Below are 52,424 nucleotides of genomic sequence, written 5' to 3'. Positions count from 1 at the left end.
TGGCTTCGCTCTCAGGCACTTATTCAATATAACGAACCTCCTTTATATTGTCAACTATTTTTTCCAAAAATCTTTTGGACTGTTTTTCAGTCACCTGAAACTGCCCACAGTGCCGGGTTGTAGGCAACAATGGTTTATGCACTGTGCTGAGTAAGGAAGGGTGAAGCGTGAATTTTCAGTCGATAATAGGTTTATTGCATGAGTTTTGGGGCGATCGCGGTTGCTTGATTGCCCAGCCCTACGATATTGAGAAGGGGGCTGGTACTAAGAATCCCCAGACATTTTTAAGAGCATTGGGACCGGAACCGTGGGCTGTTGCCTACGTTGAACCGTGTCGTCGCCCGACGGATGGACGCTACGGCGAAAACCCCAACCGCTTCCAACACTATTATCAGTATCAAGTCCTGATTAAACCGTCGCCAGATAATATCCAGGAGATTTATCTTGATTCGTTAAGGGCTTTAGGTATTCGTCCTGAAGACCACGATATTCGGTTTGTAGAGGATAACTGGGAAGATGCGACGGTGGGAGCTTGGGGGACTGGGTGGGAAGTCTGGTTAGATGGGATGGAAATTACTCAATTTACCTACTTCCAACAGTGTGGAGGAATTGATTGCCGTCCGGTGTCGATTGAGATTACATACGGGTTAGAGCGGCTGACAATGTATCTCCAGGAAGTGGAAGCAATTACTAAGATTCATTGGACGGACAACATTACTTATGGTGATGTTTACCTCCAAGGAGAGATTGAGCAGTGTACTTACAATTTTGAAGCATCAAATCCTGAGTTGCTACTGACACTATTTAATTTGTATGAGCAGGAAGCTACCCAATTAACGGAGCGAGGATTGGTTTTGCCTAGCTTAGATTATGTAATGAAGTGTTCGCACACGTTCAATCTGCTGGATGCGAGAGGTGTGATTTCGGTGACGGAGAGAACTCGCTATATTGCCAGGATTCGGCATTTGGCTAGGAAGGTAGCTCATTTATATGTTGAGCAAAGGGAGAAGTTAGGTTTTCCGTTGCTCAAAGATTTAAAACCAGTTATACAGCCACCTGTTTTACAGTCAGTCGTGCAGCAACTTGTTTCACAGCCAGTCTTACCACAACCTGTTTCAGAATCTAGAGTTAAATCTCGTTACCAATATATTATTGATTGGCTATTTTTGATTCCAATTTCCTCTTATGTTCTTTGGGTAATACTTTCATTGTTTTGATAGAAGAGTTTATGTGTCAAAGGATGCAGAGCATCCAGACACTCGTTACCTGGCTCGGTAAGAGGATGTTTGTAAAGTTGAATTTATTACTCGCCTGGGCAACTAGAAGTCGCGGCTACACGAGACTTTACCTGCATCCGCAGGTTAGCAAATTCTTAATTTTGCATTCTTTAAGCTAGGTATATCTTTATGATGTGGCTATTGCTAAAGGTCAGAAATACCGTTCAATCTTAAGTCTAGAACATTAAAGCTACAAGGATAAGACCCGCCTATGCGGGCTTTTTTTGTATAAACTTGATGGAGCATACTTCACCACAAGCATAAAAATTTTTTGGCGTTGCTGATTAATAGAGATGAAAAGCTCATGCAGAGGCGCTCCCGGCGCAGATAATAAGAGTTTGGAATATTTGATTTTTGAATTTCATAGCCAAATTCAGCAACGCCCAGCAACGCCTTTAATTCGGTTATGCAAATTAAATGTTTTTTAGCTTACCATCTCAATTAACCTAACAAGGGGCAAAATCCTCTTGTTAAAGGTAGGCAAACTTCCACCACAGTATACTAGTTATTTTTAAGTCAGCTGCAAATTCGGATTGTCAGGTGCTTTTACAAAAAATCTTATGGTTCAAACCAGTGGTGTAATTATTTGTCTTGGCTACATTTTTGGGTTGTTATTTACAGCAGTTCCTTGGGGTGGTGTCTGGATTTTCGTTCTGGGGATAGTGGGAGCAATTATTTTTAGAAGACGCACCACTTCACGGCAACTTGCTCAAAAACCAGAAAATACTGGAAGCAAAAACAAGGCAGTACCTAATACTTGGCAAACTACTACCCATCCTCGAATATGGCTAGCTGCTGGCTTAGTGGGATTATTGGCAACTCTATATCTTCAATGGCGAGTGCCGCAACCAGGTGCAAAAGATATTAGTCAGTTCGTTCCGCCTGGAAATAGCAGTAATCAAGAACAACTTGTGATTGTTCGCGGGGAAGTGGCGAGTAATCCTCGCTTAACTCGCAGTCAGAGGGGACAATTTTGGCTGGAAGCGACTCAGCTAGATGAGGTTAAGAATGAAAAAGGTTCAGCAGGTGTCCCGAAAGGGGTTACAGGTAAATTGTATGTGACAGTGCCTATACTTCAAGCTACTGGGTTATACCCTAGTCAACAAATTGCTGTGACTGGGATTTTGTACAAACCAAAGGCGGCTTCCAATCCTGGTGGTTTTGACTTTCAGAAGTTTCTCAAGCAAGAAGGGACGTTTGCCGGTCTAGTTGGGCGACAAATAAATGTTTTGGATCAGGAACGTAAATGGGGATGGTGGCAAATTCGGGAGCGAATTGTGCGATCGCAAGTTCGTTGGTTAGGTGTTCCTGAAGGGCCTCTTGTCAGTGCAATGGTTTTAGGCAGCAAAGCTGTTGATTTACCCTACGATATCCGCGACTTATTTGTACAAGCCGGATTAGCTCATGCTTTAGCAGCTTCCGGGTTCCAAACTTCTTTGATTTTGAGTGTGATATTACAATTAACGAGGCGGGCAAAAAAAGGAACGCAATTTACCCTTGGATTTTTGGCTTTAATCATTTTCCTGAGTTTAACAGGTTTTCAACCTGCGGTTCTCAGAGCCGTAATTATGGGTTTTGCGGCATTAGTTGGTTTGCTATTAAAAAGGAAGGTAAAACAGTTCGGATCATTACTATTAGCAGCAACTCTGTTATTAGTGTTTAATCCTCTATGGATTTGGGATTTAGGCTTTCAATTGAGTTTTTTAGCAACACTGGGATTAGTTGTAACAGTATCCCCATTAGTCAACCGCCTAGCATGGCTACCACCTGCGATCGCTGCTTTGATTGCCGTTCCCCTAGCTGCCACTATTTGGACTTTACCTGTGCAACTTTTTGTCTTTGGGGTTGTACCATCTTATAGTTTGTTGCTGAATGTGGCTAGTACTCCATTAATTTCGATCATTAGTATCGGTGGAATCATCAGTGCGATCGCAGCATTAATTTGGACTCAAGCAGGAAGCTTCCTCGCTGAGGTGTTGCATTACCCTACTGATTGGCTAATTAAACTAGTGGAATTTTTTAGCAAGTTGCCAGGAAATTCTGTTGCTGTAGGCAGCATATCCAGTTGGCAGCTTCTGGTGATTTATCTACTGATTATACTGGTTTGGCTAGTCCCTTGGTGGCAACGGCGGTGGTGGTTTGCTAATGTAATTGCGATTGCTTTAGTATTCATCCCCCTTTGGCATTCTACAAATACATTGTTTAAGATAACGGTATTAGAATCTGGTACTAAACCAATTGTAATTGTTCAAGATAGAGGTACAGTAACTGTAATCAATAGTGGCGATGAAGGTACAGGACGTTTCACAATCCTACCGTTTTTGCAACAGCAGGGAATAAATCAAATTAATTGGGCGATCGCAACTGATTTCCAAGGCAATGAAAGTAATGCTTGGTTGGAATTAATGCAACGTTTACCAATCAAAAACTTTTATGAATATTCCCCCAAGTCTGAAGATTCAATTGCAAGCCAAGCAATTCAACAAGAATTACAACAGCATCAAGGGATCTACCAAGGTTTGGTAGTTGGCCAAGCTGTGAAGACTGGTTCAGTTATGGCGCAATTAATCAATGACCAATTACCCATTTTACAATTGCAAATTCTAGATCAGAATTGGTTATTAGTAGGTAATGTCAAGTCTAAAGAAGTCCAGCAACTAGTTAAAAAAGGGAGTTTGCCTCGTCCACAAGTGCTGTGGTGTCCGCCTGAGTCATTAAAAGATTTAGTTATTGCTCTGCAACCACAAGTGGCGATCGCTTCTTCTGCTAACTTTGATCTAAAAGCTTTCTCTGAACTGAATAAAAGCCAAACTAAGCTATTTTTTACAGGCCGAGATGGAGCTATTCAATGGACACCAAATGGTCAGTTTGAGGCTTTTATTGAAGCAGCAGAAAACAAATCATCTGTTTTATAAAAAATAATCACAAATTAAGTACATTCAAAGCGGTTATATTCACCTCGTCTACACCAGAGGATAGTGGAGTCTGGCTCCTGACTTACTTAGTCTCCTAGAGTGCAAGGCGTAGCAGCAAAGATGATTCCACATCCAGCTTCAGGGCTGTGATATTATGGGAGACTGCTACATACATTTAGAAAAACTAGAAATTGAATCGATCATGGCCCTCACGCAACTGCGGAAACAAGAAATAATTTCCAATTACCAAGTTCACGAAACCGACACTGGTTCGTCCGATGTCCAAGTTGCCATGCTAACTGAGCGCATTAACCGCCTCAGCGAACATCTCCAGGCAAATAAAAAAGACCATTCTTCCCGGCGGGGACTGTTGAAGCTAATTGGTCAGCGCAAGCGTCTTCTAGCCTACATATCACAGGAAAGCCGGGAAAAGTATCAAGCTTTGATTGCTCGCCTCGGTATTCGTGGATAGGGACTACCGCTTATGTCTGCTGAAGAATCTGAACGCAGTCGCTTGCCCTTTGAACCAAACAAAAAGCGCCAAAAACCCGCAAAAACTCAAAGTAAACCAGCAGCACAGCCACAAGAATCTGGCAAACAGGCTGATAGAAAAACACCTTACACCAAAGAAGAAATGACTATTCCCCAAGTAGTCAGCCAGAGGATGATCCGACGGGTAGCTGGGTTCTGTGGTGTACCAACAGCTTTGGGCATTAGCACCCTGGTTGTCAGCTATCTGCTTGCTATCTACTCTGACATCCAACTACCTCCCATCGCCGTGTTATTGGTGAACATGGGATTATTTGGTTTGGGGGTCTTAGGGATAACTTATGGCGTTCTCTCTGCCTCTTGGGATGAAGAAAAAGTCGGAAGTTTGCTGGGTTTGCGTGAGTTCAACACCAATTGGGGACGAATGGTGGCAGTTTGGCGCGAAACTCGGCAAAAAAACTCATAATGAACGGCGCTCAGGTATTACGTAACTGCGGTATTGGGTAAATCAAGAAGTGAATGTTGAAGTTGAAATTTTATAACTTTAACATTGATAATTAAAATTATATAATTCTTTTTATACCCCGTATTCAGTTATTTAGTAGTAAAACTACTGACTGAGCGCTATGTTTTATAAATAAATTAAATAAATTTTGTTTTTAACTATTCGTAATTAGTCCAATAGGCAACAATAAAGTTACCCCATTTAGAGAAAAATTTACTCAATTAATCAGGAACTTTCAGATGATTATAGTAATGAAAAGTGGTTCCCCAGAAGCGGAAATAAACCGCATTGATAAGGAACTAATTAGCTGGGGGCTAACTCCAGAAAAAATTGTTGGTCAACACAAAGTAGTCATTGGTGTAGTAGGTGAAACCGCCAGCTTAGATCCACTACAAATTCAGGAACTTAGCCCCTGGATTGAGCAGGTATTGCGGGTAGAGCAGCCTTACAAACGAGCCAGCCGCCAGTACCGCCACGGCGAAGCTTCGGAGGTGGTCGTTAATACTCCCAATGGAGCGGTGGTATTTGGTGAACACCACCCCTTAGTAGTCGTTGCCGGTCCCTGTTCCGTAGAAAATGAAGAAATGATTGTGGAGACGGCGCGGCGCGTCAAGACGGCTGGAGCGACATTTTTGCGCGGAGGGGCATACAAACCCCGGACTTCACCTTACGCCTTCCAAGGACACGGCGAGAGTGCTTTGGATTTGTTGGCAAGGGCGCGGGAAGTTAGCGGACTAGGTATTATTACAGAAGTGATGGATGCCGCTGACCTGGATAAAATTGTCGAAATTGCTGACGTGATCCAGGTGGGGGCAAGGAATATGCAGAATTTCTCCTTGCTCAAAAAAGTGGGAGCGCAGCCGAAACCTGTTCTCTTGAAGCGGGGAATGGCAGCTACCATTGAAGATTGGTTGATGGCAGCCGAGTATATTTTGGCAGCTGGCAATCCCAATGTGATCTTGTGTGAACGAGGCATACGCACTTTTGACCGCCAGTATACTCGGAATACGTTAGATATATCAGTAGTGCCAGTGTTGCGAAAGCTGACTCACCTGCCAATTATGATTGACCCCAGCCACGGTACAGGTTGGTCTGAGTTTGTACCTTCAATGGCAATGGCTGCGATCGCAGCTGGCACAGATTCCTTGATGATAGAGGTTCACCCCAACCCTGCCAAAGCTTTATCTGATGGGCCGCAATCTCTGACACCAGACCGTTTCGATAACTTGATGCAAGAATTAGCAGTAATTGGTAAAGCGGTGGGACGCTGGCAGCAACCAGCAGTAGCTCTAGCTTAAAATTGAGTTACCACTTCTTGCTAGATATAAATTAATTAAAATTTGTAGTAAAGACTTTAGTGCTGATAAATCTGAAGAAGCGATAAATCGCTCAGTACAAAATAAGATTTTCTCACGGGCGATCGCTTAGATTCATCAAACACCCCGATCACGTTTTATGTCGCCAACAACTTTTTCCAAAATCCAGTTCTCTAATTTATCTGGATTTAATTGTTGCTGACGTGTAATCAACCGATTAGCAATTTCTTCATTGCCACTAATTAAATTAAGAAGTTCTTTGTACAAAGGATTATTCTTGGACACTCCTTTTGGTTTACTAGGTTGCCTCTTCATTTTTTTGAGGTCTGGTAATGGCGTATCTGAGGGTGGAGACAGAAAAACTTCTGTTTGTATTTGTGGTGTTTTTGAATGTAGTTGTTCCTGTGTTTTTTTGAGCTTCAAGTCAGTAATAACTTGTTTCAAAACCCAGTTTTCAGATTTACCTGGGTACAATTGGCGCTGTTTTACCAGTAATTGATTAGTTGTGTTTACGTTGTTGGTTAGAGCAATTAATTCACTGTGCAGATACTTGTTATTAATGTCTATTTCCTCCTGAGTTACTTTGAATTGGAAAGGTGGTGGAGATATTGATTGGTGGGGAGGGGGAGCTTTAGCTTTGAGTTTTGATGTATCTATTCCATGTTCCTTAAGTAGGAATTCGTATTCATCTATAGCTTGTCTGAAAAGCTCTACAGATTCTTGGTATTGGTCTATAGACTGCTTAAATAGTTCTGTGGATTTTTGGTACTGGTACAAAGCTTTCCTCTGAAGCAAAAGTTTGATGATGCATATAAGCAGCAAGAGGAATGCAAGAAATAAAGCAATCTCTAGCTGAAGGATGAGCGTAAGCTGCATAATGAATTTTGAGTTGGTGGTACAACTCTACAAATACGGGGAATATCTAGGTGAAGACATCAGCAAAATTCCCGTATTTGTTTCACGCTCATTGATGATGCACGTAGATACCGCGATCGCCCGTGCTAAATGTATACCAATAAATAAAGCCCTCCTGTCATTAGTAGGACGGCTTTATTTGTTTTCTTGAATTTGGTCAGAAACTCCAAATTTTTAAGACTACTCATTTGCTACTCAAAAATCGCTCAAAACGGCTGACCACAGCGATTACTGTACTTGTGTGGGGAAAGCACCAGGTTGCACAGCTATGTTAAGATTCTGCCCATTGCGACGTAATTCCATACGTAAGTCGCCCCCGACTTGGCTATTTTCTACTACCTTTTGGACACTGCTGGCATCTGTGACTGCTTGACCGCCAAGCTTTTCGATCACATCACCAGCACGTATCCCTGCTTTAGCAGCTGGTGAATTTGGCACAACTTTCACAACTAATACACCTTTATCTTCATTCACACTCAAACCGCTATTGGGATCTGAGTTGATATTTTGTTTTAGCTGAGGTGTTAACCCCACCATCTGAATTCCCAGATAAGGATGTTCTACTTTGCCCGTAGCTATTAGTTGACTGGAAATGCGTTGTGCTGTGTTGATGGGAATAGCAAAACCTAATCCTTGTGCCCCTTGAATAATGGCTGTATTCATGGCAATTACTTCGCCACGGTAATTTAGCAAGGGACCGCCGGAGTTACCGGGATTAATTGCTGCGTCGGTTTGAATATACTCTACTCGCTTATCGGGAGCACCGATTTGATTGCTACTGCGTCCAGTAGCACTGATGATTCCGGTAGTTACTGTATTATCTAGTCCAAGGGGGTTGCCGATCGCGATCGCCCATTCTCCCGGTTGCAGTTTATCTGAGTTACCCAAGGTTACTAACGGTAGATTGTCTGCCTGAATCTTGACAACAGCAACATCGGTCAAATCATCTTTTCCTAACACCTTACCTTTAAAGCTACGCCCATCCTTGAGTGTTACTGTTACCGTATCAGCACCATCGACTACGTGAGCATTGGTGAGAATACGACCATCAGCACTAATAATAAAACCTGAACCAGTACCTCGTTCTACCCGATTCTGTTGTTGTGGTATTTGAGAGCCAAAGAAGCGTTGGAAAAATGGATCGTTAAATTCATCTGGTATCTGAGTTTTTACAGTTCGGGAAGAGTCAATCCGCACCACGGCTGGCCCAACCTTTTGCACCACCTGGATAACAAAGTTAGGATCTGTACCGGCTGCTAATGGAGGAGCGGCATTTACTCGACTTACTGCCAAATTAGATGCATTTTCAGACACCTGCTGAGAATGTCCAGCCATATAGCCGCCTGCCAATGTCATACCCGATCCCAGCAGCACCAGCGATAGAGAGGCAGCAGCCTTTTTCCAGGGTGCTCGATTATGGTATTTGGCATCAGCAGTGTTGGATAAAATGCTATTTGATGGGTGTTCTCCATCGCGAGATTGGTTTTGCATTGCTCTCTGGAAGGATATTTAGATGTATTACTAATGTAGATATAATTTATGACAGTTTTGTTGCAGAGGTATTGCGTTACTGTGAAATGTTTGCTTTATTACACAAGTTATTATCGCATAGCCTGGATAAATTCCTGAACAGCGTGGTACTGGTCAGCGACAAGAAATTAAAACTGTTAAAATATTTCACCATGCCTGAAGGAATAAAAATGGCACAGGGGAAAATCCTACTTAAGCCTGGTACTTTATGGACAAGTGTCAAAGAGCAGACGGAATATGCTTTGCAATGCGGGGCGTTGCTGTCAATACCAACGGAATTTGAATTTGTCCAACAGGATAACGTGCGCTTTTTAGTGCGGATTTTGTCTAACCTGAATCGCAAAAAAGCCGCCAAGGAGAAGCAGGAAAAACAATCTGCTATATCTAGTCAAGAATTTAATCCTTTCTTACCCTACGAAGAGGATTTATTTGTGGCGGATATCTCTGATACCCATGTATGTATTTTGAATAAATTCAATGTTGTTGATTATCATCTGCTAATTATCACCCGTGGCTTCGAGGAACAGGAAAGCTTACTCACCCTCGAAGATTTTACGGCTATGTGGGCATGTCTAGCTGATTTCGATGGTTTAGCATTTTACAACAGTGGCAAAACCGCAGGTGCCAGTCAGCGACACAAGCACTTGCAATTAGTGCCATTACCACTTGCACCTTCAGGGCCGCAGATACCTATTGAACCTCTGCTAACATCAGCACAATTTCAGGACTTAATACCTTCTGGTACGTCGGCTACGCAAACGGTGGGCAAAGCCCACGCAACTTTAGCAAAACTTCCTTTTATACACGCTTTCGCACCACTAAATTCCAATTGGATGCAGTCGCCATTCGCAGCAGCCCAAGCAACACTAGAAGCTTATCGCACCTTGCGACATGCTGTGGGTTTAGATGCAAGGCAATCTGGTGCTTACAATCTGTTAGCGACACGAGAATGGATGTTGATTATACCGCGATCGCAGGAGCATTTCCAGTCTATCTCTGTGAATTCATTAGGATTCGCTGGTGCTTTGCTAGTGCGGAATGCAGCAGAAATGGAGATTCTCAAAGCCCAAGGGCCGATGACCATTCTCAAGAATGTTGCTATATCCTAATTACAGCAGAATTCAAGTATTTGAACCAAATCTGTAGTAAGGGCACAGCAATGCTGTGCCCTTACTACTCTTCCCCATCTGTGATAATTTACAGTATAGGTAAAATTATTGATTCTGCATTCTTGTTTAATCGGTTCAATTGCGGGTGCTTGATTTATCGCGATCGCTATGTATAAATCACTGCTAGCAAAACTTAAACCGCAATCTTAATCCCTTACTATTTGTCTAAATACATAACTACTTGATGGGATATATGTAAATTCTATCTATCTCATCTTCTGACTTGAATTCATAGTTTTTATCCCCCAACTTCCAGTAATTTATGTTATCTATATCTATTGATATGGGATATTTTAGTGAATATTATATCAATCAATCCGGATTTCATTTACTTCTCTGGAAATCTCTGTAAGTCAATGCAATACTATCATCACAACACTACATGAAACTACGCTGGTTATTACTTAGTCTCACAAGTATTATTCTACTCTCGTCGCCAGTAAAGGCGAATTCCAACACGAATCAAGTTGACAGCGCAGATGGCGGGAGTGGAAATCAATCAGAGTTACAACTACCAGAACTAAAATTCATTCCCCCAACTCCCTCAAGCGATTTTCTTAACCCAATAGGTATTCCTAAATACACTGGTATAGTTACTTTAGGACGAGAAATATCGGAACTAAAAACTCCAATTAAAGCATTAATTGCTCGCTACAGATTCCTCACTCCCGGAATCTTTTTTATGGACTTAGAAACAGGGGATTATTTAAATATCAATGGCGGTCAAGCTTTCTCCGCAGCTAGCACAATTAAGTATCCTATTTTAATTGCTTTGTTTCAAGGAATAGATACAAAGAGAATCAAACTAACTGAGACATTGGTGATGCAACGTAAACACGTTACTGGTGGTTCTGGAGATATGCAGTATCGGCGGGTGGGAACTAAGATTAGTCTTTTAGAAACTATAACTAAAATGATGACTATTAGCGATAATACCGCTACAAATATGATTATCGACCGTTTAGGTGGTAAGGCAAATTTAAATCAGAGGTTTCGCACTTGGGGATTGCAAAGTACTGTGATTCACAATATGTTAGGAGACTTTAAAGGGACTAATAAAACTAGTGCAAAAGACTTAGTGCGATTGTCAGCTTTGATTACAAATAATCAGTTAATTTCTAATACAAGTCGCTCTCAAGTTTTAGGTATCATGATTCGTTGCCATAATACAAGCTTACTCCCGTCTGGTTTGGGTTATGGGGCGAGTATTGCTCACAAAACAGGCACTCTACGGTTTGTACTTGGAGATGCGGGTATCATTGAAACACCATCAGGAAAGCGTTATTTAGCAGGAATTTTCGTGCGAAGACCGAATAATGACGAGAGAGCAACAGCTTTTATTCGTCAAGTTTCTCAGATGGTGTATGCCTACTTTGAGCAATCAAAAGTTAGCCATCTACCTTAATTATTGACGTTTTTTACCGGGATACAAACATAAGTCTCAGTAGAAGTTATATCAAACTCCGCAGAAGTTTTATGGCGAATCACAAACAACAAAACTGTATACACTGATTAAGTTTTTGGATTGTTTATAAAAGCATTATATCCTGATTTATTGACATTGTCTAACTGTCTAATCATGAAAAATTACGAAATAGTTCTAATATCCGTTTTCCGACTCGTTCTATAACTACTCCTGACTCAGCAGATAGCCCATCAAATAATATCTCATATATCAATGGTACGCCCAACTCTAACTCTTCTAAAAGAGTACGCTGGCTAAATACATCTTGTGGTTTGCCTTCTAGCATCAGTTACCCTTTATCCATGACAAAAACCCAGTCAGCCCAACGATAACCGAGATCCAAATCGTGGGTTGCCATTACTAAAGTAGTTCCATCTTGATGAATTTTTTTCAGGGTTGCTATTAAGTTACGAGTATGTTTTATATCTAAATATGCAGTTGGCTCATCCAAAACCAGCAGTTCTGGTCGCAACACCATCACATCAGCTATAGAAACTCGCTTTTTTTGTCCTAAACTCAGATGATGCACTGGTCTTTCTGCTAAAGTAGTCAATTCAAATTCAACTAATGCTTGCTCTACTCGGTCTTTAATTTCTGGTTCCGGTAAACCCAAATTACATAACCCGTAAGATATATCTTCTTCAACAGTAGAAGCTACTAATTGTTGTTCTGGATCTTGAAATACTAGTCCAACCTTCTACCGTAAATTACCAAGATAATTTCGGTTATAAATTAACTGACATGAAGTACATCATAGCCCCCTCCTTGCTTGCGGGGAAGGGGTTGGGGGTAGGGTTCTTGTACCTTAATCAAGTGAGAACCACTATATGTAAACGAATTGATTCTAACCGGCGGGCATCCTGACTCACCCAATTTTGGTTTACAGTTGCGGGACAGCGCCGGATTTTCACCGGACTTTCCCCCTTGCATCCGATGGCTGCTCCCCATCAGAACCGATTGCAGTGACTATATAACCATTACTAATTTTGAGCCGCGATTTTTTACCGAAACAGTTCCCAGAGATGACAATTGTGCCTGCCTATTTCAATTTATAGGTACACTCCACCAAGCTAAACTATAAGGCTGAGTCGCTTCATTGAGCTTTTGACGAAACTGGACGCGGATTTTGTAATTCCCAGTAGCAACAACGGGGCAGAAAATATGTTCTACACTATCGATGTTGCTGATTGAGGAACAAACAGCAACAGCATTTGAATTTTGAGCATCAGCTTTTACTAAGTATAGGTCGAGATTATTCAAACCGCGATCGCGAAAATTTTCGCCCACGTCATATTGCTGGTTTTTATTTTTATCATTGAGTTCCACTAATCGATCCCAACTCAGGGTGACAGCAACAAAACTTCCCTGCTTTAACGGTTTTGCTAATATATAGTCAACAGATGTTCCAACATTGACTGTACGATAATCCCAACCAATAGCTGGCACCGCAGCTGATGGCGGCCATTCACCACCACTAAATTGCTGATAAGCGCGAAATGCATTCAAATGACCCGCTCCCATTTGGGCATCTAAGGGAATCTTTGGATCTTTATAAGCATCAGAATCTAGCCAGTTTTGATTTTGCTTATCAATTAGCGTTCGGCTCATTCCCAACCGCAAGCCATCACCGCTATCTTGGATTTTGTCTGCTGAATTCAGCAATACAGCTTTCATCACTTGATGATGCCGAGAATCGATGCTCCAGTGGGGTTGTTTTGCCCGCATTTGTCTGTCACCAAATTCCTGCAACAGAGCAACAGTAGCCGTAACTTGAGGCGCTGCAAAACTGGTACCTGTAACCTTGTTCAATTTGCCATCTGGATTGAGCAAAGGAATGTTATTCCCAGGAGCAACTAAACTGATAGCGCGACGGACACCAAGATTAAATTCCCTTCCAGCAAGCCTTCCACTCACTCCTTGGTTAGCACTGGCCAGATTAGCCACGTCTACTTTGTTAAAAACTCCCCCTCTGCGGGATGAAAAAGCCACGTTCAATCCGTTAAAATTATCTGTAGGAATGGGAATACCGCCCTTACCTTGATTGCCTGCGATCGCATACAAAACATCATGAACCCGACTAGACCAGTCAACACATAAAGTTAGCAAAGCATTGCCATCTAATGTAGCATCCGGTCGAGGATCGCGGCTCAGAGGTTCACCAAAGCTAAAGTTAATCGCACGGACATCGCCACCATTTTGTAATGCTATGTACTGGGCTGATAAGCACTCTTCCGCCTGACCCATGTTTTTAGTAGAACCCACCGCAGACGAATACAACTGCGCTCCCGGAGCAACTCCCGGCAAGGCTTTGTCTTTACTCACCATTACACCAGCAACATTGTAGGCGTGGGAGTCAACACCGCTATTTGATTTAGCTGGCCCATTGCGTAAGAATACTGCTGCTAAAGATATGGCACGATTTTTAGATACCGCCTTATCCCACCCAAACATTCCCGGTCGGCCAATTTCCACTTGACCAATAGCAATCTTACGACCGATTAAATTATAAGGAGGTTGGTGTAGCTTCAGAGCATCAATACCATTAGTTCCTAGTGCAGATTCTAAAGCTGAAGCAATTACCGGCGCACTCAGACAAGAAGCACTTAATCCCCAAATTATCCAGGTTAGTTTTTTAGTCATTTGTAATTTGTCATTGGTCATTCAATTTTAGATTTTGAATTTTCGATTTGGGATTGAAGGAAAAAGCGTTCGACTGACTTGTACTGAGCTATGCGTTACCCTAACCCTGCCGAAGAGTCAGGAGTTATTATTTTCCAGCACTCCCCATTCCCCAAAAAAGCCCGGATCAAAATTATGAGTCTTGCTCAATGTTTTGTTACAATGCGTACAGACGAGGACGCTTAAAAACCCACTAGCCATGACTCAAAACCTATCTCAAAAGCCCATTGTAATATCTCCATCTATCCTATCAGCCGATTTTAGTCGTCTGGGTGACGAAATTCGCTCCATAGACGCTGCTGGAGCGGATTGGATTCATGTTGATGTCATGGACGGTCGTTTTGTACCTAATATTACGATAGGCCCTCTGATTGTGGAGGCGATTCGTCCGGTTACGACCAAGCCACTAGATGTCCACTTGATGATTGTGGAGCCAGAAAAGTATGTTGAGGGATTTGCTAAGGCGGGTGCCGATATTATCTCCGTACACTGCGAGCATAATGCTTCCCCCCACCTGCACCGCACCTTGGGGCAAATTAAAGAGCTTGGTAAGAAAGCTGGAGTTGTACTTAATCCTGGTAGCCCTCTAGAGTTAATTGAATACGTTCTAGATTTGTGCGATTTAGTACTGATTATGAGCGTCAACCCTGGTTTTGGTGGTCAAAGTTTTATCCCTGGTGTGTTACCCAAAATCCGCAAGCTGCGTCAAATGTGTGATGAACGTGGTCTTGACCCTTGGATTGAAGTTGATGGAGGATTGAAGGCAAATAATACCTGGCAAGTTTTAGAAGCGGGAGCCAATGCAATTGTCGCCGGTTCAGCTGTATTTAACGCCAAGGATTATGCTGAGGCGATTACAGCAATTCGCAATAGCAAGCGTCCTACCCCAGAATTAGCCAAGGTTTAATTCATTTTTTGATTAACTGTACTCCACAAAAATCAGGTGAGCAAATTGCCCACCTGATTTTTATTTAGACATAAAAATACTGGAAGCTATTCAAGTTTTGAACTTCCAGTAGTTGCTATATAAATTGAAAGTTTAGAAACCACAGATAATCCAGGTTGGGAGGACTAGGATTACAATAGTCGAAAGAGAAGCGTATGAGATACTAGTTCTACCAGCCAAGACAACGATTTCACCGAAACTTTTCTATTTCCGATCCTGGTATTGGTGTTAAGCGTTTGCTTTATTAACTAAAGCAACACCAACAACAGTATAGAAAGTTTTATAAGCATTATTCGCACCGTCTGCAGTCGGTGAAAGCTGTGTGAAGTTTGGATTGGGAGAAGCTACCGCTCCAAATTCTCTTTGCTCAGACTTCCTCGAAAATAGAACCACCAATAGCAACGGTTGCATCATCGGTCTTGGTATAGGAGTTATTTACTCCAGGCAATGCTGACTACTCTTGTAATCATTTTGATTTATTTCATAGTCAGAACTAATCATTGATTTTATTTTTTAAAATTAACTTGTTTGCCAATCACCTCTTTTTTGGTTTAAGTTGTAGTTTTTACTAGTTTACCAATTTCATCAGTATATATTTGCCATATTGGCAGATTTTTTAAAAAAATATCATAATTAATCACTGTTATAGAAAACCTGCCATGCTATAAATTTTAAATTAGCGTAGCAGGCTCTCAGACACTTAATCAAGTTTAGGACAGAATCTATTGATTCCAAATAGTTGTTAATTAAATCCACAGCGTTTCAAGGAAATATCTTGAGCGCTTTCTGGATTTAATTGCGATTTAATTGATTGATGATCATTAATTTGGTGTGTCAATCTCTGATCTAAACTACCACCACGAATTTCTGTTTTTTGCTTTCCAACTACTTCCAAATAAGCTCGGTCTTTGATTTTACTAAGCAGCTTGATGATCCATTACTATCAGATATTGAATCATTAGCCTGTTTCAGCATTTTTAGGTTTTCACTTTGCTGTTGATTTGTTCTACTGGCTTTAGAGTTGTCTTTTAGCAATCGATTGTAGGTGCGATATGGAATGTAATGGAGAGGATTATAGCCAGCAAATCGCAGCATTAAAACACATGCCCAGGAATATTTTCCAGCAAGAATTGCTTCAACTACTTTGTCGAATTGTTGAGCCTTTACTGTCTTATCTAAGTTACTACTAATGCCAGCAATGTCTTGATTCATCATAGGTTTTAGTTTTCTGGGATGAAGTAAACTAGTTCAGTTTCTACGATTGTTGGTGTTTTAATTGAGATTTACAAACTGCACTAGCCTTTTTGCAGCTGTTTAATCGCTTCTGGGAAAATATCGTCAATGAGAGTGAAAGGTAAAAAGTTACCTTTGTCTTTTCATATAACTGGTAGAACAAAAATTTCACGTGGCTCTTGATAGATACAATTTTGTCCTCTTAAAGTTTTTCAACTCCTAATTCAATAAAATTTTATCTGTTCACCTGCTTGTATTTCTTACTACTGCTGAATTAAGCATTTTCCGGGAATTTTGCATATTTTTTTCGGCTAGTAGAGAAAATTTATTGATCTTTGAGCGTTAATAAGGCTATTCGTATTTATACTATTTTTTGTAGCTAATGTCATCTACTAAACTAGCAGATTTATAAGCTAAATTTACTGGATGTATTTCGATACATACTTCTATATTGTGCAACTTTTAATTTTGTCCTCCTTTACTAATTTATGAGGGGTAAGACCCCTCATCCGATATCAATTTAAACCCTTTATTATTATCGAGTCGCTAGAAAATATTACCATTAACCATAAGCTAAAGCAACTTGTAAAAAGAGTAATGTATAGAGAATTTAAAACCCGTGAGTAGCCATAGGTCTTGAAAATCTTTTTAAATATTTTCAATTAAATAATGTTATTGATTAACCTGGGAACTATTGATATACAAAGGCTACAGCTTTAGCTTATCTAAATAAAATGACTGTAAACTGATCATGATCATCTACCAGGAATCACAGATAGCCTAGTTTAAAAAAAGAATTAGTGGTTAGTAGTAATATATATAGTTTTAATTATTATCAACTTAGTTAAGCAAAAGACCTGTGACGGGATGCTTTCAAAGCTAGTAATATTTGCATTTTTTGAAAGGGTAGTCTTGAATTCTCAATCCTTCAACTCTTACCATTACTGAAATTTTCTTTCGCTTCCGGAAACACTCAGAAAATAAAATCAGAAATCTAGACTCTGCTTTCATTTGACAATGCACATACTATAGCAATCCTAAATAATTCGTGAACAACGAGATCCCGGCTTCTTAGAGAAGTCGAGGATCTTAGTCTTGTGATTTGAACGAAATCAAATAGGATTGCTATATACCAATACGCTTGGGTTAGCGCCAAAAACCTTAAACTGTGTAGGTTGGGGAGCCACTGCGCCCTTGCGGTTTCCCGACTTGTCTCTTGCGTGTCTCCTTTGGGAGAAGCAAGTGGCGTTTGAGGAACGAAACCCAACATTTGTCGTGCTTTGTTGGGTTTCACGATCTTCAACCCAACCTACAATTATCCTTAACCCAAGCGTATTGTGCTATGTACGTGGAATACGACCGTTCGTAGGTTAGCACATCTGTGCTAACCTACGTGTGTTGCATCAAAATGAGAACCACTTTGATAGCCAATCAATTAATAACTAAGTAAATTCCCCAAATCGCCATTGCCCGTAAGTAAGTGCTAGCACGGAAAGTACCAGATGCGGTGATAGCTTCAGGTGTGCGAAATTGCAGACCATTGTCGTAAATTTGCTCCACCACAGCTTGCGTCAACCTCAAGGCTTCATCCTTCATTCCCATCTGCACAAGAAAAGCCGCCAGCCCAAAGTTTATCCCCGTCCAGACTTCTAGGGGATGAGTAGCTTTAGGATTTTCCGGTGAACCGTCAGGACGAACACCATTAGCAGCACCAAACTCACCCTTGCAGAATTTCAAAAAACACGCATCATAAACAGTTTTCAGAGCAGAGAAGGCCCGATCTCTCGGTACAATATCAGGTAAGTCCAGCAGACGAGCATAAAACTGTCCGCACAGTTGATCTGCCATTACCACATCGGAACCACTCTCACTATCAAGTTTGTAATATTGCCCATTCCAAAGTTTTTGGTCATAGATGGGGCGAGATTGTTCCAACCAAGCTTCATAGATGGATTTTTGTAACGCCAACTCTTCTGCGTTACCTCGGCGGTGCGTTAATAGAACTTCGCTGATTGCGATCGCAGCCTCTAGCGCCGCTAACCACAAGCCACCACAATAGGCACTCACACCCTGTAACCGCCAATCATCAAAGGTTTGGTCAGGCGCACCAGAATTTTCCGGAATCCCATCGCCATCAAGGTCAAAGGTTTTTAGGTAGTCGAGGGTTTGAACGATCGCATTCCAACAGTCTGCCAGGAATTCTACATCGTCAGCACCCGTGAGCAAAAAATCGCGGTATACTTGCAAGACGAAATCACTACCCAAATCCTTCCACAAATTGCAATCTTGATAGCTCGTGTAGTTGGTTTTCTCCCAGACGTGTTCATTCGGTGCGCCTAAATCGTGGGGTGTTGCACCTGCGACTTTGCGAACTGCAATCGGGCTTTCTGCCTTAATTGTCATATAATAGCCAATGATTCGGGGAGTATGATCACCTTGAGGAATTGCCCGTGCAAATGCCCGCATCACCGACTTTTCCAGTTCTGGAAACAGCATCAGCAGCGCAAAAGAGCCATATAACCGCACATCTAGACTTTCATACCAACGATAATCTAAGCACTCCAGCACTGCAAACTGACCGATGGGGTCAAGTTCCGATGCAGCACTCCAGAGAGTACCGCCGCTAGTGAGGTCGTAAAGCTCATTAAATAGAGCCATTTTAAACCAGTCGGGTAAATCTTCCCGGCCGAGAATGGGTTGTTGCCAAGTTTGAATCTGCGATCGCCAGGTTTGGTATTCTTGTAGGGCAGTGGATGCGATCGCCCAAGCATTATTACCACTTTTACTAAAAAAGTCTGTATATCTGCGGTAATAGTTAACTCCAGCTGCAAATTCTGTGATCGGCAAATCCCAAGCGACGACAAAGGGGATTTCGAGAGTTTCGCCTGGTTGGAGAGTGAAACGGATTGCGATCGCAGCCCCTAATTGTGTATTCTCTGTTGCTGGAGTCGGATCTAGATAATTAGGCAAAGAACCATCTTTAGCAAAGCTTTGCCATATTTCCTCACCCGTTCCTTCAGGATTCCATCGGCTGTGGTGAAATATTTCCACTTGGGGATGCTTCACCGTGGCAATACACCAAGTTCCGTCACCTTCTTGTAAAAGTTCATTACTGCCAACCCGATCTAAAACACAGCCAAACTGTTGTGTATTTTCAACAATTTGGTTATAGTTTCCTTGACTTTCGCCCCAGCGTGGTTGATATTCGTAAACCGGACTACCATCATCGCGCACCTGCACTTGGGGAGATTTGAGGGCGTTTGTAAACCAGCCCACCATATTTTGCCAAGTTAGGATAATGCTGAGAGTAATAGGTGCATCTGTGGAGTTATGAGCATTCCAGAGGAATATCGCCACAGGGTAGCTAGTTTCTTGGTAATTACCTGCCCAGATTGGTGAAAACTGCTCACAAGTCAACTGTGCTTGAAAGACATTTTCATATACAAACCAGCTACGCGGATATAGCGCGTGATAATTGCCCGTCCCCTCTGTGCCGGGGAATGTCGGATACCATTGCCAAGCCTTGAGAGTGCGATCGTCGGGCGCTTGCGTAGATAAAGCGTAGGCTTGGGAAGATGTACCATTGGATTCAAACACACTGAATTGACAAGCGGGGACATTTTTGAAGGTATGCTCACCGCCGTCGATGTGCCACAGGTTAAAATCTCCCCGTGAAGAACGACCGATGCAACCTGCACCAAAGCCGCCTAAAGGCATACCATGCCAAGGACCATCATCGATATTACTTGCATAGCGGACGGTATAAGGTTTGTCCCAGCCTAAGCCGATGGGACGGCTCCAAGTGCAAAAGGGAATTTCTGGAGAGAGTTGATTTGTCATCGCCTAATGTTACAGCGTGCAGTTACGTCAATGAAGACTAGCGCGACGTGTGATTTTTCTCAAGTCATTTGGGTGCGGCTCTTGTGATAATACTGAAATAGCAGATTCAGTTTTGAGAATTTTGGAGTTTTACCCCGATTTATTGAGCCGTTACTGAATAAGTCTTTAAGCTAAGTAACTGGTTAGAAGCACTCTTAGTTAGTAGTTAGTGTCTATTTTACGCACTAGTGACTACTTTTGAGTTATCGCTGAAGACCTCAATAATTATATTGATTTATACCCAGTTACTTATCTTGATTTTTTATACATATCTCAAAGATTATGCGAATCATACATATTTTGAATCACGTTCAAGAAATAGGTAACGGTATTGTGAATGTGGCTGTGGACTTGGCTTGTTTACAGGCAAAATCTGGTCATGAAGTAGCAGTTATTTCTGCTGGTGGTGAATATGAGAAATTACTAAATAATTGTGGCGTCAAACACTACCAACTAGACCAAACGAGGAAACCGATAAGTATGATCAAAGCGGCTATGGGTTATCGAGCGATCGCAGCTGAATTTCAGCCTAATATTGTTCATGCTCACATGATGACCGGAGTCATACTAGCACGTATTTTTAAAGGACATAAGTATGCTTTAGTTTCCACAGTCCATAACGAATTTCAGCGTTCCAGTCTGCTGATGGGTTTAGCTGACAGGGTAATTGCCGTCAGTAAGGCTGTGCGAAATTCTATGGCAAAGCGCGGTATCCCAGAAAACAAGTTGCGGGTGGTATGCAATGGAACTTTGGGCAGTCCCCGCACGCGACAAATACAGGATTATCAACCTTTACCATTACACCGTCCAGCGATCGCCACTGTAGCCGGGATGTATCAACGTAAGGGAATTACTGAATTAATCGCTGCCTTTGAAAAAATTGCCTCAGATTTTCCCCAAGCGCACCTTTATTTGGTAGGAAATGGCCCTGATAAACAGCTATTTGAGGCACAAGCACAAGCAACTTCTGTAAAAGAACGCATTCATTTTGAAGGCTTCCAGCCGGAACCTCAACGCTATCTGATATCTTGTGACATATTTGTGTTGGCTTCCCATCGTGACCCTTGCCCTCTGGTACTTTCGGAAGCTAGGGAAGCTGGAACTGCGATCGTTGGAACTCAAGTAGATGGGATTCCTGAAGCTTTGGACAATGGGCAAGCAGGTCTTTTAGTGCCAGTAAAAGATAGTAATGCTTTGGCTGGGGTTTTAGTGCAATTACTGAGTAGTGGCGAGATGCTGCACGAGTGGAAACAACGGGCAAATCAAAACCTAGAGTGGCTGAGTGTTGCCCGCGTTCATCAGGAAACACTGGTAGTGTATCGTGAATTAATTACAGATTGACGCACTCCCCCGCATGAATGACGAGGGCGCGTTTTTAAGTCAAAGACCAAGCTATTTATATCGTACCCGGTGGCATTGAGAAAGTTATTAGCTACATCTGGAACATTAACAAGAAAAGTCAGGTATGAGAGAGGGTTTTTGATTTGAAAGTGTTTGCATCCAAAGCAACAGTACAGGGGTGAATGTGTCCTATTTTCCCTGTAGTGGGTTACTGTGGAGGATTTATACGTTGCCCCGTGAAAGTGAACGTCAACTCTAGTGGGACATTATCTTTGAGCGGATTTGCGTTTAGTGAGAACAACCTCAGTGTTACTGTTCCTTGCACTATCCCAGCTTTCGGATCAAATGTCGCACGATAATCGGTTCTGGTAATTTTGCCGGGTAATGTCGCTGTTGGGTAATTAAAGTCAAGTCCCGTGGCAGTAATCTCTCTGTCGGAGGTACACTTCCAACTGCCCTGTATATTACCAAAAGGTTGAAAAGGGGGAACATTACTTTGGACTGAGGCACTAGAAACAAAGTTGCCATCTTGACTGAACGTTGTAATCCCACGAAACGAACCGAAGTTACCAGAATTTGTCGTGAGATACGTGCCTGTCACCAATTTGCGACAATCCGTTATCGATTCAGCTTCGGCTTTGTGCAGATTCACAAAGTCCGGAATAGTGAGTGCCGACAATACACAAATCGTTAACGTGGCAGCATTAAAAGGGCTGCGGATAAATGACCCTAGCATAATAAATTTCTCCAGATAGCCTAGTAATTTCAGTAGTCGATGATGTTAACTAGAAATAATCGTCAGCTTTGGGTGGTTATGGGCTACTGCGGTAGTATCCACTCCCGACAATTCTATGTATGAGCAAATAAACTTATTCAACTTCAGGAAAAGTTTATAGCTGGATACTTTTCGATAACAACTACCGACAGCTACTTGACAAGCGTTAAATATGGTGTACTAGGCTGCTTCTTCTAACCAGCCCTTTGCGAGTCCTGCCCTAACGAAGGGTAATGCCTTGAAATCCTGTGGATAAACATCATGTGCAAAAGGGTAGGGCAGGTTGGGTTATGGGCAATGGAGGAGTTGGGGAGAAACAAACTTGATAAGGAAGGTTGAGTATTAGGGGAGGGGGTAGTTTTATATTAATCCCTCTCAGTAACTCAAATAAATTTTTTCGTAAATCTACGTAACTTTATAAACACTGGTTTTGCCCAATTTCCACCTAGCAAATCGTGCAGCAGAATATAAAAACAGAGGATGATAAATAGTGTCAGCATTGTTGCGTAGGCGTAGCCCGTCGTAGACATCGCCATCCCAAAGAAAACTACAATTCCTAAAGGCTGCAAAAACTCAGAACCTTCACCAATGCCCAATGCCAAGGGAAACAGTCCCAAAATGGTAGTAACTGTGGTCATGATAATTGGGCGCAAGCGTTGAGGAGCAGCTTTGATGATCGCAATTTGGCGAGTGCAACCTTCTTCTTCCCGAATTTGGTTCGCCAGTTCCACCATGAGAATTTCCGCGTTCACCACAATTCCCACCAGCAACACGACACCAACAATTACAGTTGCCCCAATTGCAGTATGGGTAATGTAAAGTCCAAAAATTCCTCCAGCTAACGCCAGTGGTACGGTGAAGATAATTACCAACGGGTCAATCAGCGAATTGTATTGCACTGCCATGACTACAAAGATTAAGAAGACTGCCAATGCCCCCAAAGTTTTTAAAGCATCTTGAAGCTGCTGATTAGTTTCTTGGGCAGAACTAGGCACAATTGAAACGCCATCAGGTAAGTCTACATCCTCAAGTACCTGGTTGACTTCTGCGATCGCTTCACCAAGACTAGCTCCCTCGCTGAGATTACCTGCCACAATAAAAGCTTGGCGTTGATTAATCCGTTGCACCTCACCAGGCGCTTGACCTTCTTGAATGTTCGCAACATCTGAAAGGCGGATTAGGTGATTGTTTTCTGTAAATAGCGGTAATTGCTCTAGCTGGGAAGGACGCTGAATGGCTTCCTTATTTAGCTGTACCCGCACATCAACTAAACGATTACCGCGTTGAATTTGCGTGGGAACTGAACCTTCAATTGCTGTTTGAACTGTTGCACCAATTTCTTGAGCGCTCAACCCTAAAGCTGAAACCCTTTCTCAGTCAGGGCGAATTTGGATTTCCGGTTGTCGGGGGTCGGCATCTGGTCGGAATGTCGCTAATTTTGCCCTTTCCTGCAATGCTTGCAACACTTGCGCCCCTGCTTGCGTTAAGTTTTCTTCATTTTCACCTTGCAGAATCACGTCAACTTCTGACCCTTGCACTGGAGAATTACTCAAGATTAAACCCCGCACCTGACCAGGAGTGAGGCGCAGCAGAATTCCTGCTAAGTTGAGTTTGTTAAATTCCTGAGTTACTTTTTTGACGAAGGCTTCGACATCTGTGCCTCGTTTTAGATTGATGGTGCTGCTGGCACGTAAAGGATTTTCTGTAGTATTGCTGCCAAATAAATTACCACCCACGGTTGTGAAAGCAGACTCGGTTTCTGGTTGTTTGAGCAAAATGTCATCGACAATTTGCATAACTTTCTTTGAAGTTGCTAAAGGTGTACCGGGAGGAAACTGCGCTCTCAAGTTAGCTTGACCAGTACTGATCCGGGGTAAAATTTCTTGAGGAATTTGACCAAACATCAAGAAGCTACTACCGCCTAAAATTAGCAAAGCAGCCGTAACTACGAGGAGCCGATAGCGTAAAATCTTGGTTAAAAAGTTACCGTATCCCCGTGTAGCATCTTCAAATCGGTGATTAAACTGTCTAAGCAGCCAAAATTCACTTATCCGACTAGACCAGGGAATTGCTAAGAGTCGAGAAGACAGCATTGGCACTACTGTAATCGCAACGACAAGAGAGGCTGCGACTGCGAAGCTAATTGTCAAAATCAGTTCATTAAAGAGCAGTGCAATAAAGCCGCCAATTAAGAGAAATGGCACTACAGAAACTAAGTTGGCACCTGTAGCAGCAATTAAAGCAGATTCTACTTCTTGGGAAGCAGCGATCGCACTGTCAATAAAGAATTTGGAATTTCTCCCCGAATCCCCTTCTTTGCTCTCTCTTTGATTGGGAGTCATCTCGGCTTTTTCGGAAATGTTCTCTAGGATCACAACCGATGTATCAATTGCTTGGCCGACTCCTAATGTTAGACCTGCTAAACTAAACACATTCAAAGTCAAGCCAAATATTTTCATCAGAGCGATCGCTGCTAGAGTACACAGGGGAATCGTCAAACTGATAATAAATGTTTGCCTGAATGATCCCAAAAACAACAACACTGCTGCGGCTGCTAACAATGCTCCAGAAATCCCCGAAAAGATGACATCATTTAAAGAATTACGGATGAACACAGATTCATCTGTGGTGGGACTCAAAGTCATGTCTGCTGGAATTAAACCCGATTGCCGTAATTGTTCAATTCGCCGCTTCACAGCATCTACAACTGTGATCGTATTCGCCTCCGGCTGCTTTTGGATTGAAAATTTCACCGCAGGCTGACGATTGAGGTAAACAAATACTCGCTGGTCTTCTGTGTCGTCAATTACCTCCGCAAAGTCTCGCAAATAAACGCGGCCGGAAGGAATAGGGGAGGCAGGGGAAGCAGAGGAGGCAGGGGAAGAAGAGGAAACTTCCAAGGAAAGGTTTTCAATTTCCTTGGCATTTTGGAAACGTCCGACAGTCCGCGTCAATGGCTCAGAATTTTGCCCCAGAATCCGACCACCAGAAGTATCTTGGTTACGGGCTGTTAATTCAGCCAATACATCATTTAACCCCACGCCCAAAGCTTGCAATCGGTTTAAGTCAACAAGCACTCGTACTTCTTCCTCAGCACCACCAGATACATCAACTGAGGCGACTCCCGGCACGACACTGAGTTCACGGGTTAACTCTTCATCAGCAAATACGCGTAAATCTTTACCTGGCAACGAGGCAGATGTCAGTGCCAATTCATAAACCGGCAATTGGGAAGGATCGACTTTAAATAAGCGCGGCTCCTCTATCGTATCTGGCAGTTGCCCTCGGCCTCGGTTAAAAGCAGCAGTAGCATCATTTAGGGCTTGGTCAATATCGCCTCCAGGCTGGAAGTATAAATCGAGGCTTACCTGTCCTTCACGGGTACGAGAGAAAACTTGTACTACATTCTCGGTTGCCGATAAAGCTTCTTCCAAGGGTCTGGTGATTTCATCTACTGCTACTTCTGGTGAAATACCAGGAGCTTCTAGCCGGACGCCAATTCGTGGATAGGTAATTGACGGTAGAAGATCGACTTGAATGGTTGTGAGAAAAAATACCCCAATGACAATTACTGCCACGGTGAGCATGAGTGTGCCAATGTGTTGGCGGATAGCGATCGCTCCGGCTTTAAACAACTTCTGCTGCCGTTCTGAGTCTGCCTGAGCTTGTAACACTTCTAGCCGCGCCCGTTCAACCTCTGCACGGGCATTGCTTACCTGATTGTTTGCCCTTGCTACTTCTGATTTCAGGGCTGCTAGTTCTGCTTCTGTTTGCTTTAATTCGGTCGAAAGTATGGCATCATCTAACTGCCCGACGTTTTGCCCAAGCTTTACTGTATCGCCCACATCAAGGTTCAGAGCCAATAACCGTGCTTCTACTTGCGATCGCACTGATACAATCCGAAAGGGTGCTGTATTACCTATATATTCTGGTTGTTTTTGCAGCAAGTCAGTTCGAGCGATCGCCACATCTACAGACGTTGCATTAACACGTTGTCCACTACCAGGACTCTAAGATTCTGCATCAGCCGATTCTTTGGGCAACGCTCCACAATTCGCTGTCAGCAGTCCTATCCCCAGCAAACAGGGAATCAATAGTATAGGTGCAAAAGGGGAAGACACCTTTGTGTCAACGCTACTCTTTACATTTGCGACAGCCACATCAGTATTCACAACTGAATCTAACAGGATATTAATTACCTGGTTAGCGGCTGCGAAAAATGAGATTTTCGCCTGCTTTTGCGGCTTATTTATGTCCAAAATCATTTATTTTTCTCCTATTTGGGGAGCTTTTGGGGTTAAACAGCCGTGCATTACCAAGTAATTTTGAGAGATTATGACTAATGAAAAGCGGCGAGGTCAATTAGCTATCTTCTTGCAGAATCTTGTATCAAAAACTACTTTTTATCACGAAAAATTCTCACCACTTTAACTCATTACATCGAGTAGACAGCTTTTTAGCTGACGATGCAATTCTTAACTTAGTATAAATATTTTTAAATTTCTTGCAATCTGCCGCTAGTAGAAGACTTGCGTTTCCTGAAGATATAAGACTTTTACGCCCCTACTTCTAAAATGGGCAGTATCAAATAACTGTACTTAGGCTTATATAGCCAAATTTACGATAGCAAAATGCCTAGTAATTTTTACGCCTGATCTAATATATTAAGAATAGTAAACATATATTGCTTTTTTTGAGGCTGTAATCTTTTGCTCAAGCGATCGCATATACAGCAAAGAAAAGACCGATATCGACTACAGCCGCCAAATATTAGGTGAGGAAAGTTACGAGTGACATCATTGCTAAAAATTGCACAAACTGCTGACGAATCCCAGATTTGGGAATTTTTCCAGGAATCAATGGGAAAGTGGCGATCGCAACGACGCTACTACACCCTCCCAGAGGGAGAAACCAAGGAGATGGAGAGTATAGTTACGATCAATTTTCTAGAGCAGGGCTGTGATGAATTGCAAAAACTAGCTCAAATGCACGATTTGCGTGATACAGGTAGTTTGATCTGTGGTGCAGCAGTTACATGGGAAAGTACGGACGTGCTGAAGGCCAGGAAAGAGTCGCAAGGTTCAACATTATTTGGAGTTATGGGAAACATTTTATATCGCGATCGCGGTTTTGCCATATCCAAACCAGTCACCGCCCAGTATTATTTCTCCAACCCGAAAACACTGTTTTTGCGAACTGAGTACAGTGGTTCAGTGTTTGAAGAAGAGTTAAAGCTAATTGGCAGCAAATACCGCACCAGACAAACCATCATCTCCCGTGCAAGTCAGGAGTTGATGATTGGTCAATATTTAGAAAAGAGAGTGGATTAGTTTATCTCGTGGGTGCGGTTTCCTATAGCCTCACCCGTTTTGGACTAGCCAGCACTTAGCTATCAACTGGTAATATAACTTTTTATAACATTTTTTTAAACTTTTCCCCAGAAAGCTACTTGCCATGCCATCATGGGAAGTGAAATGAGAATTAATTCGGCGACAGTGTTTGTTATTAGTATTGACAGGCTTTTCCCTTTTGGTATTACAGACTTCTCTCCGAAATCTAAATCTCTACAAACTTATGATTTTGGAGACATTGAATGTCAATTTACGTAGGTAACCTCTCCTATGAAGTTACACAAGACGCGCTAAGTGCTGTTTTTGCAGAATATGGTGCTGTAAAGCGTGTTCAGCTACCTACTGACCGTGAAACAGGTCGTTTACGCGGCTTTGCTTTCGTGGAAATGAGTTCAGAAGATGAAGAAACAAAAGCCATTGAAGCCCTTGATGGTGCTGAATGGCTTGGTCGTGACTTGAAAGTAAATAAAGCCAAGCCCAGAGAAGACAGAGGTGGTTCTTCCTTCGGTGGTGGTAATCGTAGCGGCGGTGGCGGTGGCGGTGGCTACAACCGTAACCGCTACTAAGGTAAATAGACCAAAGTAACTTAATTGAATTTAGGAAAGGCTCATGTAGAAATGCTTGAGCCTTTTCTATGCAAAACTTTGACTAGTCAGCAAACCTGCACCTTGGGATGATAAAAATCAACAATGATGTCGCTTGACCTACACAACGCACACACAGCGATGGCGATACCTTCTCTGGGAGACGCTACGCGAACCGTGAGCTTCTCTACGAGACGCTTCGCGAACGCTAACGCAGAACTTTTCAGTCTACTGAAATCGCCATTGCACGATTACCCCTTTACTAAGTAGCTAAATAAATCATCAAGAACTCGATTGGCTGATAGATAGCTGCCAGCGAGCCAACAAAATTCATCAACTATATGAATTTTACCCTGTCTGGCAACGTTAAGCTTTGACCACAAAGGTTCTGCCATGAGTTGACGGAGAGCGGTTTTAGACTCGGCTGGATCTTTGAAGCCATAGCGCAATATAAATAGGACATCTCCATCTATTTGGCTGAGTACCTCTGGAGATACACCATGAGGCTAAGGTGGCCTTTTTGGTAGAATCTTTATAGTTGCTTCAATTGTTGTAGTTAAAGTTTTTTGCGATGATAACTGCTGTTCACTAACGTTAGTATTTGGGATCTCTTGACCTAAAACTGGTATAGACATCGCTAAACAAGAACTGGACAGCACAAAACTGTGCCAAAAAAAGCTAAATTGTTTTTGTAAATACACTCTTCAAACCTTCACACCCAATTGAATTAGACAAGCAATTGTAAACTGCTTACACCACAAGTATTTCCGCTTTTCAAGCGTGCCATTCATAACTCTAAATGTTTGCTATGACTTCCCCAGTCTTGCTGATGTCATAGCCACCAAGAATTTGTAATTGCGATCGCACTAGCCGATTTCCTAAGATATTGATAAACTGCTGTACTGGTGCTTCTTGCAAGTGTTCCTTGAGAATCACCAAGTCGTATCGCGCACTATGAAGGGGAATAAATCCCAAACCAAAGGTAGCAGCTATAGATGCCGTACTGATACCTGCATCAGTGATTCCTGATGCTACACATAAGGCGACATCTTGATGGTTGTGAACGATATGGTTAAATCTTTTGACAGCCTCGAATGGCACTCGTTCTTCAAGGAGTTTCCGTTCTAAAAGCATCCGATTGCCAGAACCCACTTCATGGGTGACAACAGTTGCTCCAAATTCTACTAAGTCGGAAACTGTTTTAACTCCCATTGGGTTTCCTGGTGGAACTAACAATCCCTCTTCCCAAACTCCAAGGGTGATTAAAACTGCACTCTTACCAGCTAAAGCTTCCCGCACAAAGGGAATGTTATGTTCCTCAGTTTGGGGATCGTATAAGTGCATCCCTGCAATGTGAACTTCACCTCGGCACACACTACGCAATGCCGGCTTGCTATGGGCGAAATGATAATGAACTCGCAGTTTTGGATGCCAGCGTTCAGTTGCTCTTGCTAAAACTGAAAGCACAGGTGTACAACCAGCAATCACAACTGTATTATGCAGTTTGTCCATATCATCCAGAAGCCTAACCAGGACTTTATTTGTACCTGTCTGGCTCTGTGCTTCACTCTCCGAATGACGCTCGTTCTTCTCTACAAGAGGCTGCGCGTAGCTTGCTTCCTCGCAGGGGTACGCTAACGCTGCGCTATCGCTGAGGCTAATGGCAGTTTGCTGATTCACTGCAACTACCTCACCATCAGATGGAATCATTTCGATGCGAAAAGCATCTCTGTTTAATAGGGGATAAGCTATCCATCGATCCCCAATCCGCGCTAGACTAACTCGTGATTGCCGTAGGTTAGGGGTCGAACCGACAAGAATCGCCTCAATTTTGGGTAAATCCTCCTCTGTTAGCCAGAATATGTCCTCAACTTGGCAACCAAGCGCCTTAGCTAAACGCAAGGAAATACTAACAGAAGGAGCACATTGTCCCGTTTCCACAGCACCAATACTCTGACGGGTGACGCCAGCTATATTAGCCAGTTCTTGCTGACTCATGCCCAGACGATTCCTAATTGCCTTTAGGTTATTGCAAATATTCATATCCTGCTTCATGAGGCTGTATCTCTTTGTTACAAAAAGCCGTAGCGGGCACATTTAATCTGGACTTCACAAAGGGTGTAGGGGAAAGCCAGATTTTCATGACTGATGGTGAAATTTTTCATGATTGACTGCCTAAGTAATAGCAAGGTCTTCTATAGGACTCTTATTTGATTTTTGAATAAACTCAGTACACCTTTATTCTTTCTTCTCCGTTCCCTATCTCTATAAGTGATTCAGGAATGAAATCGGATTGCTATAGTGTGTGCCTTTTCTGCTGGGAGTCCTATTAATGCTTTTGTAATTTTGCATACATAATTATTGTCAAAATACTTACCAGATTTTTTTTTTGCAGTTATTGAAGTAATTACTTGACTTTTTGTTAGTTTATTACTACTTTTTTTCCTTCTTTGCAAGCATACCATACACATAGCCAAAATAATTGCGAAAAAATAAAAAGTTTTGTCTGGCATTTTCTGAGCAATGTGTATTTATAAATACAGAAAATTTTTGATTGTGTCGCGTATATGAACGATTTTAAGCCTAAATATTTTCGTGCAACCTACCCGTGCCTACATGTTAAACATCAGATTTTTATTAGCGATCGCATGATTGAAAATTGATTGCTGATGTGTTTCGTCGGAATCAGAATTTGTAGTTATTATCTTAAATATGGTTATGTGCCGATGCAGGCGCACAACGCTTGCAGCCTTGAGGCGAGCGCATAATTCACACTTTGATTCAGCAAGGCCCAGACAAAATTCTTATGCGAATGGTGAATTTAAGATATCCTTGTTTATGGTTTTCGGATAAACTAATAGGCAGATGCTAGAGACTAGCTATTTGGTTGTAGGTAAAGGACACATTGGTTTAGCTACAGCTGTCTATTTGAGTACTCAAGGAAATAATGTTTACCTTTTCTCTCGCCGTTCTTCGATTGTTTCCCAGACAAGAACCATTCACTCAATTGGATCAGTTTCTCCGGGAAGTTATCTAGTTACAGCTTGTTCCAATAACATTTATGAGTTGGCGGCACTAAATGGTGGTAAACTACCACTCAACGTGTTGATCTGTTGTCGCGGTCAAGACATTGAACCCTACGCCAGGATTCTAGCTGAATATATCAATCCTCAAATGAACATTCTGGTTTTTTGTGCTAGTCGCTTTGCAGGTCGGGTTTTTTGTAAGGTACTCCAGAGACTGGGAATAGCTAAGGAAGAGCTGCCTGCTGTGGCTGATGTCAACAATACTCCGTTCGTCAGTCGCGGTAATACGGAGGATCAAATCAGGATTAGCACGCTTATCAACAAGTTCTTTGTGGCAGCTCAGAACCGAACCATGACAGATCGGATTGTGATCGCTTATAAACCTGTGTTTAGTAATTTATGGGCTTCTGCTTCGGTTTTAGAAATTAATCTCAATAAAGTTAATGACATTATCCATCTTCCTCTGCTTCTGGTTTCATTAGCTAGATGGGAATCTGGTGAGGATTACAACCTCTATCATAATCTTGGTTCTCGTACTGTTGGACTCATTGACCACCTAGATCGCGATCGCATAGCAGTGGGTGAAGCACTGGGAATCCTCAACTTAATTGATATCAAAAGCCACTATCAAATCGCATACGGAACCACCGGATCATCCCTTTATGAACATATGCAGCAGGTTGGAGCTTACTCCAGTACGACGCTGTGTAACCCTCATCACCGCTATTTGGTTGAGGATCTGCCTTATGGCTGTTTTCCCCTACAAGTTTTAGCTCGTCTCGCAGGAGTGGAAACACCATTTCTGGACAGTTGCATCACAATAGGAAATAAGTTCCTTGACATACCTCTAGAGTGGACTGCTGAGTTTCTGGAATTGGATCGGCATCAGCTCAGTCAAGAACTTTAGTGATATTATCATTTTTGAGCTGCCCTCCTATTCATTGGAGTTGAATTTGATTAAGATTTTATGACGGTTTTTGGCGGATAAAGTCGAGCTAAGAAAACTCATCTAAAATCTTCTCTCCACTGCGCCCATTATCAATAAAGCTGCCAACAAGCTGGGAATCTTTTGGAGATAGCTCATGTCTAAGCAGGGGAGCAACTAATAGTGAACGTAGCCCCAGAATAACGAACATTCTGATCGTATGCATCGACACAACCACACCAGTATCGCCACCGAAATGAACGGTGCTGGCAACCATTGCTTGTGTTCCTGTAGGCATTGAGCCGAGTATAGCGGTTATAGTATCGATGTTCGTAACTAAATGAAACTCGTATCCGACTACCGAGCAAACTACAATTAGCAACAGCGCCAAAACAACTTCAATCAGAATTGCTTTCACCAGTCGACGAACACCTTGCAAGTTGAACTGCAAACCTGTGGCGAAACCGATAAATAGCAACGCGCTGTCAAAGATTATATCGGGAACCTGTATATTGTACGGCAGTGTCCAACAGGCGAGCAATCCTACAAACAAAGGTGCGAAAAATGTCGAAGCAGGAAAGTGGATTTGGCTACCCAACCAGACACCCAAGCCGACGCACGCAACGATAATGAGTAAATTCAAAGACATTTGTATTGGCGTACTACTCGTTGCAGGCAGTGTTGCGATCGCAGTCAAATGCGAATCTAAGTAAACATCTGGAACGAATAAACCAACTGCAAGTGGAACTACCACAATAATCAGTATACTACGCAGGTACTGGAGAATCGCAACGGCGATCGCATCAGCACCTACTTCCTCACTCAATGTAATCAGACTAGGGATGATGCAGGGGATAGACGCTAAAAGTGCAGTTGACCAATCCAGTCCACCTAAGCGGCTGAGAAGGTAACCGTTGAGGATACTCGCACTACTTGTGATCGTAATACAAATAAGTAATGGTATAGCATGGGTTGACATCATAGTGACGCTATCCCAGGAGAATTCGGTGGCAACCGAAATACCAAGAATTGCCTGTCCAATAATTGAAAAGGCTGGAGACATTGGTTGAGGAATTTTTTGACTCATGGTATAGATAATCCCCACAACCAATGGGCCGAGCAGCCAGCCCAGGGGAACATGCAACCAGTTCAACAGGAAACCAGCGACGCTTGCGGCAAATAGCAATGCGGCAGTTTTCGCAATTCTTAGAATATCTGAGACATTACTTTGGAAAACGTTGACATTGTTATTCATCTGGAGAATATCCCTCTTCTGTCACTCTCCGAAAACTTTTGCCATTTGTGAATTCTAGAGCTTTTGTATACGAAGCGAATGTATGTTTTGTCAATCCTATTTGAGATGCGCTTACCCTGATGGTCATTGAGTTAATGATAGTTGGCAGTATCTGAATTAAATTCAAACTTTGATTGAGCTGGCACTTATCCAACTCCAAAAACTCAGATGTCCACTGTAAAGATATATTAACACTAAACCAAAAAGTTTTTCTCCGAAGAGCGATGCGTGCCGCAGGCTGCGCCTACCCTAAATAACGAGTATTATTCAATACTCTCAAACACGTGATTTATTAACCAGCAGACATAATATATTAGACAGTAAGTTAGCTCGACTTTATCCAAAATTCAGAACTTGGTTCTCTTGATACGGCAAAACCCTAGCTTTTTGGCAAAAACTTTTTCCACATGACTGATTCTCAGTGAAAAAAAAAGTAAAACTACCGTCTCATAAAGCTTTCAGCGTCAGCTTGAGCATTGCGAAAAAATAGATAAAGTGGAGCTAAGATCATCAACCATTTGTCAATAATTAATAGTACTTAAGATATCATCAAAATCGACGACGCAAACACAGTTTTTAAGGCAACTATGCTTACAGTAGGCTATTTGGCTAGAAGCTTTTTCCAATCAGATTAAATGTGTCGGCTACGGCTTTTTGTAGTTTCTCAATATCTTGCTCGATTAGTGCGCTCGCAATTAGAGGTGATCAGTGGCTATGAGATCAGAAACATTGGGGAAGTTTTAGCAAATATTTAGAGTAATGAATCATTGCTTCATTATTAACAACATTATATCTGGAACAACTACAGCCATTAATGTTTTACTGGGACTATCAACTTATAATTTATTAATAAAATATTATCTTAATGAGATATACGCTAATAAATCGTTTATATTTATTATTAAAATGCTGCAATTTATTCATTAGAGAGTTAGCTAGTGACACAAACAACTCAATACGCACACTACATGCAGGCTGACCAACGCCCTAGTATCAAGGAGCCGATAGAAGTCTCACCTTTAGTCGGTAACTGGGTCAATACTAAATCGGATACTAATTATTTGGTGCGGGTGGTTCTGACTGAACAAGGCGATCGCCTTCTATTTCAGGGTTATGGAGCCAACGAACCCTCACCAATTGACTGGGGTGAGGTTGAGGCAACGCCTTACGCTGTAGGAAGCTCACTTACAGCAGGGGGATTCCACGCTTTTTACAAGCTAGATGGGATTGAGACACATCTTGTGGCAAACCAAAAATTGGGAATCTTGGTCATTCAGTCTTATACCCGCTACGTAGATGGTAGTGGTCGAACTGATCATTTTGCCCGTGAGTTTTTTCATCGCTAGTAAGAAGAGGAAGATTTCAAGATGGAACGAAACGAAATTTACGGTACTCAGCCCAAGGACACCGTGATTGATTTCACGCCTTATTTAGGAACCTGGATAAACTCCAACACAAAGACTACATGGATCGAAAAATTTACTCTAAGCAAGCATAATCAGCAAATTATTATGCACGCTTATGGTGCCCAGTCCCTCAAAGATTGGGGTGAAACTGAGGTGACACCGTTTGTAGATAATATCAATGAGAAGGCTTTCTGTGCAAGATACGATCGCGATTCAGTAGAATCCTTGTTGGCAGCGAACATGAACAAAGATTTGTGGGTCATTGCTGCGTTTCACAAGTTCAAGGATGGCAGCCAACCCAATTTTCTGTGTCGGGAGTTTTATTATCGGCCAGACTAAGCTGAAGTTCCTCCTTGCATTTGTACTAAAAAAGCTCATAAGGCTTGCTGTACAAAAAGTCTAGGGTTTAACACCATTCGACACTGTACCCATGTAAACGCTAAAACTAAACGCCTTGTCATTACCCATATTCTTTAATGGACTGGGTGATAAGGGATTTCCAAAAAATAAAATCCTCAGTAAAGAGCAATGATAATCATTGTAGAGGGTGGGGAGTCAGAGATGCGATCGCAGCCCTGACTCCCCTTTTTGTAATAATGCGACTTAAACATTTTTGAGGCAGAAACAAGCTCCAAACCCATACAGAGCAAAGAAAATACACCAAAGGATTAAAAATGCTTGAAACCTAGATATATCAATAAAATAGGCAAAATGATGTCAAAGTTTTTCTGTATATACGTTTAATGGTTTTTTCTGGCTAGTTTTTGTCTAAGTCCCAATAAGTTCAATTATGTATAGTTTAAGTTTTTGGGTATCTAAGAGTGTCAATTGAAAGGTGCAGCATAAATGTTAGGTGATTTCTAGGAAAGAATTTACTGATGGAGTAAAATGTATTCTTGATGCGAAGAAAACAGGAGCAAGCATTTGGATACTTAGCCCTAACAGCCGCACCCAAATTATTAACACCATCGCAAATTGAAGACTTGCGGTTGGCAGCATCGAAAATGAATGGAGTAGAATGTTGGACTTTTCAGGTTGAGAGGGAAGGTTGTACCAATGCAATGACGAACTATCTTATATTTATATCAAGCTACTTAACTGCGCTTTTTCTGTTGTTTTGAGTTGAGTAATTATCGAGTATTCATCCAAAAAAACATCTAGACTAAACTCATATATAGTTAGAATAGTCTGTCTATTTTTATTAAAAAATATCTTATTTCTTTCGATGAATTATCTTTCTAATATAGACAAAGCTGTCTATATATAACTGGTCATATCCATGATACTTCAATGTTAGTTTTCGTTATTGTTATCAAGTTTACTATTATTAATTACAGCTATTGTTAGGATTTTAAAATCAAGGGACTCAAAGAATTTTTCTTCTAAGAATACAAAGCCTCGAAGAATCTTTTTTGTGTCGTTTGACAAATTAAATGACCATTTGCCAAATTAGTGTCGATATAGAGCCAGAGAAGGAGTTTCATTCATCTTTGCGGTCGTGCTGTTAGTAGCAAAAACTGTACTTATTGAGATACGCGCTACTCGGATTAAAGATTTCGGCTATTGCTTACCTAGAGCGGATTTTAGGCTAATAAATAGAGCTAACAAATAATTCGGCAAGCGACATCGCGCCTTCTAACTCCTAAATCTTGACTCTTTTGTATTAATCTTCAGTACGAGGAAAGGCATGAAAAATACTCAAGTAACAATCAACGAACCACTCAACGAAACAGGTTGCAAACATAACCAAAAAAAATTGGGTGACAAGAAAAAACTAACTTGCACAAAACCACCACAACCAGGTGCGAACCAAGGAAATTGCCCTTTAGATGGAGCGATGGTTTCTGTCGGAGCTATTACTGATGTTGTTCATTTAGTACATGGAGCTGTTGGTTGTACTCATAATCCTTGGGCGACTCATGGTAGCCTATCATCAGGCTCTCAATTATACCAAACTGCTTTTACTACTGATTTTGGTGAGAATAATGTCGTTTTTGGTGGTGAAAAGAAACTGTACAAAGCTATTCTCGATGTTGCTCAACGCTATAATCCTGCGGCTGTTTTTGTCTACGCTACTTGTATTACCGCTTTGATTGGTGATGATATCGATAGTGTCTGTAAATTGGCTGCACAGAAAATTGATATTCCGGTTGTCTATGTAAATTCGCCTGGATTTCTTGGTAGTAAAAATATAGGTAATCGCATCGGCAATGAGACTTTATTGAAATATGTAATCGGAACGGCAGAACCAGAATTTACCACCCCTTTCGATATCAATATTGTTGGTGAGTACAACGTTGCTGGTGATTTGTGGAATGTTTTACCACTGTTCAATAGATTGGGTATACGCGTTCTCTCCAAAATTACGGGTGATGCTCGCTATAAAGAAGTTTGCTATGCTCATCGTGCCAAGTTGAATGTAGTCATTTGCTCAAATGTAGTGCTGCCAATGGCGCAAACAATGAAGGAACTTTATGGAATTCCTTATGTTGAAGAATCTTTCTTCGGTGTGGAAAACTTAAACCATTGTTTGCGAAATATTGCAGCAACATTAGGGGATAAATCTCTTCAAGAACGTACAGAATGGTTGATAAGAGAAGAAAACGCAGCCCTAGATATTGCCCTAGCTCCTTACCGTGCCTTGTTGAAAGGCAAGCGGATTATTCTTTCTACTGGTGGTGTAAAAATTTGGTCGATTATTTTAGCTGCCAAAGATTTGGGAATGGAAGTGATTGCTACCACTAACGCTAAGACTACAGAACAGGAGAAAGCCAAAATTAAACAATATCTTGGTGAAGATGGCATTGTTTTGCCCCAAGCAACCCCTGAAGTCTTGCTACAGGTAATCAAAGATACAAACCCTGATGTGGTTATTACTGGGATTGGCAATAAGTATACGGCACTCAAAGCACAAATTCCTTTTTTGGATATTAACCATGAACGCCATCATGCCTACGCTGGTTATATAGGGCTGGTGGAACTGGCACGAGAATTGTATAAAGCTTTGTATAGTCCAGTGTGGGAGCAAGTCAGGAAACCTGCTCCTTGGGATGAAAAAATCAACTATGATGTCGCTTGATAAATAATTTGTCAAGCCACAGAATCACACAAACGGTCTTTTTTACCACAAGTTGCCTCAATCTCTTTAATGTAATTTATATTGCAAATTATTACTCTGTAAGGTCTTCTTGGCGAGTTGGGTGGGTGTTGAAATAGGCACGATCAAAGGATTGCCCTAGAATCTCCTGACCGATTGAAGACAAAACGCGATCGCAATTATCATGCAATACGTAAAAGGATAAATCTCGCAATATTCGCTCCACAGGACTCGGTTTAATCAAGGAGCGAGATCCACAAGCGTGTATGCAGTCGTTCACCGTTTCCAAAGCCAGTTGTTCAGTTATGTAACGGGCGCGATTGCCTGCTTGTTTTGCCCCTAAGACCTGGCCTGTTTCCCAAAGAGTGGCTACTTGCCGCAGCCAGAGATGCATAGTATCTATATTAATTGCTGCCTTAGCAATTCGGTGTTGTACGTAGGGGTCGTGTGCTTTTTCCTGTTTTTTGATGTATCCTAAAGTATAATCATAGGCTCCTTCAGCAGCTCCGAGAAAAGCAGCGCCATACTGAGGTGTAAACCGCGTTTGCCACTCCTGTTGAATGTACTGTCCTGGATAACCAATCAAGTTTTCTTTAGGGATGAAAGTACCTTCAAAGCGAACTAAGTAACTCACTGTACCTCTCATCCCAATTGGCTGCCACCAACTATCATCAAAGCTAATACTGGGGTCAGATAAGTCGCAGGCTAGTAACAATACTGATGTCGGTGAGCCATTGCTATGACGCGCTCCCCCAGGCCCTGCTGTGTTGACCAAGAGAATTGCCCACTGTGCTTCTGGGGCACTGGTAGCGAATACCTTTGTGCCATCAATGATGTATCCCTCATCTACCACCTCCACACTTGTGCCAAGGCTGGCTTTTTGATCTGGAATCTGAGACTGGGGTTCTCCACTCCAAGCCGCCCATATCTCTCCACGCTGGACAATACCCTCAAACCAGCGCTTTTTCTGAGACTCATTAGCCATAGCTGCTAGTAAAACTTGGGCATTTGCGTGTCCTTCCCAGCAACGGGCTAGGGATAAATCCACTTTTGCCAGTTCCTTTGTCATCATCCACAGGGTAAAGATATCGCTATCATGTCCTAACCCTAGACCACCGTATTCAGTTGGCACAACAGGCGCATTCAGACCTGCTTGAAAAAGGTCTTCAAAATCTTCTTTTGGGAAGCTAGCATTGTGGTCATAACTAGCGGCACGAGAGGCGAAGTTATCGCGTGCAAGTTGGCTAATGCGCTCAATTAGAGTTTGCTTGTTGAGAGTTAGATTGAATATCATTTAATAGAGTTTCATAGACTTGTTTTTAGTTGCTAATCTTACATTTTGCATCAGTTGGTTTATTGCAATTTGTGTAAGTAGGTTATTTTAATGCGGTATGAATAATTATGTTCGCAAATAAAAGCAGTATGGTAATAAGCATAAATAAGAACTTAATTACATACTGTTTGCCTTTTCTCGTGTCGACTTGAGACTGACAACTCGAAAATTAACCACCAATAAAAATGATGTTACACTTTTGCACGCTTTATTCATTTACTCCTGGTTTCTTCCAGGGGGGTGCAAGATATAAGTAAATAAATCATCAATAACTCGATTAGCTGATAGATAGCTACCAGTGAGCCAATAAAAATCATCAACTACATAAACTTTACTCTGCTTGACAACATTAAGCTTTGACCACAGAGGTTCTCCCATTAGTTGATGGACAGCTATCTTTGACTGTGCAGGGTCTTTGAAGCCGTAGCGCACTATAAATAGGATATCCCCATCTATCTGGGTGAGGACTTCTGGAGAGATATTATAGCCAACTGGGTTGCCCGCTTTTTTTTGAGTTGCTTTAGCATCCAGATTTTGCGAAGGAGGACGGATTAGACCAGCATCCTCTATGATCACTCCAGAGAATGCACCCTTAGTTAGCGGGTTAATCGTTTCTGGGATGAGGCGCACGACGGAAACAAAAGTTTTTTTGAGTCGGGAACCGATCTTTTGTTTGAATTCGGCTATACGTATGTTGTAGTTGTCCGTTAAACGTTTTGCTGTCTCGGTTTTCCCCAGAGCTTTTGCTGCTGGCATAAACGGTTGTTTCCAGTCTCCATTGCTTTCCACTTTAAGCAGAACGGTGGGTGCAATGTGAGACCATAAACTGTAAGTATCCTGATTCCGCATCGTGCCCAAGATCAAGTCCGGCTTGAGAGTCATAACCTTCTCCATGTTCGGCGGCGTCAGAAGTGCGCCAATATCTTTAATGCCGGGGTGCTTATCTTCTAACCCTAGCCCTTGGAGAGTTGAAGCCAGACCTGGAGCACCCACCAGATTGACTCCCAGAGCTAGAGGTATTTCCACTAGCCACGGATCTATGACGACAACTCGTTGAGGATGGACGGGAACTAGAGTCTGACCCATTGCGTGTTGGACTACGTGGACAGGCACAGGTGATGTTTGACTTGAGGGAACAACAGCTATGTCGCGGGTCGGTAATTGACGACCAAAGGAACTGCAAGCAGAAATCACCAAGAGCGTGAGCAGCACAACGAAGTAGAACTTAAACTTAGGCATATTGACAAAGTGAACAAGATAGAGGTTCTAGCAGAGTGACTGCGGCCAAGTGCGATCGCGTCTTGGCTGTACAAGAGGAAAAAGGGATATATATACGCAGGGTAAGCGTATATTGTCAATAACACGACCTCAATCTCAATAAAGTCCACAATAATCGCATTAATGCCTACTTAATGATAATATTTTAGGCGATCGCACCACCCGCACCATGACCTGCTAAATGTATAGGATGAGAATAGTGTGCTAAGAATTCATACATCAAATCTACAGCTTCATCTATAGAACTACCTTGATCTTTATGGTAGTGATATTCCCATAGATCCACATTCATATACTGCGATATGTATTGTAGTAATGGTTGATCAAAACGCTGCAATACATGACTAGAAATGATCCAAACAACATCGGTATCATCGGACATAAATACTCTAAAACATCAAAATTTGGAAATAATCAATTTTTCAAGCGTGCTATTCATGACTCTAAATATTTGCTATGATTTCCCCAGTCTTGCTGATGTCATAGACACCAAGAATTTGTAATTGCGATCGCACTAGCCGATGTCCCAAGATATTGAGAAACTGCTGTACTGATGATAGTCCTCAATTTTGCAGCCAAGTACTTTGGCTAAACGCAGGGAAATGGTAACTGAATGAGCATATTGTCCCGATTCCAGACCACCAATAGTCTGACGGGTGACACCAGCTATATTAGCCAATTCTTGCTGGCTCATGCCCAAGCGAGTTCTAATTGACTTCAGGTTGTTGCAAATGCAAAGATTCACGTCCAGTTTCATGAGGTTGTATGTATCTCTGTGTTCAAAAAAGCCGCAGCTGACAAACTTAACCTGCCAGGGCAATAGCAAGGTATTTAGTGTTTGCCGTTTTTGTTGTCAGACATGTTGGTGCTTTGAAAATTTCGCTGATTTTTGGCAAGCATATCATACACAGTGCCAATATTTTTAACATTGAGGGATATTATTTAGCGTCAGCATTACCTTTTCATCATCTGCTCACTCAGTCATTTCCAAGAAAAAATACTCAAATCCGAATGGCACGTTTGTAAGGCGTAAACCCATAATATAGATGGCTTTTGGGTGTATGCATTGCATGGTCAACAATTGATAATTCAATAAGAATACTCATGTGGCTAAATGATTGAGATCATCAGGTTCTCATGACAAATGAGTGGCTTAGGAACGAGTCACACATGAGTTTGCTCTGGCTGCCTAAAATACCGATTCAGTATTCTGAATTATGACGAAAAAACTAGGTTTCGTTGGGTTGCAACAAGCAATGTTTGATTATAAAAGACGTTAAAACAGGGTTTATCAGTCTTGTGTTTGATTAATGAATCGGTGTTCTAGCGGGCAATGTATCAAAAATTTTTGCCTTTTGCAAGTAAATTTGCCATACGCATGATATTCTTGCTATGTGCTGAGTGCCCTGCCGTAGCAGCCTTTTATCTTTTTTTAGTCTTTTAATATTGCAGAAAAACTGGAAAAGTCGGACTCCGCCAATTCCTTATTACTCATGAACGCAACCACTACCAATCCACAAAGATACTATACTCGTATTCTGAGCTTAGTTGTAGCAATTCTATTACTGTTACTTGGCATATTTGCCAGCATTGCTTACGGTGCTGCTGACATTTCTACCTCCCAAATACTTACCGCCTTTACCAACTTTGATGACTCCACCGAACACATAATTATCCGCTCAATTCGCCTACCACGCACACTGATTGCAAGTATGGTCGGTGCTAGTTTGGCTATAGCTGGGGCTTTAATGCAAGGATTGACTCAAAATCCCTTAGCTGCGCCTGGTATCTTGGGGATCAATGCAGGTGCAGCCTTAGCAGTGGTAGTAATGGTCTTTGGCTTGGGTATATCTTCACCAGCCTTGATTACTCTTGTAGCATTCTTGGGAGCATTGTTAGCAGCGATCGCAGTTTATTCCCTCGGTTCTCTGGGACAAGGGGGTACAACACCACTGAAGTTGACTATCGCTGGTGCAGCCCTCACCGCCTTGCTATCTTCAATTACCACAGGTGTATTGATTTTGAGTGAGCGAACTCTTGAAGAAGTACGCTTCTGGCTAGCAGGTTCTCTAGCAGGACTAAACTTCAATCTATTTCTGACTGTGTTGCCTTGGATGATAGTGGGGCTATTAACAGCTTTTGCCTTGAGTAGACAGATCAATATTCTCAGTTTAGGAGAATCGGTAGCTACAGGCTTAGGTCAGCAAACAGGTTGGATAAAGTTGGCAACAGCATCAAGCATTGTCATCTTAGCGGGAAGTGCTGTAGCATTAGCAGGGCCTATCGGCTTTGTCGGTCTGGTAATTCCCCATCTAGCGCGGGGAGTAATGGGTGTTGATTATCGTTGGGTATTGCCTTGTGCGGCTGTATTTGGCGCGGACTTATTAGTATGGGCAGATTTAGCAGCCCGTTGGTTAATTAGACCCCAAGAATTACCTGTTGGCGTGATGACAGCAATGTTAGGAGCGCCCTTTTTGTTGTATCTAGTGCGTTGGCGGGTGAAGAGAGGATGATAACAATTCAAAATTCAAAATTCAAAATTCAAAATTCAATACTTGGCAAGGAGCCTGTAACTAGAGTCTTGTTGGTAGTGCTATTAATCACCCTTGCTGTTTTAGGGATGAGCCTCAGTTTGGGAGATTACCCTGTCCCACCAGCAGATATAGTTAAAGCTGTTCTTGGTTTACCAACTCAAGATCCAGAATCTCCCTTTGTTGTTGTTACCTTGCGTTTACCTAGAGTGTTAATCTGCTGGTTGGTAGGAGTCGGCTTGGGCGTTGCCGGTGCAATTTTACAAGGATTGACACGTAATCCTTTAGCTGACCCTGGCATCGTTGGGGTAAATGCAGGTGCAGCCTTAGCTGCTGTTACCTTGATTGTATTATTCCCGGCTGTACCCACTATGTATTTGCCCCTGGCTGCCTTTGGTGGTGCTTTTATTGTGGGCTGTCTCATCTACTTGCTAGCTGGCACGGGAGAAAAATCACCTCTGCGTTTAGTGTTGGTGGGAGTATCACTCGCAGCAATGATGGGAGCTTTCACGACTTTGATGTTGACTTTCGGTAAAATCAGCAACGTTAGTAGAGCGCTAGTATGGCTGGCGGGTAGTGTTGCTGGTAAAAGTTGGGAGCAACTTTGGCAACTGCTACCTTGGATAGTTATCTTTGTTCCTTTAGCTTTACTGCTAGCGCGGGAACTTGATACTTTGCAACTGGGTGATGCAGTAGCTAAAGGACTCGGTAGCCGAGTCATATATCAGAGGAGCAAATTATTGTTAGTGAGTGTAGCGCTGGCTGGGTCAAGTGTGGCGATCGCAGGTACAATTGGCTTCGTTGGATTAATGGCTCCTCATTTGGCACGTAGACTTGTTGGATCAATACATCAAAATTTATTACCAGTCGCTGCCTTAATCGGGGGATTATTGGTATCATCAGCAGATTTTTTGGGTCGGATAATGTTTTCTCCGACAGAATTACCCTGTGGTTTGCTCACTGCTGCCTTGGGAGCGCCTTATTTTATCTATTTACTATACCAAAGGCGGCAAAGATGAGTAGGCAAAAAAGAAACTAGGCGTTGGTCTTGAAAGTGCTGTACATAGATAGCGGGGCATTTAGCCTGTACTGACAGGTATAGGTTTTTTACGAATATCCCTAAAGTGGTTTTCAAAACTACTCATTTGTCATGATAACCTGATGATCTCAATCATCTAGCCGCATCAATATTCGTATTGAGTTATTAATTGTTGACCATGTAACCACTAGACCCTCTCATCCTGCCATATTAAGGGTTTGCGCCTTACAAGCGTAGCCATTCTGATTTGACCATTTTCTCTTGGTGATGACGAAGTGAGTGAGCAAATGATCAAAAGGTGATGTCTAGGTTGGGCTGCGCCTACTCTAAATCGCATCCCCAAATGTTAAATATACTGGCATAATGTATGCTACGCTTGCCTAAAATCAGTGAATTTGGTTCCTATGAATACAAACTCAGATTTTCTCTCGGAAATGTGTGATTTTCTTTATCCACGTAGTCCATATTATGGACAATTCAAGATAGAGTATTTGGTATTTAATGCACATCTGCAAGAGTTTTCACAACGGGTAAAATACATATCTAGTCTGCAAACTGCTGGGAAAATTTCTCCAGAAGAAGCTTATAAACAAATTCACCACCTTTTTTAGCAGTTAAAATCTGCTAAAAAAGCACTAGTAAATAGCTAATGTGAGAAGTATATATATTTTCCCGCCCTCCGGTCGCGATCGCAATCCTTAAAGAAAGTACTGATGCATGTTTACCCAAGTGTTTTATCAGAGTTTCTTTACTAAGTGCAGCAGTAAGTAGCCAGCAATATGATTTACGCACTTTCAGACCAATTATCCAAGCAATAAGAAAGCTCTATGGAAAACACAGTTCTTGAAACCCAACATCTGGGTCTAGCTTACGACGGCAAGGCAATTATATCCGGTCTGAACCTACTGATTCCTACAAGACAAATTACTGCTCTAGTTGGCCCCAATGGCTGCGGTAAATCTACTCTACTGCGGGGCTTGGCTAGATTACTCAAACCCCAGGTTGGTAGTGTATATCTCAATGGGGTTGATATCTTTCGACAATCAACAACCACAGTTGCACAACAACTCGGTATTCTTCCTCAAGGCCCATCTGCACCAGAAGGATTGACTGTGCGAGATTTGGTAGCACAGGGTCGTTATCCATATCAACATAACTGGTTTCAATCTTGGACTGCTGAAGATGAACGTCAAGTCTGCAAAGCATTAACAACTACAGACCTAAACGAATTAGCTAATAGAGCCGTAGATACCCTCTCTGGTGGACAGAGGCAACGTGCTTGGATAGCCATGACTTTAGCACAAGATACACAAATTTTATTATTGGATGAGCCGACTACTTTCTTAGATTTAGCGCATCAAGTGGAGGTGCTGGAATTATTGGGGGATTTGAATCAGCTAGAGGGAAGAACAATTGTCATGGTGTTGCATGATCTCAATCAGGCGTGTCGTTATGCTCACAATCTAGTAGCTTTACGCGATGGCGCTGTTATGGGTTATGGAAATCCAGCAGATGTAATGACACAAGAAATGGTGCAAGAGGTGTTTGGATTAGCTTGTCGAATTGTACCAGATCCAGTAATGGGTAAACCTTGGTGTGTTCCTTTGGGTCGGCAAAGAGATAGTGGGGTCAATTAACATTGCGCGAACAATTTTGAATTTTGAATTGTTAAGCCTTTTTACTTAGCAAAGGAATTTCAATCCAAAATTCTGTGCCTTGCCCCGGCTCAGATACAAACCAGAGAGATCCACCATGTTTTTTCTCAATAATTTGCCGACTAATAGATAAACCTAACCCTGTTCCCTTTCCTACAGGTTTAGTAGTAAACATAGGTTCAGATAACTTCTGTTTGACTTCTTCTGTCATGCCAATGCCATTATCGACAATTTGAATTACTACGAGTGAGCGTTGTTCATCTACAGCAGTGCCAATCGTGATTTGTCCGTTGTCTAGTACCGATGATAAGTGAACGCCACTTGCTGCAACTTGGGAGTTTCTCCTAGTGACAAATGACTCCTCTATAGCATCAATTGCATTAGCGAGAAGATTCATGAAAACTTGATTCAGTGGGCCTGGAAAACATTCTACAGGTGGCACAGTTCCATAATCTTTAATAATTTGAATTTCACTACGTTCTGAGTTCGCTTTCAAGCGGTATTGTAAAATCAATAGTGTGCAATCAATACCTTCATGAATATCTATAGGTTCTACTACTGAATCATCTCGACGTGAAAAATGTCTAAGTGAATAAATCATCTGTGCTAGACGATTTGTTCCTTTGTGCATAGACGAGATGATTTTGGGAAAATCTTGTATTAAGAAATCAATATCGATTTCATCTATTTTTTGGGCAATTTCTACTTCTGGATTGGGATAATATTGCTGATAGAGTTGAAATAAATCAATAAGATTTCGGGTATATTCAGCAGCGTGACTAAGATTTCCTAAAATGAAGTTGACTGGGTTGTTAATTTCGTGGGCAATTCCAGCAATCAACTCACCAAGGGTAGACATCTTTTCTTGTTGTACCAAACTAACCTGAGCTTGCTGCAAATTATCAAGCGCTTGAGATAGTTGAGAAGTACGTTCTTCTACCCTTTGCTCTAACTCCTGAGTCAGCTTTTCTAACTTGGTTTCGACTGCAAGACGGTCGGCTATTTCTTGTTCAAGTTGCTGATTATGAGTTTTGAGTTGTTTAGTAAGATTACGGTTTTGTAGATGCGTTTTCACACGAGCTAATACTTCTTCATACTCAAACGGTTTCGTAATGTAATCTACTGCTCCCAAACTCAAACCCTTTACTTTATCGACAGTTTCAGAGAGAGCTGTCATAAAAATTATCGGGATATCACAGGTTAGAGGATTTAACTTTAAACGCTGGCAAGCAGTAAATCCGTCAATCCCAGGCATCATTACATCTAAAAGTATAATATCAGGACTGGCATATTCAGCTTGAGCGATCGCACCCTCGCCATTCACAGCAATCAATATCTCCCAACCTGTATCAATTAATGCTTCAGATAGTACTTCTAAATTATGCGGGTTATCATCCACAATTAAAATTACCCCTTTCTCTAGAACAGGTATATTCATTGTTTTTCTCCTCGATATGGCTGAATAAATTCCCTAATTTTGTCGATTTGGAAGCTTTTAGCAAGTTGCTGTAATTGTTCGGCAAATGGGATAAACTTTTCATCCAACAGTTTCAGCTTTTGGGCTTGCTCTCGAATCCCTTTGATGTTACCTCTCATCGCCAACTCAAATAGTTGCTCAATTTCTTCAGGCGGTGGAGCAATTAAGTAAGTGTCTGATAGTGAAGAATCAACAGAAGTAACTTTTAAAATTTCGGTTTCCTTAACTCCTTCTTGCCTCTCTGGTAAATCATAAATCCACTCAAATTGCAAGTGTTTCTGTAACTTCTGGAACAATTCATCTGCTTGCACTGGTTTAGGCAGAAAATCGTTGCCACCTACCTCTAAACTCTCATGCTGGTCAGATTTAAATACACTGGCAGATGAAACAATTATTGGTAAATTTTCAAATGGCAACACTCGCAAGCGACGGATCATTTCCAAGCCATCCATGACTGGCATAGACAAGTCAGCGATAATCAAATCAGGTTTCAACTCAACTGCTTTATCTAAGCCCTTCTGACCATTACTTGCCTCGATTATTTCAAAGCCGATATCACCTAATAAATTGACAACAACAGAACGATTTTCCCAGTTGTCATCTACAATCAAAATTTTCCGCTTATTGCCAGTAATCCCCACAATTGCTCTTTGAGCAGTTAAAACAGAACTATTTTGCTTATGGGTAGTATTCAGTGTCCCATTTAGAGATTTTTCTGGAACAGTTTCATAAACCCATTCAATTTGTAAATATTTTTGTAACTTCTGGAGTAAATCATCAGCATGTACAGGTTTTGGGAGAAAATCATCTGCACCAATTCCGAGACTTTTGTGTTGGTCAGATTCAAACACACTCGCAGATGAAACTATGATAGTCAACTTCTGAAACTCTTCTTGTTGCCGGAGGCGACGTGTTAATTCAAAGCCATCCATTACGGGCATTGTCAGGTCTGTAATGATTAAGTTAGGCAGAAATTGCATCGCTTTTTCCAAGCCTTCCTGGCCGTTAGTTGCCTCTACAATTTCAAATCCAATCTCCTCTAGCAGATTAACGACAACAGAACGATTTTCCCACTTATCATCCACAATTAGGATTCTCCGTTTACCAGTGGCGATTCCGACAATTTTACCAGCAGCCATGACTCTAGTTGATTGCATCCAATCCACTGATTCTGGCAAATCCAAGTCAATCCAAAAAGTGCTGCCCTGACCTATTTCACTTTTTACTTGGATTGTACTATCCATTAATTGGACAATTCGCTGACTAATGGCTAAACCTAATCCAGTACCTTCTGATTGCTTTTTAATGTCTCCGACTTGCTCAAAGGGTAAAAATATTTTGGCTACCTGTTCTTGGTTCATGCCAATTCCCGTGTCGATGATTTGAAATCGAATTCTATGAGTCGGTTTTTGGTTAGTTTCATTGACTGAAAATTGGTCTGCAAAGCTAACAGTAAATCTCACCCCTCCTTTCTCAGTGAATTTAATGGCATTACCTAATAGGTTAATTAAGACTTGTCGCAATCGTTTTTCATCTGCCGAAATGCCAATAGGTAGTTCTGAAGTTGGTTGGTAAATGAATGAAATGCTTTTTTGTTCAGCGCGAATCCGACAAATTTCCACCACACTCTGAAGAAATGCTGGAAAATGAAAGTCATTATTGTAGAGTTCCATTTTCTGAGCTTCAATTTTGGATAAGTCCAGAATGTCGTTAATTAGTGTTAACAGATGTGAACCGCACTGGTGAATAATTCTGATGCCATTCTGCTGTTTATCAGTTAAACTTTTATCTCGTTCTAGAATTTGAGCATAACCCAGGATACCGTTGAGGGGAGTTCGTAACTCGTGGCTCATGTTAGCTAAGAACTCACTTTTGGCACGATTTGCCGTATCAGCAAGTTCTTTTTTCAACTCTAGGGAACGATAGGAATCGGCTAGGGTTGCTGCCATTCGGTTAAAAGCTTCTGCCAGTTGTTCAATTTCGTCTTTGGTTTGAATATTCAAGCGGTATTCTAAATTTCCATCCCCAATTTTTGCCACTCCTTGTTGTAGCTTTTGAATCGAGCGAATTACTGGTAGAAGGATCAGCAATAACTGACCGACAAAAACTAGGAGAATGGACAAAAGCAAAATTTGTCTGGCAACTTGAGTAGTCTGTTTAAAGTTATTAAATTCTTGCTTCGCCAAGCTATCCTGTTTCTGAAGGTTCTGGGTTAATAACTTTAAGTAGAGTTCAATATCACGAGAAAAAGCGTTTAGTACTCGAAAATCTTGTTGGGATTCAACTAATTCTAAGGGTTTATCTGTGTTAGATTGATTAGTTAATTCGATAACTAGATTCGTCAGTAGGCTATGGCGATCGCTAATCTTGACTAACTCTGAATTTATCTCTGGCTTTAAATTTTTTAACTCAAGCAAATTTTTAGTAAAGGCAGATAAAGCTTCCTGATATTTCACCAAATTAGAAGCATCGCGCCTGAGCAAGATCATATCTTTAAGCGCAGCTACTTGGTTATTCAAAAAGAGGTTTATTTGCAAGATAGTCGTCAAAGCTTGAGCATTTTTTGCCTGGGTATCCTCTGCTTTTTGTTCTGCTTGCCTGATAAAGAGGTCGCCTCCAATTTGGGTAGAGGCAACCAGTCCCAGAACGATCGCAGATGATCCAATACATTTGGTCGTTATCCGCATATCTTGGTTAGCCCTATTTGCTGGAAATTTGCTTTTGCAACTCTCTAACGATGTCGTAATCTCCGTCTTGCACCAAAGTGTAGCCAACTCCAATACCGCCTGTGGGATCTACAAGACCTGCTGGCGCGTCAATCAATGCTTTTTTCAACTCATCTTTCAACTCGACGGAGACTTTACTAGACGCAACAATGGGCACGCTAGGAAGCGGGATAGATTCCCAGATAATTGTGTATTTTTTCGCGTCAATCTTCCCTTCATTAACTTGATCGGTATAAGACCGCCGATCGTCGGCGATCGCATCTACTTCCCCATTAACTAGAGCTTGTTTTGCTTTATCATGGCTGCCAGCGAAGATTACCGATTTAAAATCTCGTTCAGGATTAATACCTATTTCCTGAAAATGAACTGTCGGTACAACATATCCAGATGTCGATAACTTGGTGACAAAAGCAAATCGCTTACCCTTCAAATCCTTGAGGGTTTTGATACCACTTGCCTTGTTGGCAATAATCACAGCTGTGTACCAAGGTCGCTTTGTTTCTTTATTAATTTGGGCAACCAATGGCTCAACCTTGGGATCGCGGCGATGAGCTTCGATGTAGCTGGTGGGTGCAAGGTAGGCAATGTCTACCTTTTTTTTGACCAATAAATCAATTGCTGTTTCGTAGTCCTTAGTAATTTGAAATTTAAAGGGTCGTTTTAGTGCTTTGCTCAGGTAGTCAGCCAAAGGTTGGAGTTTCTTTTCCTGTTCAGATGAAACCTGCCAGGGAATCACCGCCATTGTAATCGTTGCTTGTTCTTCTCCAGCTTGACTGGTAGTGCTAGTAGGCGACTGAGCAATGCTCGGTTGAGTTACAGACGAACTTTCAGGAGTTGGAGTACAGGCTGTGGCAAATATGGCGATCGTTAATACTGAGGTAAAAAAAGTAGTCTTTTTAGCAAATATATTGTTTACAATTTGACAAAAAAGTTGCTGGTGCATGGTTCTTTATCCTTTGGGAACCTGTTCTCTTCAGAGGGGCTTTACATTTATTAATCCCAAAACGGTGTATGTTCTCCCAACTTGAAAATAAATAGCCCTCATCAACTGCATACACCAGAACACATGAAAAACTCCACCCACAAGGGGATGGAGTTTTTGGGCATGGAGAATGGGGCATTGGGCATTCATCCCAGCACCCAAATTAATTAGCGATCGCTCCCTGTTCTCCACCTTGCGGGAAATGGGGAAGCGTTAGGGACTGACAAATAAAAAAATACTCAACTACTTCTTGTGGGGTGGGCGACACGAGGTTCCGTAGCCAAGGGCTGGATGTCCAGCCCACAAGAATTGATCTCACCTTGTAGGAATTACTTGTGTCAAGCAAGTATAATGTATACTAAAATACCTGAAAAATATAAGCTAACTTAAAATCCTGATTACAGAAACCAGCATGAATGAAACCACAGTTCGCAAACAGTATAACCAGTTAGCTGCCATTTACGATCTACGCTGGAAAGATTATATAGCTAACACACTGTCTTTCCTTAAAACCTGGGTAGAGATATCACCAACAGATACTGTACTTGATATTGCGTGTGGTACTGGTGAGTTTGAACGTTTACTACTAACTGAATATTCAGGGCAACAAATTGTCGGTATAGACATTTCAGAGAATATGCTGGCGATCGCTAAACTCAAATGTAGTGCTTATCCTCAAGTATCATTTCAGACAGCTAGTGCATCAACGTTGCCATTTGATAGTAATAGTTTTGATGTGATTGTGTCTGCAAATTCGTTTCATTACTTTGATCAGCCACTTGCTGCATTAAAAGAGATGAGACGTGTCTTGAAGCCTGATGGTAAAGTCATTATTCTAGATTGGTGTAGAGATTATTTACTTTGTAAAATATTTGACTTAGCACTTAAGGTTTTTGATCCGGCTCATAAGCAGTGTTATACCCAAAATGAGTTTCACAGCTTGCTTAAGGATGCAAATTTTGCGGTTTGTAGTGCAACCAAAATTCGCTTTGGTGTTGTGTGGGGATTGATGGTAGCTACAGCCAAACTCAAAACTTAAACCAATTTTGTCTGACAACAGTTGACCATGAAGTTTAGAGGATGTTTGAAAAGTCTTAAAGTATACCAAAAACCCCGCTTCCATTCCTCTCCCCGTTGGCGTCAGCCTGCCGTTAGGCAAGGGTCGAGAGGCTTTGAAACCCCCATTCCCTTGTAGGGAAGGCAGGGTGGATTAATTGTCCAGAGAGAAAATATAACATGGAAGGATGATTCCTTGAGAAAAACACCAAAAACAGAGGAAAGTTGGG

The 52,424-nt window shown here is 41.8% G+C and carries 36 protein-coding genes, 5 pseudogenes and 1 riboswitch; of the genes and pseudogenes, 21 read left to right on the top strand and 20 right to left on the bottom strand.

The genetic code is table 11. The annotated features are described in order from the left end of the window. Positions 1-167: 167 nt before the first annotated feature. From glyQ to aroF, 5 genes are all read left to right on the top strand, one after another. A complete protein-coding gene (glyQ, locus tag V7K31_RS21360; RefSeq protein ID WP_442941343.1) occupies positions 168-1,217 on the top strand; it encodes a glycine--tRNA ligase subunit alpha in 1,050 nt (349 codons plus the stop codon). A 620-nt stretch (positions 1,218-1,837) separates the two neighbouring features. Further along, entirely contained in the window at positions 1,838-4,192 is a 2,355-nt protein-coding gene (locus V7K31_RS21355; RefSeq protein ID WP_335096693.1) for a ComEC/Rec2 family competence protein, read from the top strand. A gap of 202 nt (positions 4,193-4,394) precedes the next feature. Next, on the top strand, positions 4,395-4,664 hold the full coding sequence (gene rpsO / locus V7K31_RS21350; RefSeq protein WP_196526018.1) for a 30S ribosomal protein S15: 270 nt from the start codon (positions 4,395-4,397) through the stop codon (positions 4,662-4,664). A gap of 12 nt (positions 4,665-4,676) precedes the next feature. Next, positions 4,677-5,147: a PAM68 family protein gene (locus V7K31_RS21345; RefSeq protein ID WP_335096692.1), complete on the top strand. Its 471-nt coding sequence runs from the start codon at positions 4,677-4,679 to the stop codon at positions 5,145-5,147. A 278-nt stretch (positions 5,148-5,425) separates the two neighbouring features. Beyond that, positions 5,426-6,484: a 3-deoxy-7-phosphoheptulonate synthase gene (aroF, locus tag V7K31_RS21340; protein WP_335096691.1), complete on the top strand. Its 1,059-nt coding sequence runs from the start codon at positions 5,426-5,428 to the stop codon at positions 6,482-6,484. 135 nt (positions 6,485-6,619) lie between these two features. On the opposite strand, the gene V7K31_RS21335 is transcribed toward aroF, so the two are convergent. Continuing rightward, positions 6,620-7,378 carry a hypothetical protein gene (locus V7K31_RS21335; RefSeq protein WP_335096690.1) on the bottom strand — a complete coding sequence of 253 codons (759 nt, stop codon included), beginning with the start codon at positions 7,376-7,378 and terminating at the stop codon, positions 6,620-6,622. Between the two features lies 1 nt (position 7,379). Between V7K31_RS21335 and V7K31_RS21330 the strand changes: the two genes are divergently transcribed. Next, entirely contained in the window at positions 7,380-7,568 is a 189-nt protein-coding gene (locus V7K31_RS21330) for a hypothetical protein (RefSeq protein ID WP_335096689.1), read from the top strand. Between the two features lie 77 nt (positions 7,569-7,645). Here V7K31_RS21330 and V7K31_RS21325 read toward each other — a convergent pair whose 3' ends face one another. Then, positions 7,646-8,908: an HhoA/HhoB/HtrA family serine endopeptidase gene (locus V7K31_RS21325; RefSeq protein WP_335096688.1), complete on the bottom strand. Its 1,263-nt coding sequence runs from the start codon at positions 8,906-8,908 to the stop codon at positions 7,646-7,648. Positions 8,909-9,117: 209 nt separating this feature from the next. Between V7K31_RS21325 and V7K31_RS21320 the strand changes: the two genes are divergently transcribed. Both V7K31_RS21320 and V7K31_RS21315 read left to right on the top strand, forming a co-directional pair. Then, complete coding sequence (locus V7K31_RS21320) at positions 9,118-10,056, top strand: ATP adenylyltransferase family protein (protein ID WP_335096694.1); 939 nt, start codon at positions 9,118-9,120, stop codon at positions 10,054-10,056. Between the two features lie 442 nt (positions 10,057-10,498). Then, positions 10,499-11,521 carry a serine hydrolase gene (locus tag V7K31_RS21315; protein ID WP_335096687.1) on the top strand — a complete coding sequence of 341 codons (1,023 nt, stop codon included), beginning with the start codon at positions 10,499-10,501 and terminating at the stop codon, positions 11,519-11,521. A 172-nt stretch (positions 11,522-11,693) separates the two neighbouring features. On the opposite strand, the pseudogene V7K31_RS21310 reads toward V7K31_RS21315, so the two are convergent. Continuing rightward, positions 11,694-12,317, bottom strand: a pseudogene (locus V7K31_RS21310) (energy-coupling factor ABC transporter ATP-binding protein); the annotation flags it as partial. Positions 12,318-12,414: 97 nt separating this feature from the next. Next, positions 12,415-12,554, bottom strand: a riboswitch (cobalamin riboswitch). Positions 12,555-12,625: 71 nt separating this feature from the next. After that, entirely contained in the window at positions 12,626-14,221 is a 1,596-nt protein-coding gene (locus V7K31_RS21305; RefSeq protein WP_335096686.1) for a S8 family serine peptidase, read from the bottom strand. Positions 14,222-14,459: 238 nt separating this feature from the next. Between V7K31_RS21305 and rpe the strand changes: the two genes are divergently transcribed. Next, positions 14,460-15,167, top strand: coding sequence for a ribulose-phosphate 3-epimerase (gene rpe, locus V7K31_RS21300; protein WP_335096685.1), 708 nt, complete (start codon positions 14,460-14,462; stop codon positions 15,165-15,167). 781 nt (positions 15,168-15,948) lie between these two features. Here the strand turns inward: rpe and V7K31_RS21295 are convergent. Next, a pseudogene (locus V7K31_RS21295) lies at positions 15,949-16,418 on the bottom strand (HetP family heterocyst commitment protein). A gap of 1,452 nt (positions 16,419-17,870) precedes the next feature. Beyond that, entirely contained in the window at positions 17,871-20,279 is a 2,409-nt protein-coding gene (locus V7K31_RS21290; RefSeq protein ID WP_335096684.1) for a GH116 family glycosyl hydrolase, read from the bottom strand. A gap of 321 nt (positions 20,280-20,600) precedes the next feature. Between V7K31_RS21290 and V7K31_RS21285 the strand changes: the two genes are divergently transcribed. Next, positions 20,601-21,659, top strand: a complete 1,059-nt coding sequence (locus tag V7K31_RS21285; protein ID WP_335096683.1) for a glycosyltransferase family 4 protein — start codon at positions 20,601-20,603, stop codon at positions 21,657-21,659. Between the two features lie 208 nt (positions 21,660-21,867). Here the strand turns inward: V7K31_RS21285 and V7K31_RS21280 are convergent, their stop codons facing one another. From V7K31_RS21280 to V7K31_RS21270, 3 genes and pseudogenes are all read right to left on the bottom strand, one after another. Further along, a complete protein-coding gene (locus tag V7K31_RS21280; protein WP_335096682.1) occupies positions 21,868-22,395 on the bottom strand; it encodes a hypothetical protein in 528 nt (175 codons plus the stop codon). A gap of 422 nt (positions 22,396-22,817) precedes the next feature. Next, positions 22,818-26,021, bottom strand: a pseudogene (locus V7K31_RS21275) (efflux RND transporter permease subunit). A 24-nt stretch (positions 26,022-26,045) separates the two neighbouring features. Then, a pseudogene (locus V7K31_RS21270) lies at positions 26,046-26,699 on the bottom strand (efflux RND transporter periplasmic adaptor subunit); the annotation flags it as partial. Positions 26,700-27,224: 525 nt separating this feature from the next. On the opposite strand from V7K31_RS21270, the gene V7K31_RS21265 reads away from it, so the two are divergent. Further along, on the top strand, positions 27,225-27,764 hold the full coding sequence (locus tag V7K31_RS21265) for a phycobiliprotein lyase (RefSeq protein ID WP_335096681.1): 540 nt from the start codon (positions 27,225-27,227) through the stop codon (positions 27,762-27,764). A gap of 263 nt (positions 27,765-28,027) precedes the next feature. Next, a complete protein-coding gene (locus tag V7K31_RS21260; RefSeq protein ID WP_335096678.1) occupies positions 28,028-28,351 on the top strand; it encodes an RNA recognition motif domain-containing protein in 324 nt (107 codons plus the stop codon). An 813-nt stretch (positions 28,352-29,164) separates the two neighbouring features. On the opposite strand, the gene V7K31_RS21255 is transcribed toward V7K31_RS21260, so the two are convergent. Next, positions 29,165-30,367 carry a substrate-binding domain-containing protein gene (locus V7K31_RS21255; RefSeq protein WP_442941344.1) on the bottom strand — a complete coding sequence of 401 codons (1,203 nt, stop codon included), beginning with the start codon at positions 30,365-30,367 and terminating at the stop codon, positions 29,165-29,167. An 867-nt stretch (positions 30,368-31,234) separates the two neighbouring features. On the opposite strand from V7K31_RS21255, the gene V7K31_RS21250 reads away from it, so the two are divergent. Further along, entirely contained in the window at positions 31,235-32,302 is a 1,068-nt protein-coding gene (locus V7K31_RS21250; protein ID WP_335096675.1) for an NAD/NADP octopine/nopaline dehydrogenase family protein, read from the top strand. 88 nt (positions 32,303-32,390) lie between these two features. On the opposite strand, the gene V7K31_RS21245 is transcribed toward V7K31_RS21250, so the two are convergent. Next, the gene (locus V7K31_RS21245) at positions 32,391-33,575 is read right to left on the bottom strand and encodes an AbrB family transcriptional regulator (RefSeq protein ID WP_335096673.1); all 1,185 of its coding nucleotides are present in this window, start codon (positions 33,573-33,575) and stop codon (positions 32,391-32,393) included. A gap of 977 nt (positions 33,576-34,552) precedes the next feature. Between V7K31_RS21245 and V7K31_RS21240 the strand changes: the two genes are divergently transcribed. The 3 genes from V7K31_RS21240 to nifE all read left to right on the top strand — a co-directional run bounded on the left by V7K31_RS21240 (position 34,553) and on the right by nifE (position 38,099). Beyond that, positions 34,553-34,960, top strand: coding sequence for a hypothetical protein (locus tag V7K31_RS21240; protein ID WP_334942524.1), 408 nt, complete (start codon positions 34,553-34,555; stop codon positions 34,958-34,960). Between the two features lie 21 nt (positions 34,961-34,981). Next, complete coding sequence (locus V7K31_RS21235; protein WP_335096671.1) at positions 34,982-35,359, top strand: hypothetical protein; 378 nt, start codon at positions 34,982-34,984, stop codon at positions 35,357-35,359. 1,348 nt (positions 35,360-36,707) lie between these two features. Beyond that, on the top strand, positions 36,708-38,099 hold the full coding sequence (gene nifE, locus V7K31_RS21230) for a nitrogenase iron-molybdenum cofactor biosynthesis protein NifE (RefSeq protein WP_335096669.1): 1,392 nt from the start codon (positions 36,708-36,710) through the stop codon (positions 38,097-38,099). 91 nt (positions 38,100-38,190) lie between these two features. Here nifE and V7K31_RS21225 read toward each other — a convergent pair whose 3' ends face one another. The 4 genes and pseudogenes from V7K31_RS21225 to V7K31_RS21210 all read right to left on the bottom strand — a co-directional run. Beyond that, the gene (locus V7K31_RS21225; protein ID WP_335096667.1) at positions 38,191-39,411 is read right to left on the bottom strand and encodes an acyl-CoA dehydrogenase family protein; all 1,221 of its coding nucleotides are present in this window, start codon (positions 39,409-39,411) and stop codon (positions 38,191-38,193) included. Between the two features lie 255 nt (positions 39,412-39,666). Then, entirely contained in the window at positions 39,667-40,689 is a 1,023-nt protein-coding gene (locus tag V7K31_RS21220) for an iron-siderophore ABC transporter substrate-binding protein (protein ID WP_335096666.1), read from the bottom strand. Positions 40,690-40,873: 184 nt separating this feature from the next. Continuing rightward, a complete protein-coding gene (locus V7K31_RS21215) occupies positions 40,874-41,110 on the bottom strand; it encodes a hypothetical protein (protein ID WP_335096664.1) in 237 nt (78 codons plus the stop codon). Positions 41,111-41,287: 177 nt separating this feature from the next. Continuing rightward, a pseudogene (locus V7K31_RS21210) lies at positions 41,288-41,485 on the bottom strand (helix-turn-helix transcriptional regulator); the annotation flags it as partial. Positions 41,486-42,221: 736 nt separating this feature from the next. Between V7K31_RS21210 and V7K31_RS21205 the strand changes: the two are divergent. The 4 genes from V7K31_RS21205 (at position 42,222) to V7K31_RS21190 (ending at position 45,935) form a co-directional block, all read left to right on the top strand. Then, entirely contained in the window at positions 42,222-43,241 is a 1,020-nt protein-coding gene (locus V7K31_RS21205) for a FecCD family ABC transporter permease (protein WP_335096663.1), read from the top strand. Continuing rightward, positions 43,238-44,278 carry a FecCD family ABC transporter permease gene (locus V7K31_RS21200; protein WP_335096662.1) on the top strand — a complete coding sequence of 347 codons (1,041 nt, stop codon included), beginning with the start codon at positions 43,238-43,240 and terminating at the stop codon, positions 44,276-44,278. Before V7K31_RS21205 ends, V7K31_RS21200 begins: the two co-directional genes overlap by 4 nt. A 424-nt stretch (positions 44,279-44,702) precedes the next feature. After that, entirely contained in the window at positions 44,703-44,909 is a 207-nt protein-coding gene (locus V7K31_RS21195; RefSeq protein WP_335096660.1) for a DUF7219 family protein, read from the top strand. Between the two features lie 216 nt (positions 44,910-45,125). After that, positions 45,126-45,935, top strand: coding sequence for an ABC transporter ATP-binding protein (locus V7K31_RS21190; protein ID WP_335096659.1), 810 nt, complete (start codon positions 45,126-45,128; stop codon positions 45,933-45,935). A 31-nt stretch (positions 45,936-45,966) separates the two neighbouring features. On the opposite strand, the gene V7K31_RS21185 is transcribed toward V7K31_RS21190, so the two are convergent. Genes V7K31_RS21185 through V7K31_RS21165 form a run of 5 tightly spaced genes read right to left on the bottom strand, consistent with a single transcriptional unit; the run spans position 45,967 to position 51,457 of the window. Next, positions 45,967-47,391 (bottom strand): hybrid sensor histidine kinase/response regulator, encoded by a 1,425-nt coding sequence (locus V7K31_RS21185; RefSeq protein ID WP_335096658.1) that lies wholly within the window; start codon positions 47,389-47,391, stop codon positions 45,967-45,969. Then, on the bottom strand, positions 47,388-50,117 hold the full coding sequence (locus V7K31_RS21180; RefSeq protein WP_335096656.1) for a response regulator: 2,730 nt from the start codon (positions 50,115-50,117) through the stop codon (positions 47,388-47,390). The genes V7K31_RS21185 and V7K31_RS21180 overlap by 4 nt, the downstream gene beginning before the upstream one ends. A 13-nt stretch (positions 50,118-50,130) precedes the next feature. Beyond that, positions 50,131-51,099 carry a phosphate/phosphite/phosphonate ABC transporter substrate-binding protein gene (locus tag V7K31_RS21175; protein WP_335096654.1) on the bottom strand — a complete coding sequence of 323 codons (969 nt, stop codon included), beginning with the start codon at positions 51,097-51,099 and terminating at the stop codon, positions 50,131-50,133. Positions 51,100-51,129: 30 nt separating this feature from the next. Continuing rightward, positions 51,130-51,330, bottom strand: a complete 201-nt coding sequence (locus tag V7K31_RS21170) for a hypothetical protein (protein WP_335096653.1) — start codon at positions 51,328-51,330, stop codon at positions 51,130-51,132. Then, on the bottom strand, positions 51,302-51,457 hold the full coding sequence (locus V7K31_RS21165) for a hypothetical protein (RefSeq protein ID WP_335096651.1): 156 nt from the start codon (positions 51,455-51,457) through the stop codon (positions 51,302-51,304). The genes V7K31_RS21170 and V7K31_RS21165 overlap by 29 nt, the downstream gene beginning before the upstream one ends. A gap of 93 nt (positions 51,458-51,550) precedes the next feature. Here V7K31_RS21165 and V7K31_RS21160 point away from each other — a divergent pair, with 93 nt between their 5' ends. Then, positions 51,551-52,177 carry a class I SAM-dependent methyltransferase gene (locus V7K31_RS21160; protein WP_335096649.1) on the top strand — a complete coding sequence of 209 codons (627 nt, stop codon included), beginning with the start codon at positions 51,551-51,553 and terminating at the stop codon, positions 52,175-52,177. Positions 52,178-52,424: the final 247 nt, after the last annotated feature.

The organism is Nostoc sp., from assembly GCF_036917675.1.
In the GTDB taxonomy this organism is placed as follows: Bacteria; Cyanobacteriota; Cyanobacteriia; order Cyanobacteriales; family Nostocaceae; genus Nostoc.
The sequence above is the reverse complement of the archived record's forward strand: the minus strand, read 5'-3'. Positions and strand labels throughout refer to the sequence as shown.

Bases quoted from the DNA above. Each gene is read 5' to 3' on its own strand.
- V7K31_RS21355 (WP_335096693.1), top strand. From the start codon at position 1,838: ATGGTTCAAACCAGTGGTGTAATTATTTGTCTTGGCTACATTTTTGGG.
- rpsO (WP_196526018.1), top strand. From the start codon at position 4,395: ATGGCCCTCACGCAACTGCGGAAACAAGAAATAATTTCCAATTACCAA.
- V7K31_RS21345 (WP_335096692.1), top strand. From the start codon at position 4,677: ATGTCTGCTGAAGAATCTGAACGCAGTCGCTTGCCCTTTGAACCAAAC.
- aroF (WP_335096691.1), top strand. From the start codon at position 5,426: ATGATTATAGTAATGAAAAGTGGTTCCCCAGAAGCGGAAATAAACCGC.
- V7K31_RS21335 (WP_335096690.1), bottom strand. From the start codon at position 7,378: ATGCAGCTTACGCTCATCCTTCAGCTAGAGATTGCTTTATTTCTTGCA.
- V7K31_RS21330 (WP_335096689.1), top strand. From the start codon at position 7,380: ATGAATTTTGAGTTGGTGGTACAACTCTACAAATACGGGGAATATCTA.
- V7K31_RS21325 (WP_335096688.1), bottom strand. From the start codon at position 8,908: ATGCAAAACCAATCTCGCGATGGAGAACACCCATCAAATAGCATTTTA.
- V7K31_RS21320 (WP_335096694.1), top strand. From the start codon at position 9,118: ATGGCACAGGGGAAAATCCTACTTAAGCCTGGTACTTTATGGACAAGT.
- V7K31_RS21315 (WP_335096687.1), top strand. From the start codon at position 10,499: ATGAAACTACGCTGGTTATTACTTAGTCTCACAAGTATTATTCTACTC.
- V7K31_RS21305 (WP_335096686.1), bottom strand. From the start codon at position 14,221: ATGACTAAAAAACTAACCTGGATAATTTGGGGATTAAGTGCTTCTTGT.
- rpe (WP_335096685.1), top strand. From the start codon at position 14,460: ATGACTCAAAACCTATCTCAAAAGCCCATTGTAATATCTCCATCTATC.
- V7K31_RS21290 (WP_335096684.1), bottom strand. From the start codon at position 20,279: ATGACAAATCAACTCTCTCCAGAAATTCCCTTTTGCACTTGGAGCCGT.
- V7K31_RS21285 (WP_335096683.1), top strand. From the start codon at position 20,601: ATGCGAATCATACATATTTTGAATCACGTTCAAGAAATAGGTAACGGT.
- V7K31_RS21280 (WP_335096682.1), bottom strand. From the start codon at position 22,395: ATGCTAGGGTCATTTATCCGCAGCCCTTTTAATGCTGCCACGTTAACG.
- V7K31_RS21260 (WP_335096678.1), top strand. From the start codon at position 28,028: ATGTCAATTTACGTAGGTAACCTCTCCTATGAAGTTACACAAGACGCG.
- V7K31_RS21255 (WP_442941344.1), bottom strand. From the start codon at position 30,367: ATGAGTCAGCAAGAACTGGCTAATATAGCTGGCGTCACCCGTCAGAGT.
- V7K31_RS21250 (WP_335096675.1), top strand. From the start codon at position 31,235: ATGCTAGAGACTAGCTATTTGGTTGTAGGTAAAGGACACATTGGTTTA.
- V7K31_RS21245 (WP_335096673.1), bottom strand. From the start codon at position 33,575: ATGAATAACAATGTCAACGTTTTCCAAAGTAATGTCTCAGATATTCTA.
- V7K31_RS21235 (WP_335096671.1), top strand. From the start codon at position 34,982: ATGGAACGAAACGAAATTTACGGTACTCAGCCCAAGGACACCGTGATT.
- nifE (WP_335096669.1), top strand. From the start codon at position 36,708: ATGAAAAATACTCAAGTAACAATCAACGAACCACTCAACGAAACAGGT.
- V7K31_RS21225 (WP_335096667.1), bottom strand. From the start codon at position 39,411: ATGATATTCAATCTAACTCTCAACAAGCAAACTCTAATTGAGCGCATT.
- V7K31_RS21220 (WP_335096666.1), bottom strand. From the start codon at position 40,689: ATGCCTAAGTTTAAGTTCTACTTCGTTGTGCTGCTCACGCTCTTGGTG.
- V7K31_RS21215 (WP_335096664.1), bottom strand. From the start codon at position 41,110: ATGTCCGATGATACCGATGTTGTTTGGATCATTTCTAGTCATGTATTG.
- V7K31_RS21205 (WP_335096663.1), top strand. From the start codon at position 42,222: ATGAACGCAACCACTACCAATCCACAAAGATACTATACTCGTATTCTG.
- V7K31_RS21200 (WP_335096662.1), top strand. From the start codon at position 43,238: ATGATAACAATTCAAAATTCAAAATTCAAAATTCAAAATTCAATACTT.
- V7K31_RS21195 (WP_335096660.1), top strand. From the start codon at position 44,703: ATGAATACAAACTCAGATTTTCTCTCGGAAATGTGTGATTTTCTTTAT.
- V7K31_RS21190 (WP_335096659.1), top strand. From the start codon at position 45,126: ATGGAAAACACAGTTCTTGAAACCCAACATCTGGGTCTAGCTTACGAC.
- V7K31_RS21185 (WP_335096658.1), bottom strand. From the start codon at position 47,391: ATGAATATACCTGTTCTAGAGAAAGGGGTAATTTTAATTGTGGATGAT.
- V7K31_RS21180 (WP_335096656.1), bottom strand. From the start codon at position 50,117: ATGCGGATAACGACCAAATGTATTGGATCATCTGCGATCGTTCTGGGA.
- V7K31_RS21175 (WP_335096654.1), bottom strand. From the start codon at position 51,099: ATGCACCAGCAACTTTTTTGTCAAATTGTAAACAATATATTTGCTAAA.
- V7K31_RS21160 (WP_335096649.1), top strand. From the start codon at position 51,551: ATGAATGAAACCACAGTTCGCAAACAGTATAACCAGTTAGCTGCCATT.